Origin of the sequence: Bradyrhizobium sp. 186, assembly GCF_023101685.1 — a bacterium.
Taxonomy (GTDB): domain Bacteria; phylum Pseudomonadota; class Alphaproteobacteria; order Rhizobiales; family Xanthobacteraceae; genus Bradyrhizobium.
The window spans coordinates 8187496-8242705 of the sequence record NZ_CP082164.1 but is presented as its reverse complement, the minus strand read 5'-3'; the positions used below and the strand labels follow the sequence as shown (position 1 = coordinate 8242705).

General features: G+C 60.4%; 59 protein-coding genes and 3 pseudogenes (1 of these 62 cut by a window edge). 33 read left to right on the top strand and 29 right to left on the bottom strand.

The annotated features are described in order from the left end of the window. From IVB18_RS39540 to IVB18_RS39490, 11 genes are all read right to left on the bottom strand, one after another. Positions 1-86, bottom strand: the beginning of a protein-coding gene (locus tag IVB18_RS39540; RefSeq protein WP_247991842.1) for an Hsp20/alpha crystallin family protein. It extends 130 nt beyond the left edge of the window; only the first 86 of its 216 coding nucleotides appear in the window; the start codon lies at positions 84-86; its stop codon lies off the left edge, out of view. A 230-nt stretch (positions 87-316) separates the two neighbouring features. Further along, a complete protein-coding gene (locus IVB18_RS39535; protein WP_247985641.1) occupies positions 317-1447 on the bottom strand; it encodes a nickel/cobalt transporter in 1131 nt (376 codons plus the stop codon). Beyond that, complete coding sequence (locus IVB18_RS39530; RefSeq protein WP_247985640.1) at positions 1444-2082, bottom strand: DUF1007 family protein; 639 nt, start codon at positions 2080-2082, stop codon at positions 1444-1446. The genes IVB18_RS39535 and IVB18_RS39530 overlap by 4 nt, the downstream gene beginning before the upstream one ends. Before the next feature lie 158 nt (positions 2083-2240). Then, a complete protein-coding gene (locus IVB18_RS39525) occupies positions 2241-2645 on the bottom strand; it encodes a hypothetical protein (protein WP_247985639.1) in 405 nt (134 codons plus the stop codon). A 122-nt stretch (positions 2646-2767) separates the two neighbouring features. After that, positions 2768-2974, bottom strand: coding sequence for a hypothetical protein (locus IVB18_RS39520; RefSeq protein ID WP_247985638.1), 207 nt, complete (start codon positions 2972-2974; stop codon positions 2768-2770). Between the two features lie 10 nt (positions 2975-2984). Continuing rightward, complete coding sequence (locus IVB18_RS39515) at positions 2985-3956, bottom strand: GTP-binding protein (RefSeq protein WP_247985637.1); 972 nt, start codon at positions 3954-3956, stop codon at positions 2985-2987. Positions 3957-4120: 164 nt separating this feature from the next. After that, complete coding sequence (locus IVB18_RS39510; RefSeq protein WP_256476594.1) at positions 4121-4612, bottom strand: LysR substrate-binding domain-containing protein; 492 nt, start codon at positions 4610-4612, stop codon at positions 4121-4123. A gap of 7 nt (positions 4613-4619) precedes the next feature. Then, entirely contained in the window at positions 4620-4925 is a 306-nt protein-coding gene (locus IVB18_RS39505; protein WP_247985635.1) for a hypothetical protein, read from the bottom strand. Between the two features lie 173 nt (positions 4926-5098). Further along, the gene (locus tag IVB18_RS39500; protein WP_247985634.1) at positions 5099-5356 is read right to left on the bottom strand and encodes a hypothetical protein; all 258 of its coding nucleotides are present in this window, start codon (positions 5354-5356) and stop codon (positions 5099-5101) included. Between the two features lie 85 nt (positions 5357-5441). Continuing rightward, positions 5442-5786, bottom strand: a complete 345-nt coding sequence (locus tag IVB18_RS39495; RefSeq protein WP_247985633.1) for a hypothetical protein — start codon at positions 5784-5786, stop codon at positions 5442-5444. A gap of 5 nt (positions 5787-5791) precedes the next feature. Next, on the bottom strand, positions 5792-6202 hold the full coding sequence (locus IVB18_RS39490) for an SDR family oxidoreductase (protein WP_247985632.1): 411 nt from the start codon (positions 6200-6202) through the stop codon (positions 5792-5794). On the opposite strand from IVB18_RS39490, the gene IVB18_RS39485 reads away from it, so the two are divergent. Then, positions 6201-6353 carry a hypothetical protein gene (locus IVB18_RS39485; protein ID WP_247985631.1) on the top strand — a complete coding sequence of 51 codons (153 nt, stop codon included), beginning with the start codon at positions 6201-6203 and terminating at the stop codon, positions 6351-6353. The genes IVB18_RS39490 and IVB18_RS39485 overlap by 2 nt on opposite strands. A 634-nt stretch (positions 6354-6987) precedes the next feature. Here the strand turns inward: IVB18_RS39485 and IVB18_RS39480 are convergent. Continuing rightward, positions 6988-7563 (bottom strand): annotated as a pseudogene (locus IVB18_RS39480) (IS5 family transposase); the annotation flags it as partial. Positions 7564-7879: 316 nt separating this feature from the next. Between IVB18_RS39480 and IVB18_RS39475 the strand changes: the two are divergent. The 3 genes from IVB18_RS39475 to IVB18_RS39465 all read left to right on the top strand — a co-directional run bounded on the left by IVB18_RS39475 (position 7880) and on the right by IVB18_RS39465 (position 10515). Next, positions 7880-9346, top strand: coding sequence for an amidase family protein (locus tag IVB18_RS39475; RefSeq protein WP_247985630.1), 1467 nt, complete (start codon positions 7880-7882; stop codon positions 9344-9346). A 162-nt stretch (positions 9347-9508) separates the two neighbouring features. Next, positions 9509-9901, top strand: coding sequence for a DUF302 domain-containing protein (locus IVB18_RS39470; RefSeq protein WP_247985629.1), 393 nt, complete (start codon positions 9509-9511; stop codon positions 9899-9901). Positions 9902-9933: 32 nt separating this feature from the next. Beyond that, entirely contained in the window at positions 9934-10515 is a 582-nt protein-coding gene (locus tag IVB18_RS39465; RefSeq protein ID WP_247985628.1) for a TetR/AcrR family transcriptional regulator, read from the top strand. Between the two features lie 675 nt (positions 10516-11190). On the opposite strand, the gene IVB18_RS39460 is transcribed toward IVB18_RS39465, so the two are convergent. The 5 genes and pseudogenes from IVB18_RS39460 to IVB18_RS39440 form a co-directional block, all read right to left on the bottom strand. Continuing rightward, the gene (locus IVB18_RS39460; protein ID WP_256477125.1) at positions 11191-12186 is read right to left on the bottom strand and encodes a glycosyltransferase family 4 protein; all 996 of its coding nucleotides are present in this window, start codon (positions 12184-12186) and stop codon (positions 11191-11193) included. 36 nt (positions 12187-12222) lie between these two features. Beyond that, positions 12223-13824, bottom strand: a complete 1602-nt coding sequence (locus IVB18_RS39455; RefSeq protein WP_247985626.1) for an alpha-amylase family glycosyl hydrolase — start codon at positions 13822-13824, stop codon at positions 12223-12225. Between the two features lie 613 nt (positions 13825-14437). Next, the gene (locus IVB18_RS39450) at positions 14438-14617 is read right to left on the bottom strand and encodes a hypothetical protein (protein WP_247985625.1); all 180 of its coding nucleotides are present in this window, start codon (positions 14615-14617) and stop codon (positions 14438-14440) included. A 1216-nt stretch (positions 14618-15833) separates the two neighbouring features. Then, on the bottom strand, positions 15834-16421 hold the full coding sequence (locus tag IVB18_RS39445) for a sterol desaturase family protein (RefSeq protein ID WP_247985624.1): 588 nt from the start codon (positions 16419-16421) through the stop codon (positions 15834-15836). A 203-nt stretch (positions 16422-16624) separates the two neighbouring features. Beyond that, a pseudogene (locus IVB18_RS39440) lies at positions 16625-16817 on the bottom strand (DUF6494 family protein). 268 nt (positions 16818-17085) lie between these two features. Between IVB18_RS39440 and IVB18_RS39435 the strand changes: the two are divergent. After that, positions 17086-17298 (top strand): hypothetical protein, encoded by a 213-nt coding sequence (locus tag IVB18_RS39435; RefSeq protein ID WP_247985623.1) that lies wholly within the window; start codon positions 17086-17088, stop codon positions 17296-17298. A gap of 258 nt (positions 17299-17556) precedes the next feature. Beyond that, entirely contained in the window at positions 17557-17718 is a 162-nt protein-coding gene (locus IVB18_RS39430; RefSeq protein ID WP_247991841.1) for a helix-turn-helix domain-containing protein, read from the top strand. A gap of 303 nt (positions 17719-18021) precedes the next feature. Here IVB18_RS39430 and IVB18_RS39425 read toward each other — a convergent pair whose 3' ends face one another. The 3 genes from IVB18_RS39425 to IVB18_RS39415 form a co-directional block, all read right to left on the bottom strand. After that, positions 18022-18441: a hypothetical protein gene (locus IVB18_RS39425; protein WP_247985622.1), complete on the bottom strand. Its 420-nt coding sequence runs from the start codon at positions 18439-18441 to the stop codon at positions 18022-18024. Between the two features lie 595 nt (positions 18442-19036). Continuing rightward, positions 19037-19345 (bottom strand): ferredoxin FdxA, encoded by a 309-nt coding sequence (gene fdxA, locus IVB18_RS39420; protein WP_346732683.1) that lies wholly within the window; start codon positions 19343-19345, stop codon positions 19037-19039. A 65-nt stretch (positions 19346-19410) separates the two neighbouring features. Beyond that, the gene (locus tag IVB18_RS39415) at positions 19411-20013 is read right to left on the bottom strand and encodes a MarR family transcriptional regulator (RefSeq protein WP_247985620.1); all 603 of its coding nucleotides are present in this window, start codon (positions 20011-20013) and stop codon (positions 19411-19413) included. A gap of 99 nt (positions 20014-20112) precedes the next feature. Between IVB18_RS39415 and rpoH the strand changes: the two genes are divergently transcribed. Together rpoH and IVB18_RS39405 are read left to right on the top strand one after the other, a co-directional pair. Beyond that, positions 20113-21003: an RNA polymerase sigma factor RpoH gene (rpoH, locus tag IVB18_RS39410; RefSeq protein WP_247985619.1), complete on the top strand. Its 891-nt coding sequence runs from the start codon at positions 20113-20115 to the stop codon at positions 21001-21003. A gap of 180 nt (positions 21004-21183) precedes the next feature. Then, positions 21184-21420, top strand: coding sequence for a zinc-finger domain-containing protein (locus IVB18_RS39405; RefSeq protein WP_247985618.1), 237 nt, complete (start codon positions 21184-21186; stop codon positions 21418-21420). Between the two features lie 48 nt (positions 21421-21468). Here IVB18_RS39405 and IVB18_RS39400 read toward each other — a convergent pair whose 3' ends face one another. Next, positions 21469-21840 carry a DCC1-like thiol-disulfide oxidoreductase family protein gene (locus IVB18_RS39400; RefSeq protein ID WP_256477124.1) on the bottom strand — a complete coding sequence of 124 codons (372 nt, stop codon included), beginning with the start codon at positions 21838-21840 and terminating at the stop codon, positions 21469-21471. A 321-nt stretch (positions 21841-22161) separates the two neighbouring features. Here IVB18_RS39400 and IVB18_RS39395 point away from each other — a divergent pair, with 321 nt between their 5' ends. The 8 genes from IVB18_RS39395 (at position 22162) to IVB18_RS39360 (ending at position 27388) form a co-directional block, all read left to right on the top strand. Then, positions 22162-22398, top strand: a complete 237-nt coding sequence (locus IVB18_RS39395) for a hypothetical protein (protein WP_247985616.1) — start codon at positions 22162-22164, stop codon at positions 22396-22398. Positions 22399-22478: 80 nt separating this feature from the next. Then, the gene (locus IVB18_RS39390; RefSeq protein ID WP_214493926.1) at positions 22479-22730 is read left to right on the top strand and encodes a DUF1488 family protein; all 252 of its coding nucleotides are present in this window, start codon (positions 22479-22481) and stop codon (positions 22728-22730) included. A gap of 50 nt (positions 22731-22780) precedes the next feature. After that, complete coding sequence (locus IVB18_RS39385; protein ID WP_247985615.1) at positions 22781-23149, top strand: VOC family protein; 369 nt, start codon at positions 22781-22783, stop codon at positions 23147-23149. An 82-nt stretch (positions 23150-23231) separates the two neighbouring features. Beyond that, the gene (locus tag IVB18_RS39380) at positions 23232-23984 is read left to right on the top strand and encodes a cupin domain-containing protein (RefSeq protein ID WP_247985614.1); all 753 of its coding nucleotides are present in this window, start codon (positions 23232-23234) and stop codon (positions 23982-23984) included. Continuing rightward, positions 23941-24243 carry a 4a-hydroxytetrahydrobiopterin dehydratase gene (locus IVB18_RS39375; RefSeq protein WP_346732578.1) on the top strand — a complete coding sequence of 101 codons (303 nt, stop codon included), beginning with the start codon at positions 23941-23943 and terminating at the stop codon, positions 24241-24243. The genes IVB18_RS39380 and IVB18_RS39375 overlap by 44 nt, the downstream gene beginning before the upstream one ends. A gap of 564 nt (positions 24244-24807) precedes the next feature. Beyond that, on the top strand, positions 24808-25203 hold the full coding sequence (locus tag IVB18_RS39370) for a VOC family protein (protein WP_247985613.1): 396 nt from the start codon (positions 24808-24810) through the stop codon (positions 25201-25203). A 34-nt stretch (positions 25204-25237) separates the two neighbouring features. Continuing rightward, positions 25238-25789: a gluconate 2-dehydrogenase subunit 3 family protein gene (locus IVB18_RS39365; protein ID WP_247985612.1), complete on the top strand. Its 552-nt coding sequence runs from the start codon at positions 25238-25240 to the stop codon at positions 25787-25789. A 30-nt stretch (positions 25790-25819) separates the two neighbouring features. Further along, positions 25820-27388, top strand: coding sequence for a GMC family oxidoreductase (locus IVB18_RS39360; RefSeq protein ID WP_247985611.1), 1569 nt, complete (start codon positions 25820-25822; stop codon positions 27386-27388). Between the two features lie 142 nt (positions 27389-27530). On the opposite strand, the gene IVB18_RS39355 is transcribed toward IVB18_RS39360, so the two are convergent. Continuing rightward, the gene (locus IVB18_RS39355) at positions 27531-27719 is read right to left on the bottom strand and encodes a hypothetical protein (RefSeq protein ID WP_247985610.1); all 189 of its coding nucleotides are present in this window, start codon (positions 27717-27719) and stop codon (positions 27531-27533) included. A 142-nt stretch (positions 27720-27861) separates the two neighbouring features. Here IVB18_RS39355 and IVB18_RS39350 point away from each other — a divergent pair, with 142 nt between their 5' ends. Continuing rightward, the gene (locus IVB18_RS39350) at positions 27862-28362 is read left to right on the top strand and encodes an EAL domain-containing protein (protein ID WP_247985609.1); all 501 of its coding nucleotides are present in this window, start codon (positions 27862-27864) and stop codon (positions 28360-28362) included. A 249-nt stretch (positions 28363-28611) separates the two neighbouring features. On the opposite strand, the gene IVB18_RS39345 is transcribed toward IVB18_RS39350, so the two are convergent. The 4 genes from IVB18_RS39345 to IVB18_RS39330 form a co-directional block, all read right to left on the bottom strand. Further along, positions 28612-29985, bottom strand: a complete 1374-nt coding sequence (locus IVB18_RS39345; protein ID WP_247985608.1) for a hypothetical protein — start codon at positions 29983-29985, stop codon at positions 28612-28614. Beyond that, positions 29924-30928, bottom strand: a complete 1005-nt coding sequence (locus tag IVB18_RS39340) for an AAA family ATPase (protein ID WP_247985607.1) — start codon at positions 30926-30928, stop codon at positions 29924-29926. The genes IVB18_RS39345 and IVB18_RS39340 overlap by 62 nt, the downstream gene beginning before the upstream one ends. A 702-nt stretch (positions 30929-31630) precedes the next feature. After that, positions 31631-33646, bottom strand: a complete 2016-nt coding sequence (locus tag IVB18_RS39335) for an adenylate/guanylate cyclase domain-containing protein (RefSeq protein ID WP_247991840.1) — start codon at positions 33644-33646, stop codon at positions 31631-31633. A 486-nt stretch (positions 33647-34132) separates the two neighbouring features. Further along, entirely contained in the window at positions 34133-34315 is a 183-nt protein-coding gene (locus IVB18_RS39330) for a hypothetical protein (protein ID WP_057855957.1), read from the bottom strand. Positions 34316-34685: 370 nt separating this feature from the next. On the opposite strand from IVB18_RS39330, the gene IVB18_RS39325 reads away from it, so the two are divergent. Next, positions 34686-36125: an IS1182 family transposase gene (locus tag IVB18_RS39325; RefSeq protein WP_247985606.1), complete on the top strand. Its 1440-nt coding sequence runs from the start codon at positions 34686-34688 to the stop codon at positions 36123-36125. 799 nt (positions 36126-36924) lie between these two features. Here IVB18_RS39325 and IVB18_RS39320 read toward each other — a convergent pair. Beyond that, on the bottom strand, positions 36925-38946 hold the full coding sequence (locus IVB18_RS39320; protein ID WP_247985605.1) for a transcriptional regulator: 2022 nt from the start codon (positions 38944-38946) through the stop codon (positions 36925-36927). Between the two features lie 141 nt (positions 38947-39087). On the opposite strand from IVB18_RS39320, the gene IVB18_RS39315 reads away from it, so the two are divergent. Genes IVB18_RS39315 through IVB18_RS39305 form a run of 3 tightly spaced genes read left to right on the top strand, consistent with a single transcriptional unit; the run spans position 39088 to position 40968 of the window. After that, positions 39088-39936: a class I SAM-dependent methyltransferase gene (locus IVB18_RS39315; protein ID WP_247985604.1), complete on the top strand. Its 849-nt coding sequence runs from the start codon at positions 39088-39090 to the stop codon at positions 39934-39936. Between the two features lie 40 nt (positions 39937-39976). Next, positions 39977-40363, top strand: a complete 387-nt coding sequence (locus IVB18_RS39310) for a hypothetical protein (RefSeq protein ID WP_247985603.1) — start codon at positions 39977-39979, stop codon at positions 40361-40363. A gap of 5 nt (positions 40364-40368) precedes the next feature. Then, the gene (locus tag IVB18_RS39305) at positions 40369-40968 is read left to right on the top strand and encodes a hypothetical protein (protein ID WP_247985602.1); all 600 of its coding nucleotides are present in this window, start codon (positions 40369-40371) and stop codon (positions 40966-40968) included. A gap of 544 nt (positions 40969-41512) precedes the next feature. Here IVB18_RS39305 and IVB18_RS39300 read toward each other — a convergent pair. Further along, the gene (locus IVB18_RS39300; protein WP_247985601.1) at positions 41513-42415 is read right to left on the bottom strand and encodes a LysR family transcriptional regulator; all 903 of its coding nucleotides are present in this window, start codon (positions 42413-42415) and stop codon (positions 41513-41515) included. Positions 42416-42531: 116 nt separating this feature from the next. Between IVB18_RS39300 and IVB18_RS39295 the strand changes: the two genes are divergently transcribed. The 6 genes and pseudogenes from IVB18_RS39295 to IVB18_RS39270 all read left to right on the top strand — a co-directional run. Then, positions 42532-43272, top strand: coding sequence for an SDR family oxidoreductase (locus IVB18_RS39295; protein ID WP_247991839.1), 741 nt, complete (start codon positions 42532-42534; stop codon positions 43270-43272). 100 nt (positions 43273-43372) lie between these two features. Continuing rightward, positions 43373-44275, top strand: coding sequence for an SDR family oxidoreductase (locus IVB18_RS39290; RefSeq protein WP_247985600.1), 903 nt, complete (start codon positions 43373-43375; stop codon positions 44273-44275). A gap of 331 nt (positions 44276-44606) precedes the next feature. Continuing rightward, positions 44607-45479 (top strand): AraC family transcriptional regulator, encoded by an 873-nt coding sequence (locus IVB18_RS39285; RefSeq protein WP_247985599.1) that lies wholly within the window; start codon positions 44607-44609, stop codon positions 45477-45479. Between the two features lie 117 nt (positions 45480-45596). Next, positions 45597-46058 (top strand): (2Fe-2S)-binding protein, encoded by a 462-nt coding sequence (locus tag IVB18_RS39280; protein WP_247985598.1) that lies wholly within the window; start codon positions 45597-45599, stop codon positions 46056-46058. Positions 46059-46060: 2 nt separating this feature from the next. After that, a complete protein-coding gene (locus IVB18_RS39275; protein WP_247985597.1) occupies positions 46061-48241 on the top strand; it encodes a molybdopterin cofactor-binding domain-containing protein in 2181 nt (726 codons plus the stop codon). Positions 48242-48345: 104 nt separating this feature from the next. Then, positions 48346-48480 (top strand): annotated as a pseudogene (locus IVB18_RS39270) (flavoprotein); the annotation flags it as partial. A gap of 127 nt (positions 48481-48607) precedes the next feature. Here IVB18_RS39270 and IVB18_RS39265 read toward each other — a convergent pair. Then, complete coding sequence (locus IVB18_RS39265) at positions 48608-49510, bottom strand: LysR family transcriptional regulator (RefSeq protein ID WP_247985596.1); 903 nt, start codon at positions 49508-49510, stop codon at positions 48608-48610. Between the two features lie 196 nt (positions 49511-49706). Here IVB18_RS39265 and IVB18_RS39260 point away from each other — a divergent pair, with 196 nt between their 5' ends. The 6 genes from IVB18_RS39260 (at position 49707) to IVB18_RS39235 (ending at position 55126) form a co-directional block, all read left to right on the top strand. Beyond that, positions 49707-50987 (top strand): serine hydrolase domain-containing protein, encoded by a 1281-nt coding sequence (locus tag IVB18_RS39260; RefSeq protein WP_247985595.1) that lies wholly within the window; start codon positions 49707-49709, stop codon positions 50985-50987. A 37-nt stretch (positions 50988-51024) separates the two neighbouring features. After that, positions 51025-51906, top strand: a complete 882-nt coding sequence (locus IVB18_RS39255; RefSeq protein WP_247985594.1) for an NmrA family NAD(P)-binding protein — start codon at positions 51025-51027, stop codon at positions 51904-51906. A gap of 92 nt (positions 51907-51998) precedes the next feature. Further along, positions 51999-52826 (top strand): aldo/keto reductase, encoded by an 828-nt coding sequence (locus IVB18_RS39250; protein ID WP_247985593.1) that lies wholly within the window; start codon positions 51999-52001, stop codon positions 52824-52826. After that, positions 52823-53737 (top strand): malonyl-CoA decarboxylase family protein, encoded by a 915-nt coding sequence (locus IVB18_RS39245; protein ID WP_247985592.1) that lies wholly within the window; start codon positions 52823-52825, stop codon positions 53735-53737. The genes IVB18_RS39250 and IVB18_RS39245 overlap by 4 nt, the downstream gene beginning before the upstream one ends. 143 nt (positions 53738-53880) lie before the next feature. Further along, positions 53881-54660: an alpha/beta hydrolase gene (locus IVB18_RS39240; RefSeq protein WP_247985591.1), complete on the top strand. Its 780-nt coding sequence runs from the start codon at positions 53881-53883 to the stop codon at positions 54658-54660. A gap of 40 nt (positions 54661-54700) precedes the next feature. Next, positions 54701-55126: an OsmC family protein gene (locus tag IVB18_RS39235; RefSeq protein WP_247985590.1), complete on the top strand. Its 426-nt coding sequence runs from the start codon at positions 54701-54703 to the stop codon at positions 55124-55126. Positions 55127-55210 lie beyond the last annotated feature (84 nt).

The following is a 55210-nucleotide window of genomic DNA, read 5'->3' as shown; positions in this document are numbered from 1 at the left end:
GAACGTGAGAACGAGCCAAAGCTGCGCTCGACGAGGTGATAATCCTTGTTCTTTTCCTCGCGCTCGTTCTTCTTCTCGTCGCCGATGGTCGGAAGATTGTCGGTTTGCGCTCAGCGACGACCGCTATCCCCCGTTGACGAAAGCCGCAGCCAGATTGCTTACTCACACAAATTCAGACGGAGAACAGATCCGTCCATAGCGTACGCATCATTCTCAACCGGAGGAAATTGGCGCACCCGACACGATTCGAACGTGTGACCTTTGCCTTCGGAGGCCAGCTCTTAAGGCAGATCCGATTTGAACGATGGCATCGAGCCTACCCTGTGAACATCCAGAGTTGCTCGCTGGCCATGTAACCCGCCAGCAGCAGAATACCAAACGCGACGATAAGCGCTGCGGAGCCGACCTCAATCGCTCGCATCGTGAGCATGCCGAGCCCCGCCCGCGTCCGGGCGATGCGACTTGCTAGTCCACGCGCGCTGACCGCGACGGTTGCTATTGCCGCGACCGTCACAGCCGTGCCCAATCCCATGAACAGCGTCGCACCAACTCCAGTCCAGAACAGGTCCTGGGCCAGCGCGAAAATCAAGACGATGATCGCGCCGGAGCAGGGCCGCAATCCGACCGCGACCACCGCGGCCAGCCCCCGCCGCCAGCCGCCGGCGCCGGCGAGCATGGTCGGCTCGGGCCCATGCGCGTGACCCCAGGCCGATTCATGGTGGTCATGATCGTCATGGCAATGGAAGCTGTGCGCGTGAGCTGGGCATCCGTCGATCTGGCATTGTCCGCCACGCATGGCCATCGCGCCGAACCGCCGGTCCGGCAACTGAAAGGGCTTGGTACTCAAAGTTGCGGCACCTGGAGCCGAAGCAAAAGCAAAGTCAGGCGCCTGACGCCAGGTCAGTTCGCGGCAAGCGATCCGAAAGCCGCGGCCTTTGACATAGAGAAGCCGCAGGCCGATCAGAATGACGAGAGCATAGCTTGTGGTCTCGATCAGATGGACGGTCAGTCCGATCGCCTTGGCGGTTGCACCAAGCAGAACCGCGGCGATGGCCACAACGATAATGGCAACGACGGATTGGATGCCCGCGGACGCAAATGACAGGACCACGCCACGGCGCCAGGTCTCTTCATTGGCGACGACGTAGGACGAGATCACGGCTTTGCCATGCCCCGGTCCGACGGCGTGGAAAATGCCGTAGACAAAGGAGATACCGAACAATTCCCACATCGCGGCCCCATCCTCTTTGCTCGCCCGGATGAAGCCCGACAGCGAACGGTAGAAGGCGGCCTGTTCGGCAAAAATCCAGCCCGTGAGCCCCGATGCGGACATGTCGGCTGCGGGATGGGGCGCACCAAACGGCGCGCTCCACGCCGACACGACACCCGTTACACAGGCGAAGACGATCGCCACGAGGACCAAGGTGACAGCACGCGATCTGGTCATGGGCACTTCACCAGGATCTTGTTCGCGAACATTTCTCCATAGGTGCTGGAGGGATCGAGCGGCACGGCGTCGAGCTGGCTAAGCCGCGCCTGCTCGGCCGGCGTCGGCTGGTGCGGCAGATCGTAGGTCGGGAGACATTGCGGCGCGCCGCTCAGGGAAACCGGCTTGTCCTTGGCGAATTCGAAATCGACGAAGATCGAGGGGTCGTATATCTCGATCTGCATGGACTTGGCAGCGGCGGCGGATTTCAACGGCAGGGTGAAACGCAAGGTGAGGGCGGCGTTCTTGTATTCGAGCCAATAGTCGACCGCCTCTGCAAATTTCAGCTTCTTGCCGTCGGCGCGCGCATAGGTGAAGTAGTCATACTCCTTCAGGGAATCCACGTTGGTCTGGGCGAGCGGGGCCAGTTCCTCCCGCGTGTACTGGCCCTTTTTGGCGTGGGAGATGCCTTGAAGCGCATAGGCTGAAAACATGTCGTCGAAAGTCCAGGCGTGGCGGACGCCCGTCATGGTGCCATCGGCGGCGTAGAGCACTTCGCTGTGGAATGTGACCCAGACATGGGGATGCGCCTCCGCGCGGTTCGTAAATAGCCAGAGCAAGAGGATCGCGCAGGAGAAATACGTCGGTTTCATCATGAACTGTCCGCCGAATCGGGAGATGTGAGCACCCACAAGAAGCGGGGACGGTGGTCTTGAAAGCGCTCGGAACGTGATAGCGCGCCAGGTGACGCATGCGTCTTGTGTCGAGCTACGCAAGACATGTCCTGCAGCAAGCAGGGAAGGGCGGTAAGGCGTCAGGTGGCCGGGGGTGCCCGTGACAGGAATGCCGCGTGATGCGGTTGAAACACCCGATCGGAAACTGGATTGAACGTAAGGTCAATCTCGGGGAATTGTAGCGAATGCGGATGTGCCGGCGCATCCGGCAGCGAAGAGTTCGACAGCAGGAAACCCGAGAAGCAGATCGGGCAGTGATCACCGTCATCGGCCAGCCGTGCCGGAAGCTGCTCCGCGACTTGCAGTTCTGGCCGATCGTGCGCGACGCTCACGACATCGGTGCGGTCGAACCCTGAAAAGACGAGATCATGCTTGTGGACATGCGCGAATGACAGCGCGAGCTGCAGCGTCAGAGCCACCAGCGCGAGATAGGCTCCGCATCTCCGTGCGAAGGCCCGTGCCAACATCATTTTCGCACCTGCCAAGGAGCCGTTCCCCTTCTGACGTCTGGAGCTCCGACACTACCGCCACCCGCCGAACGCGCGCATGGCGGCCTTGCATTGGCGATCACCCTCCAATGGACAAGGAAAATATGGCGATCGAGGGGCTATGAGCACCCCGCCATCCGGACGTTTCCTTTCGAGGGAGCGGGCCCTTTCAGCCAGGTTGCGTCACTTTTGCCGGGTCGATCATCCGGCCGCTCGCCGACCGCATCGGTCGGAGGAAAGATGCTGTCATATATAGCGCGCGCTTCGCGAATTAAGCGAACCCGCTCGATCTCGGATTTCGGAACAAATTTTGCGATCTCGCCCATCTTATTTCCCTCAGGCGCAACAAGCCTCAAACCCCTGCCTTAGCAGGTCCTTTGGCAGGTCGCGCCCGATGAAGACAAGCCGTGTCTGGCGCGCCTCGTGCTCCTTCCAGGGACGCTGACTTCCGCCCTCAATGAGCATGTGAACGCTCTGAACGACAAACTGCCGATCGTCATCCTCTATCGATGCGATACCCTTCATGCGCAGGATGTCGGTCCCGTGGCGTTGGGTGACATCTTGAATCCATGACACGAACCTGCTGGGTTTCATCGGTCGATCTGCGACCAGGGACAGGCTGCCGATCCTGTCGTCGTGTTCGTGGTCGTGTTCTTCCGTGAGGAATCCCGGCTCGACTTCGAGGATGCGCTCGAGATTAAAGGCGTCTCGCCCCAATACCTTGGCGAGGTCGATACCACAGCGCTCCGTTCTGTGTATCGTCGCATATGGATTGATGTTTCGGATACGACGTTCGACCGTTGCGAGGCTGCCCTCATCGACAAGATCGACCTTGTTGACGAGAACGACATCGGCGAACGCGAGTTGTTCCTGCGCTTCCGGGGCCCGGTTGATTTGTTCGAGGAGATGCTTGGCATCCGTGACGGTGATGATGGCGTCGAGCTTCGTCTTGCGGCGGACGTCCTCATCTACAAAGAACGTCTGCGCCACCGGCGCGGGATCTGCGAGTCCGGTAGTCTCGACGACAATGCCGTCGAAACCGTGGCTGCGCTGCATCAACCCCGCGACAATGCGAATGAGGTCGCCGCGAACCGTGCAACAGATGCAGCCGTTGTTCATCTCGAAAACCTCTTCGTCCGCGTCGACGATGAGATCGTTGTCGATACCGATTTCTCCGAATTCGTTGACGATCACGGCAAACCGCTTGCCATGCGTCTCGGAGAGAATGCGGTTTAGCAACGTCGTCTTCCCAGACCCGAGATAACCGGTCAGAACCGTGACGGGAATCTGTGTCGCAGCATCGGGCATGGCATTATTTCCTCTTCGCACTTCGTGGGCAGCGGCGCTTTTGCGCCATAGCGTCGGGAACCGCCCATCGGCGGATGGCTGGTTTTCATCCCGCTATCCAGCCCATGTTGCAATGTTATAACATTACATTTGATCTTGAGAGATGCAAGGAAAGAAGCGGTGAGCTACCGCCAGATGCAGGAAAAGCGGTGAGCTACCGCCAGATGCAGGAAAAGCGGCCAGTTCACGGAGCCCGGGCACCAGAGACTGCACGCCGAGAGGCAAAGGTGCAACTCGGTCGGGTCACCCTCCAGCGGACGGCTGGTTACGGACCAGGGAAGAAGATTGCTTGGGTAGGCGGGCAGCAGCGCGACGGCGCCGGTCGACGCGATCATGGACACAGCATGGGTAATGTTGTCCACTTCGTGACCCGGAATGATATCTAGGCCGGACCGCTTCAGGTAGTCCTCGATCACCACGCGCGAGGTCGGGGCCGTCTTCGATGGTATGATGAACGTTTCGCCCACGATCTCTCGCAGTTCGACGGCATCGCGCACGGCAAGGCGGTGGTCGCTGGGGAATATGACGACGAACGGCTCCGTAATCACACGCCTGTAAACCAACTCGTCCGCCGACTCTTTGACCCAAACCTGACGTCGCGTAGTCCGCCAGCTCACGGTTTATTCAGCCCGTGTTCCGAAAAACCTTGCCGAAATGCAGAGACAGATACGCACCCATAGCCAAGGCTCCGGCAACCAGCGCGAAGCAGGTAGGATTCGGGCCAATCACCACCGGATATATTGAAAGCAGGTAGATGCCGATGAAGAGATTGAAACTCCCCCAAAGGAAGTTGAGGAAGGGTGGCGAATTGCCGACGCCTCTGGGTTTGGCGAACGGGGTAGGGAACGGCGCCCCCCGCAATCCTGAGCTCAGATGCGGGATACAATTGCATAGAAAGGCGCCGGCAAAGAGAGTCAGTACGTAATTCATCTGATCACCTGTTAGAGGCGAGGGATTCTCCTCGTTGAAGTTTCGCTAGTTAGGTGCGCCCCGCAGTCCGCTTGATTGTGTTCGAGGCCCGCGCGACACACCGATCCGGAATTTGAGAGGCGCTGAATGCCGATCATGCAGGACGCCTCGCTACTCGCTCTCGGTTCGCATTATCAAAGCAAACACAACAGCGCGAGCTTACGCAGGTCGGCAGCTCGGAGAGCGTTCTGAATCTTGGTGGAAAAAAGGGCGATGTTGCCGGAGGTCAGGGAGCAATTCGCAAAGATTGCAGTCGAGCCGGTCGGCGGGAGCGTCGCAGAAACGACGAGATTTGTCGCCGATGAGCGCGAAAAATGGCGTGGTGTTATCACTAGCGCGAACATCACGGTGGAGTAATCCTTGAAAGCCGACGCGGCGTTGAACTCGATCATCATTAACCACGGCGAGCCGACGGGACGGCCAGAGGTCCCTCTCCATGGTTCAGAGTGGCCGTGACCGACGGAACTGAAACAACCGCTATTCCGCGCTGCTTCGCGCGGACCGGCTCAACAGATACATCGCGCAAAATTGCAGTGCGGCAATGACAAGAGGCCCGATGGATTTTCCGAGATCATGCTGCAACAGTCCCACGCCGCCATCCAGCAATTGTATGAAACCTGCCAGGGTACCCAATATCAGGACCGCCGGCTCCCAATTTTTGTAGATCGCAATCAGCGTAATAAAGGCAAGAGGAATGGTGCGGGCCGCGGCGTACATTGCAAAAATGAATGAGGCTTCCGTCGGAACGTAGCTCACCGGCAGTATCGACTTTGGGCTTACAAGTCCTGCGATCGAAAATCCGGCTGCGACCAAAACATTCATCCCAGTCACCAGCGAGGCAAGGCACCCGGCGCGATCGCATTCACCGTAATGTTGTAGCGCGCGAGTTCCAGCGCCATTTGACGAACAAGGTGGGCCGCGCCGGCCTTCGCAGCCATATAAGGCGTCCCCACCCAAGTTTGATTGCGAAAGGAAGCAACCGAAGTCGTGATGATTATGCGCCCACCTGTTCCCTTTTTCATGTGAAAAGCCGCACTCTGAATCGTTGCGAAAACGGAACTCAAGTTCACGGCGAGCACTTTGTCCCAAAGCTCGTCAGTCACAGATCCGATTTCGCCGCCCGCATTGGCGCTTCCATCAAGACCGAGGAAGCCGGCGCCTCCTCCAATACCGGCATTTCCGAACACGATATCCAGACACCCGAAGCGATCGACCACGCGGTCGATCGCACGACGCATGACCAGTCTCGATATGGAAATCAACGTCTATTTGCCGGGCATCAAGATAAGAACCAGTTCCACCGACTATTCTCCCATCGATCAGCTTCAGCTGGTGAAATTCAACGGCCAGCGCTTCGAGCCGTTTGGATCGGTCTTAGACAGTAAATGACACGATTGACCTCTTCAAATGATCGCTCTTTCGACGGCAAATTGAACTGTCCTTCTCTTCGTTTATGCCTCGCCTGCCACCGGCGGCCAACGCCTTCTTCCGAGTTACTGTTAGGAGAGATCGAATGTCATCGCTTGATGGGCGGATAGCCCTCGTGACTGGCGCTGGCGGAGGAATCGGCGCGGCGACGTGCTGCAGACTGGCTGAGCAGTCCGAGGTTCGAGTCAGTGGCCCGCTACATCGCGACCACTACCGTGCGGGTCCTGTTTTCTTTTCGGCGGGCAGCGCAACCCAACTCGCTACGCGGCATCTTCAAAGTTTCCAAGAACCGCCGTTCGTACGCTACCAGCGTACGTTTGAGCTGTCCGCTGAGTAGGTTTAAATCCCGGACATGCAACCATCTCAGATTGCTATTTCAGGCAGTCGCTTAGCGTTGCCCTCCGAAGGCAAAGGTCACACGTTCGAATCGTGTCGGGTGCGCCAGTTTTTCCTTATCTTCCAGCGCGCTATGTGCGCGCGGACTTGAGCTCGGGCTCTGCTTGATTCCAGCGAATACGGCGCGGCGAAGGCCTTCGTCCAGGTACTCAGACAGTGCGGTGACAACCTCACGCGCGACAACGTTATGAAGCAGATTGCGATTGCGTTTCGGCGGAATATTGGCCCACGCACCTTGGTGGCGGGCAAGCTCCCTGATCCAATCCGCGTCGTATCCACGATCCGCGAGTAACATCGTTTGGGGAAGCAAGGCGTTGAGGAGAACCGAACACAGTCGATTGTCGTGCGCCTCACCCGGCGTGAGCGCGAGATGGACCGGCAGGCCATTGGTGTCCACCACCGCATGAATCTTGCTCGTCAGGCCGCCTCGTGAGCGACCCATATCTTGATGACTATTGTCGGCGATGCAGGCTCCGTGCTGGTGCACGCGGACGACCGAAGTATCGATCATTTGCACCGCCGCGTTACAACCGGCGGCCAGTGCATCCATGATCCGGTCCCAGACGCCAGCCCGACGCCACCGAACGAAACGGTTGTAACAAGTGGTGCAGGGACCATAGTTCTCCGGCAAGTCGCGCCATGGCGCGCCTGAACGCAAGACCCAAAAGATGCCATTGAGCACGCGACGGTCATTTACGCGCCGAACGCCGCGCGGCTTGTTCGGCAGCATCGGCTTGATGGCTGTCCATTCGTAATCGCTGAGTTCGTAGCGCATGATTCGCCTCCGGTTTCGGAGCTTGAATCACGTCTAGGGCCGCGCCATCAACCGACAACGCTTTGCGGCCGTGCTGCTAATGCTCTGAATTTGCTTCCGCTTTCGGTGGCATAGCGGACTTGGTCGAAACGGTTGATTGCCGGCTCGATCAATCGTCATCGGCACCTCACGCTTATGTGTCCGGCGAGGCCCCCGCGCCGCGAGAAAGGCTATTGAATTACGATCGTAATTTTATATTATGATCGTCATGGCATTGAGCTGCGGAGGCCGTTTGCAGCGCCGAAAATGCCGCGTCACAGCTCTTTGCGAGGATTTCATGAACGACACCACCGCCATTTCGCGTCACATCGCATCGCGAGAAATCACGAATCTCTCCTCGCTGGGGCTCGCAGCCGCTGCAGCAGCGGTTCGTAACGGCGATATCACGTCGGAAGCCTACACTACGGCGCTTCTGCAGCGCGCCCGAACGCTTGCCGAGCTTAACGCCTTCATCACCATCGACGAGGCCGCTGTGCTCGAGGCCGCGAGGGACGCGGACAAGGCGCATGCGGCCGGCTCGGCGGCTCCGCTCCTTGGCGTGCCCCTCGGGGTGAAGGACAGCTATTTGACGAAAGGGCTGCCTACCAGCCTAGGTCTCGACGGTCTCGCTCACTTCGTGCCGCGCGAAGACGCGGACGCTGTCCGCGCAATCAAGGATGCAGGAGCCCTCGTCTTCGGCAAGAACAATCTGGTGGAGATGTCCTACGGGCTGACTGGCCACAACGAGCGCTACGGCCAGGTGAAGAATCCGCACGCTCGCGATCACGTGTCGGGCGGCTCCTCAAGCGGCTCTGCCGCATCCGTGGCTGCCGGGATCGTACCCGCCTCCTTGGGTGGGGATACGGTCGGCTCGATCCGGGTGCCAGCATCGTTCTGCGGCGTCGTGGGATTCAAGCCAACTACCGGACGTTGGCCGCGCAACGGCGTTGCTCCGATCTCCCATACGCTCGACACGCCGGGTGCATTCGCCCGAAGCGTGGAGGACTGCATTTTGGTGGATCAGGTCGTGACTGGTGAACAGGCTGCGGAGCTTTTCGACCGCGGATACGACCTGAAGGGAGCCCGACTGGCCTTCGCGCCGCGACAATTCCTGGATCTGGTGGACGCGGAAGTCGAGACCCACTTCCGCGAGGTGGTTCGGCGGCTGCAGGACGCCGGCGCTGAGGTCGTTGAGGTAGACCTTGGCGACGATTTCAATGCCCTCATCCAAACCGCGACATGGGGCATTTTCGCTCATGAGACGATGGGCGCAATTTCGGAATTCCTTCGCCGCCACGACATTCCGACCACGTTCGACGCGATTTACGAGGACCTCAAGCCCCAGCTTCGCCAGGCTTGGGGGCACATCGTACTGCCGGGCGGTGCAGGCGCGACCTCGGCAGATACCTATCAGACGGCGCTCAACGTGAGCCGGCCGGAAATCCAGCGCCGCCTCAACACGGCGTTCGTCTCTCATGGGGCGCAGGTCATTCTGCAACCGACCACGCCCTGCACGGCGCCTTTGCTCAAGGAGCAGGCGACCGTCCATATCGCCGGGCAGGAAGTCAGCTACCTCGCTTTGGCGAACCACACCGTGTCAGCAAGCAGCGTGGGGCTGCCGGGTATCAGCATTCCTGTTGGCTTGTCTCGCGTTGGGCTGCCGATTGGCCTTGAGCTGGACGCCCCCTTAGGGAGCGACCGGGCGCTTCTTGACCTTGCCCGCCGGATCGAGGGCGTCTTGAGCACCCCGTCGACTACGATTTGACGTCTGGCCCCCTTCAGTTGGGAAAGGGGTCAATTCCGTACAACGACAACCGATTGGAGGATCAACAGATGGCCAATGCACTGTACTCAACGCGTGCCATTACGGTCGAGCACGTGACCATCAGCTCAACAAAGCCTTTAGCTTCAAGCCAAGCTCGCGACCTTGGCCCCCCGCATCGACGACGGGATCTTCGCTCTCCTGCGATACGGTGAAAGCACGCGCGCGCTTCGAGAGTTGGAGGCCTGTCCGCCGCTCACCATTTTCGGCCAGCGCGACCATGGGGCGCTGCTAGCTATTGCGCGGCTGACGCGCCGATCCATCCAGTACGATATCGGAAATCCGCTCACCGCCTCTAAGATGACGCGCCATCATCTTTCGGCGGGGCTCTATGCGCCCATCCGCGTCCTTCTGCGCGAGGATGACGATGGCGGTGTCGCGTTTGAATATGATCGACCAGCATCCGTTTTCGGCCAGTTTGGCAGCGATAATGTCGATACAGTAGCCAAGCAGCTTGATCGCGACCTCCGAGCCTTGTTGGAAGCGGCTGCAGCCTAACGGCTGCGGGATATTAGTGGAGTGGAGAGAAGATGCGTTTCGAGAAAGGTCATAAGGCAGCGACGCGACGGCACATCATCGATGTGGCGTCGAAGTGCGTGCGTCGAGACGGCATCTCCGCCGCCGGGATCGCCGGGATCATGGGCGAGGCCGGCCTGACCAAAGGGGCATTCTCTCCGCACTTCGAGTCCAAGGACGCGCTCGTTCGCGAGGCGCTGGCGAGCGCGCTCGGCGACCAGCAACATCGCCTCGATGAAGATCAGCGGAGGGGCCTGGACCTTGAAGGCGCGATCCGGAGATACCTGAACCACGCACATCTCGAAGACCCGGCGGGCGGGTGCCCCTCGGCGGCGTTGCTCCCCGAAATCGCCCGCCAGCCCCTGTCCACTCGGCAGGGTTACGAGAAAGCGCTGCGAAGCTACGTTTCGTCTCTGGCCGCACTACTTCCGGATGCCGATTCCGCAGCGAGCCGCCGCCGCGCGACCGCCATCTTCGGCCTCATGGTGGGCACCCTCCAGTTCGCGCGGGCCGTGCCCGACGCTGCCCAGGCAGAGCAGATCCTGGAAGGCGGCGTTGAGGCCGCGTTGCACTTGGCACGAGCTCCATCTTTCTAGATTAGGAAGGCCGGAGACGCTCAGCTTGGACATCCCTATGGACTCGAATCACCGAGGTGGGCCTCTGGCCCATCGCGTCATTTAGCTGCGCAGAACATGGTCTCTATCGGTGCATAGCGGACTCTGACCAGCCGTCCACCCGGCATATTTATGGGTTCACGTCCTAGCTAGCCTATCGCGTCAGTCGCTCCGTTTGGCCGTCGCGATTCGGGTTGGCCGCCGCGATTCGGGTAATGTTAAATATGGAAAGTCCGCTCTCGAGGGGTAAAGCGGACTTATCCCGGATCGCGGCGGATGTCAGCTTTTGACAGATATTGTTGCAAAAGTCTTTTTGGGGTGGCGAACGAAAATTCTTAGAGCCGCTGATGCGTTTTACGCGCGGCGACGCGAGGGACCATATCGTTTCATCCAAAATTGATCACGGACCTCCGTCGTGGCTTAGAAAAGCGATGCAGCGGCAGAGAGGTCCAAAGATCGACCTTCGCGAGATTTTTAGGGTTGTTCGATTTTCGACTTTTGCAACAATATCGACCCAAAGCGGACGTAGCCCAGCGGCCAGCCAAGCATTCGTAGTGACTATCCGACGATTGACAGCCGGAAGCGCTTGGCCACGCTCTCATCGAACCGATCCGCTGTTATAGTTTTGGCCCGTCGGTTTTTTCTGTCGTTTGTCCTTCAACCAAGGATTGATCGGTACAAGGCCAAATATCTATCGGCCATGCGATCTACCGTGAAGCGTGCCGATACCGCAGCGCGGCAAGACGCGCGATCGATTTCTTCGATGCGGCCGATCGCATCGACCGCCGCGTCGAGGCTGTCGACCAGAAACCCGGTCACGCCATCATCGATCAGCTCGGGCATCGATCCCCGGTTGCAGGCAATGACGGGTGTTCCGCAGGCAAGCGCTTCCACCACCGACAGGCCGAACGGCTCGTCGAAATTAATGAGGTGGAGCAGCGCGCGTGCGGAGCCCAAAGTCTTCGCGCGCTCCACTCCGCCAACCGGGCCGAGATAGACCACGGATCCACCGCCGAGCGCGGGTGCCACTTGCTCGTTATGGTAGTTCTGGTCCTGGACGATGCCGGCCATGATCAATCTCCGTCGTGATCGATGTGCCGCCGTGATCGCTTCAGCGGCCCCCTTGTCCGGGTGAATGCGGCCGAAGAAGAGCAGATCCTCGCTGCCTTGCGGATCGAACGGAAAGTCCTCGAGCGGAATGCCATGGTGGATCGTTGCGGCATAGCGCAAGTCCGGATGGCGATCGGCCGCGCTGATCGCGACGTAGTGGACGCGATCTTCGTATGCCTTGTAGGCGGGCAGAATGCGCATCGACGAGAAGCCGTGGATCGTCGTCACGACAGGAGTTCCGACCAGACGCGAGAAGGCGAGTGGTACGAAATCGGCCTGGTTATGAATGAGGTCAAACTCACCGGCCTGTTCAAAGACATGAGCTACATGTAGCATCTCCCACACTTTTGCGTCGATCGTGGGATCCTCGGAATAGGGCGCCGGGCAGACGGCATCCAGCCTGCCTGCCGTCTTGCTGTCCTTGGTGGCAAACAGCGTGACATCGGCACCGCGCGCGACCAGCGCCTCGGTCAAGAGACTCGTCACCTGCTCCCAGGGGCCGTAATGGCGCGGCGGTGTACGCCAGGAGATCGGCGCTAGCATGGCGATACGCACGTGATCATCCTTCTCTGCTGCGTGCTATCCGGCCTCGAGCACGACAGCTTCATTCGAGCCTAGCAGGAGGGTGCCACCTTCGACCAGCGCCGCATCCTCGAGCGTGGACAACAGCGCTCGGCTCCCGCGCGCCCAATCCGGCAATTGAAGCCGATGCTGCCGTTCCCCGAGATTAAGCGCCACAATCAGACGCTCCGCCCCGTGTCGGCGTTCGTAAACCAGCATCTCGTATTCGACATTCAACAGAACGAAGTCGCCGATCGATAAAGCCGGGGAAGTGCGTCTGAGCGCCAGCAAGCGACGATAAAGCGCCAGGATGGATTGAGGATCATCCGCCATCCGCGCCACATTGCACGTCCGCCAATCGGCATGGAGCGGCAGCCACGGCTTGGCCGTGCTGAAACCGGCATTTTCGCTGTCGTCCCATGGCATCGGCGTGCGCACGGGATCGCGGCCCAACGCCAGACCGGGCTCGCGCAACTCGCGCGGATCCTGCACTTGCGATGATTCGATCATGACATCGCTCAAACCCAGTTCGTCGCCATAATAGAGCGTGGGCGTGCCGCGAAGCGTCAGCAACAGCACCGCTGCGACGCGGGCCTGGGCCTGTCCGCGCCTGGCCGCAACGCGTGGCCGGTCATGGTTGCCGAGCACCCAGTTTGGCCAGCCATCCGGCGGTAGTGCCGCCTCATAGTTGGTGATCGCCGACGCAAGGGAGCGCGCATCCCACGGGGTATCGATGAGTTGGAAATTGAACGGCAGATGCATCTCCGGCCGTTCAGCGCCGTAATAATGCATCAGCCGATCGACCGGCAGGTAGATCTCACCAATCAGAACCCGATCGCCTTGTCCCCTGGCGCCATAGCCGTCGGCGATTTCGCGCATCGCGGCCGCGATCCGGTGTACCTCCAGCTGGTCCGTCGAATGGAGTTGAAGGAGGCGGTGCATTTCGCCCATCTGGGGCTGATAGGCCGGGTTAGGTGGATTGTCCGGGAAGTCTGCCGCCTTGATCATGTGCCACAGCACGTCGATGCGGAAGCCATCGACGCCGCGATCGAACCAGAAACGCATTACATCGTACATCGCCGCCTGCACGGCGGGATGACGCCAGTTGAGATCCGGCTGCTCCTTGAGGAAGGCGTGGTAATAATATTGTCCGGTGATCTCGTCCCATTGCCAGGCTGAGCCGCCGAAATCGCTGATCCAGTTATTGGGCGGTCCGCCGCCAGGCGCGGGATCGCGCCAGATGTACCAGTCTCTTTTCGGATTTCCTCGGCAAGCGCGGCTCTCGACGAACCATGGATGCTGGTCGGAGCTGTGGTTGGGCACGAAGTCGAGCAGAACCTTGAGCCGCCGCCGATGGGCGTGCATCAGCAGATCGTCGAAGTCTGGCAGGTCACCGAAGCGCGGATCGACGGTGCAATATTCGGCAACGTCATAACCGAAATCAACCATCGGCGACGGATAGATGGGAGAGATCCAGATCGCATCGACGCCAAGGCTGACGAGATAATCAAGCCGCCGCGCGATCCCTTCGAGGTCGCCGATGCCGTCGTCGTTCGTGTCCTGGAAAGAGCGCGCGTAGATTTGATAGATGACACACGTCTGCCACCAGGATGTGGTCATGCAAAAGCCAATCCGAGCCGTGATGGAGTGACTCTCTACCTGTTATGATCGGGAGTCGACGGCTTTATGCGACCGCCGCGTGCCGACTGAGCTGAACGGTTCGTCTGGAAGGGCATTGCTTCGATCACAGTGGTTTGCGAAAGAGTTGCGAGTGGCTGACTTGAAGGTCAAAAACATATCAGACAGCATTTTCGACTATGTGCATCGGATGTGCCTGAATACTAGGTCCTCTAACCGCCAGGCGCATTCCCATCTCTGGGCAGAATGACCAATATAACTGATTGTCAGGGCATCAAACTCCCCCGACTTATCGTGATTGGTGTGGACGAAGCCGTCGCCCCTCCATTTGACACTCCAATCCGCGCCGTCCCAACCTTCGTAAGCCAGAAGCTCGACAGTGACGACGTTGAATTCGCTACGAACCTTCCAGTTCGTACCGAAACGTCGAGCGGTCAGCAGCTTGCCTTGAAACCGGTAATCCAAATGATCGGAAATGACGGTGTCACCAATCGGCATACGATGTCGGTATCACGTGCCGACCGGCAAGGCGTCGATATTTCACGGAGGAGCGGTATCCTGTCAGAAGACGATTAATTTACGAAGTTGCTCGCCGCTATTGCGAAGCGATGGTGATCAGCCATCGAACCGGAACACAGGAACTGTCTTCCTTGACCGATCGAACCATGCCTCTCACGGTCGCGCGGCCAAAGGTCAGAGTAGCGACCTGTCCTCGATATTGGGCGTAGCGGCAGCGTCGGGCCTCGGTTGGGTCATTGGTTTCGATCTGCTGCATGTATCCCGCCAATCCGTTCATGAAACACAAATCGTGACCATGTGCGCAACCAGTAAGCGGACGCGGTTAACGAACTATCCGACAGTACGGCGGGATCGCCTGAGGTGTCTTCCAGATAGATCCAGAAATAAGTCCGTTGGCATCTCGCTATTCGGCCAGAAGTGGTTATAGTTCGGAAATCACCGCGCGCGAATTCAAAATAGGGCGCGAGAAACCCCTGATCATTGCCGTTCGGTCGCATCGCGGGCTTTTTTCAGCCCTCAGCGGAATCTGCCAATGATGTTTGGCATGTCGCGGGATGTGTAGGTGCCGCAAGGTCGGCAGCGCGGATACCCTCGCGTATCGAGCGACACGCCAAGCTTCGCGGCTTCACACCCGTCGCACCTGGGGTTCGCTTCAACGCCTTAGCGATCTTTTAAACGCCGATTTTCTGCTTTGCTTGTGGATTGACTCTAACGCTTCCTTCTCTCGCTTGAAAGCGGCCAGCACGCGTGTTGGATTGCGCGCCCCCACCAGGACCAGCGCCGCTCGGCAGGTTGGGCAATGAGGTTAAGATAGCTCACCCCTACTCGAAAGCTGGTGAATGACGACTCTTCGCCGCCATGCAGGACCTCAAACCCCAGCGAGCGGTAGAATAGGACAGCTCGTGGCATTTCGTGGGCGCCTAGTGTGACCGCGCTGATCCCCTCGATCATGGACTGAACTCTCCTGTTTCATTTCCCCGCGCCGAGAGCGTCGCGGCCCTACCAGTAAGCCTGTTCAGCGTCAAACCACTTACGTTTTTCCGTCGGAAGGTCGTGCAAGCTGGCAACCTCAAGGGCATCTGCGGTCTTTCGTGATGCCCTGTCCCTCGCGGCAGTTCTGGCAGGTATTGGCTTTGCAGGACGCGCGGTCGGCTCGATATTGAGCTACTCGGGCGTCGCACTGATCGCGCTTTGGCTCATTTGGATCAAAGGACCAATGGCGATCGAGCGGTTCGATCTCGCGACTGCTTTGCCGTCTATGGCGCGTTCTGTATTACGATGTTCGCTCGGCCCTCGTTCGGAGGCAGTCTCTACGACCAGAATGGCTACTTGTCATTTAAGCCGCCCTTGGTCCAGAGAAGTGGCGTGGGGACGTCAATGTGACTGCATCCACAGTGCTGGAGGTCATATTGCTGGCGGGGTTGGTTACGATTTGAGGCACTCCACAGAGGAACTTCCAAGCGGCGTTTGATTCAAGGTCGCTTCTGGAGAGGAGACGGTTTTGAATCAGACACCAGTTGATTTGGGAATCCCTTTTGTCCACGAAACCGAGCATCCGGCCTTCTATAGGTACCGAGAATCCCATCCCAGAAGAAATGGATCACCGCGAAATTGCAGTTCGCGTGCCGGTGATGAACGAAGTGCAGTTCCTGTTTGCGTCTGAACCATGCAAACCGCTGAAGCCGCGATCCCTCTACGTGGTATTCCTTGTCGAAAAAGACGTGCGCGTAGAACGACGCCGCACATGCAACTACCTGAACCACGAAGAGATCAATGGGCAATACGAGGTATGTACAAGCTCCTACCAGAAACACAGGAATGAAGAAGAAGGGTGTATTGTTGCCTTCGTCACCGCGGTACGTCCGTGAGACGAGATGATCTTTGGAATAGTAGGTGTGATGGAAGTTGATATGGTTGCGAAAGAACTTACCGCCCATTGGATGGTGGCCGAGCTTGTAATGCATCAGCGTCTGCGCAAATGACATGACCAAATGCGTAGCGACGGCAGTCATGAGAAATAGCGGAAGCTCCGGAAGGAGCCGCGATACCGTCTGGAGCATGACCGCTTCCTCCAGCATAAGGAGTCAATTCAGCATATATTGTGATCTACTCCCCTAAAACACCCCCGGTTTTGAGTAGAGTCCGTTCTCGCTGGAAACCCTACCACGGATGTTGTCGAATCGACACCAAGGACCAAATTGGAAATGAGCAGGATGAGTCCTCCACCAAGAGGGCAGCCCTGCCGGGGCAGCCGGGATAATCGTCAGAGTGCGACCGTTTCCTCGACTACATGTTTCAGCGGCGTCCCCTCAGCGGAAAGGGTCATTCGCATTTTGAGCTTGCCACCCTTCACCTCTCCGCTACGCACCAGGTTCTCAATTTCACGCTGCGATGTAACTCCGACATGCTTTAGAAATTTACGGATTAAAGCGGTCTTCATCCAACTCGGCTATCATGGCTGTTCTCCCTGATCAGGCAGGGAAAGACTAACATGAGGCAAGCAAAAATTGCGTGTTTCTTCCCGTCGCGATGGTGCCAGGCGACATGGTGGCGCTCGCCCGGCTCGGCGCAGATGGACCGGCTAGCCGTGATGTTTTGCGCAATGAAGGGGCCCCAATTATCTTCCGCGCCTCAATGACGCACGCAAGAAATACGAAACGCAATGACTTCGTCGTCAAGACGAGCCTAAGCTGTCGCGGAAAACGCATCTCCTAGGAGGTGACAATGAAAAACCTGGTAGAGTGCCGCAAGTTAGAAGCGAAGTTTCGCCAGCTCGCAGTGAGCGATCCGGCCAGACGTTTCCTTTGGCTCGCCGAGGCGGAAAAATGGGAACGCGAGGCCGAAGCGGAAATCGCTTCTTACTTCGAAGCACGTAATGCCGTGCGAACGACCGGTGCAATCGAGCCAATCACCACAAAATCTAGTGCACGCTCCTGAGGGCGGCTCTCTCATTGCGAGCGGATTCACCGCGAGGGTGGGAAGAGCAGGCGGTGCTCGCACTAGCGGCCTCGCCAGCAGTGGTCGAACCCTAGTCGAGTGCCGGAGCGTCGCGTTAGGAAATCATTAACCAAATCCTTGTCCTCTGAATGAGGCCGAGGGGAAGTGTTTGTGCAAATGGAGTACGCCCTGTCCCCGCGGTCTCAAATCTCAGGCGCGTCGTGACGTCGTCTCGCACGGTGGCTCGTTGGCTCGCCCATCAAAGACATCGAGCGCGATCTGGTCCTAGAAACGCTTGCGAAAACAGGCGGCAACCGCACCGCTTCAGCGCGCCTGCTTGGGTTCTCCATCAGAACGCTGCGTAATAAGATTACGGAATATTCAGCGGACGGCGTTGATGTCCGCCACCCGGCGGCCTGACGTAGACTGAGTTCGCGCGGCCAAGCAGGATTTTCATCTATTCAAGGGGAGGGCTAGGCCCCACCTAAGACCAACGAAGTGCGCGAATTGACCCCTTGCCGAATGCTGGCAGATTATGTGCAAATCCTGCCGATCAGCGTCATCACGGCAGACAACACGCCGGCTCACTCCGCAGCACGGTCGTTTGCAAGTTTCTTAATCGACAGCAGGCATTTCTCCACCGTCGCCGGTCCCAACTCACACCGCGACAAGATGTTACGCAGAGCCCGCCGAAGTGATTCGGCGTGCAACTCCAGGGCAAGATCAAGCTGCTGATGCCGGTGTGCTTCCGTGCTCCTCAGCTTTTGTGGTGCGCTCCGATATCTGCTGGACAACTGGCAATTGCAGCACAGTCGCTCGCTGGCCTTCGACGAGCAGCGTCACCAGGACATTGCTTCCATCGGGAAATTCGATCGCGTCGTGGTGGCGATGCGGCACAATTGGTTCGACCACACCAAACTTGGCAACGCGGAAGCTCGTTGTTCTCGTCCAGATCCATCCCTGGTCGTACTTAACGTTTTGCTCGAAGGCTAACTCGGTTCCGGGAAGCAGGCAGACCGCCATCCCGGGTTCGCTTTCTGCAGCAAAGCCACGGGTCGAGGTCCTGGGGAACGTTGTGGTGACGAGCGTCTCTCCAACTTTGGCGGGACGCGATGCCATGGCATGCAGACTATAGTCACACATGAGATTTGCTCCTCTTTCGAGATAGCGCACCCGCACCCGCGGTGGCGCGGGCGTCTATCAGTGTGGTCCAGTGGTGAATATTACCCAGCTTGTGGGCATTTCTACGGCGCGCCTCATTTCAAGGAATTTACACAATCCGCCGGTTCACGCCGGCGCGCCTTACTTCGGTGGGTGCAAATCGCCTTGAAGCCAACGTCCAAGACCCTTGGACTTCATAGGGTCTTCATACGCGGCCAGGGTCTTAAGTACGTGATTGCAGATACCACATTCAAACGTATGCAAGTCGACGCCCGGGCGTGCTAGCTCGATACTGACGAGCATCATCGGGGCCTTGCACTTCGGACAAGCGGGGCGCTCAATTGCAACGAATGGAATGACGGACGACAGGCGTTGAGACTGGGGCATGATGCTTCCCTCGAATAGGCGGGAGCGCAACACTCTCTGTCACCGGTAATGCCCAGGAGGCGGAGCGGTGATTGTCTGGTTATGCGCCTCCAGGGATCTCAAACGCGAGTTAATTCGCGGATATTGGAAGGAAGGTAAGCGCCTCGCGGAAATTGCGAAGGCGAATGTTGCGGTGCGGGCGCTGTTCGCCTCAATCACCCGCGGCGGGATTTGGTGAGAAGTATGGAAGTTTGTCCGGCTTCCCCTCCCACTCCTTGGAGTCGGGCGGGGGGCGCTTTTTGACCGTAATATTTGGCCAGATTTTCGCGTATTCCGCATTCAGCGACAGCCATTTCTCAAGCCCCGGCTCGGTGTCAGGCTTGATCGCGTCTACCGGGCATTCCGGCAGGCAGACCCCGCAATCGATGCATTCGTCCGGGTGGATGACGAGCATGTTTTCGCCCTCGTAGAAGCAGTCCACGGGGCACACGTCGACGCAGTCCATGATTTTGCAGCGAATTCAGCTCTCGTTGACGACGAAGGTCAATTAAGCGTCCTTTCAGCAGATCGCAGCGGCGAACTCATTCATGGCGTCGGTCCGTCCTCGCGGTGCTCCTTTATTGGTTGAAAATGGACGCACAGAAGACCTACGTCCTCTGGCCGAATCGGAACACCGAGGAGCAGGCATTCAGCGGCCGAGGGACCCGTGCTCGGCAGGTTGCCGGACATCTCTCCGCCGAAGTGCGTGCAGTCCTGGCAACCACCGAAGCGCCGATGCGCATCACTCGTCGCTAGAGTGGACAGCACTTGGTGCAGCGCGCGACGCATCGCAGTTCGCTCTGTCGCGTCGAGCGAATCCACGGCGCGCACCAGAACTTCGAACGGATCGCGTGCAAGCGCTTTTTTGCCCTTGCTCGTCAGTCGCAGACTTACGCTTCGCCCGTCCGTCTTGAATGGCTGTCGGACCAAGTACCCACCCGCTTCAAGCGCCTTAATGGTTTGTGTCGCGGTGCCGCGGGTTGTCGCTTGAAATTCCGCGAATGCCGACGGGGTCCGCGAGAACGGGTTGGCACGGGCGAAGAAGCGGAGCGCCATCCATTGGGCCGGACTGAGTTCGCCGTCATAGCCCTCAGCTTGTACGAGCCGTCCCACTTGCAGCAGGAGCTCTGCCGTTTCGCGCGCTGACATGATTGCCTCTTCAGAATATAATAGTGTTTCGAAATTAACTTGACAATCGATAATCGGATGCAGATAATTTTGTTTCGAAACTAGTTGGAGGGCTTGATCATGGCCCGCAACGCGGCCCTGCCGATCCTTACGGCCGAACCCGGCCTCACCCAATATCTTGAGGAAATCCGGCGGTTCCCGATGTTGGAGCGCCAGGAAGAATACATGCTAGCCAAGCGCTGGCGCGAGCACGGCGATCGCGACGCGGCACACAAGCTGGTCACCAGCCATCTGCGGCTCGTGACCAAGATCGCCAGGGACTATCGCGGCCACGGCCTGCCGATCGCCGAGGCGATCTCCGAGGGCAATGTCGGCCTGATGCAGGCGGTCGAGCGCTTCGAGCCGGAGAAGGGCTTCCGGTTCACCACCTACGCCGTGTGGTGGATCAAAGCGGCGATCCGGGAATACATCCTGCGCTCGCGGTCGCTGGTGAAGATGGGCACCACGACCAACCAGAAGAAGGTGTTCTTCAACCTCCGCAAGGCCCAGAGCAAAATCTCCATTCTCGACGATGGCGATATGCGGCTGGACCACGTGAAGGTCATCGCCCGGCGGATCGGCGTCACCGAAACGGACTTGATTTACATGAACCGGCGGCTTGGCGGCGACGCCTCGCTCAACGCCGCGATCCGCGAGGACGGCCAGTGGCAGGACTGGCTGGTAGACGAATCCCCGGACCAGGAGACGACGCTCGCCGCGCGCGAGGAGTTTGATAACCGCAGCAAGACACTGTCCGATGCGCTCACCGTGCTTAACAAGCGCGAGCGGCGCATCTTCGAGACGCGCCGGCTCGCCGAGGAACAGATCACGCTCGTGGAACTGGCCGAGGAATTCGGCGTCTCGCGCGAGCGCGTACGCCAGATCGAGGTCAGCGCCTTCGAGAAGGTGCAGAACGCAGTGAAGCGCCGCGTCGCGGCGATGGCGACGCCGGCGCCTCTGCAAATGCGTTAGCTTCCAACCCTCTCCCGTGGTGGGAGAAACTAACGATGGGCGTGTCGCTATGGGTACGTTTTACGGCAACCGAACGACGCGAGAGGGGCGCCGCTCACCGGGTGCTGATCCAGTCCTCGCTCGACGAACCATGCACGGCACTTTGAATTATCGATCGGGCGCCTAAGCCGCGCGCTGCAGATGGAAGGTTATCCGAAGTTTCATAATGAAGTCGGGGTGCCGATCGTGCGCATTGGCAGCCGCGAGTTCAAGTGCATTGGGGATAAACCGCCGCAAGATCACCCACACATCTACCTCAAGATGGGCGATGCCGGTGAGATCGTCTGCCCCTATTGCTCTACGCTATTCCGCTTCGATCCGAGCTTGGGCGCACAGGAAGCTGATCCGGCAGATTGTGCTTACGGTGATAAGGACTGAGTTGAAAAGCAGCAACACTGCTTCCTTCGTCATACCTGCCGGGGCGGTTCACGATAGCCACGAACGATCCGAATTCGGCAGGATGCAAGCGTCACGACGGCCGAACCAGCGATAGCGGTTGCGCGCGACCAAGTCATAGATCGCGTCGCGGATCACCCGTGGGATGAATTGGAAGACCCATGTCCACTGCCAACGCGGAAGCTCGCGCGCAATGCGCAGCACGGCTTCGGATTTTACATAGGCCTGGCCGTTCGCCAAGAAGGCGAAGGAATCCGGGTGATCAGGATCGATGCCGAGTTGCTCAGCGAGCGGACGTCCCTCGGCCAACTGGATCGGAACGAAGCGAAAATAGCCGCGGCGATCACGTTTGTTCACGAAGCGGCAGCCGCGCGAGCATAGGACGCATACGCCGTCGAACAAGATCAGGCCGTGCGGCGAGTTGATGCCGCCAGGACTTCTTGGGTCAACGACGATTGACTGCTCCGCCTGCATGGAACATGCAAACACCCGCGGGACGGCCGGCGCAACAGGGGTGGTCGTCCCTTAGAGCCTTTCTCGAAATGGCTGCCGACATCACTGATGACCGAGCACTGGGCGGCAACCTCCGCCTCATTCGATCACCTCGCCGACGCTGCGCTCGCCCACGCCAACGCGGTGATCGAATGACCGGGTCCCTGCTTGAGCTTGAGCGGTAACAGCACCACCTCCGAGAGGTCGATATCCCGAAGCCGGAGAACCTTGATGGAGGAGATGCCGCGTAAATCCGCAGCCGAACTTGAGGCCGAGTGCCTTCGGCTTCTGGCGATGGATCCGCACACGCGAGGCATTAAGCGCGTCGAGATAATTCGCATGTACCCTAAAGGCACGGGGCCGAATTGGAGCTACGGCGCGCTTGATCCGATGCCGACGCGCGCGGGCGTGGCCATTGCCCAAACGCTTATCGCGTCGGTCTATGGAAGATGGGCGCTGGCAGATTAATGCGCTCATGCAGCCCTCGCTTGTAGGGGGCCGGATAAACCACCATATGTTAGTCTCACCCCCGTCTGAGGACCATTCTCATGGTTGTTGCTGGCGGCGATTACGTCCATTTCGTTGTGGAGTACGGCGGCAAAATCGAAAAGTGCCGGGTAACGGAGACTGCCCTTCTGAACAGAGAGCGCATGAGCAGAAAGGACGCAGGCTATGCACAGCTCATCGCTATCTTTGTAAGGCACCGAGCCGAGATCGAACATCTCGCTCTCGCGAAGTTGCAGCGGGAGGGGCACTCTGACCGCGGTGTTGTAGTGACCACTGAGGATCTGAACCCTTGATGCAGCTGGCTGTTCGAGGCGCGGGGAAATGAAACAGGAGAGTTCTGTCCATGATCGAGGGAATCAGCGCGGTCACACTGGGCACCCACGAAATGCCACGATCTGTCGGATTCTACCGCGCGCTGGGGTTTGAGGTCCTGCATGGCGGCGAAGAGTCGTCATTCACCAGCTTTCGTTCAGGGACGAGCTATCTTAACCTCATCGCCCAGCCTGCCGAGCGGCGCTGGTCCTGGTGGGGGCGGGTAATCTTCTACGTTGCCGATGTTGACGCACTTTACGACCGTGCGCTCGCAGCGGGATACCGGCCAGCTACCGCGCCCCACGATGCCGAATGGGGTGAGCGCTTCTTCCACCTAATCGACCCCGACGGCCACGAACTCAGTTTCGCTCGGCCTTTGCTCCCGGTTTCCGTCCAATAGCAGCTGGAAGCGGCCTGCCATTCCAAGAGGCGCTCGGAGAGCGTATGGTGCTCCGATGATCCGCTGAACCTGGGAGGCAATCATGCAGTTCAGGACAACCGGACTACTGTTGCTCGGCGCGATGGCACTTCCCGCCTCCGGGGCCGCACAAACCACCGCCGCTCCACCGGCAATTACACGAACAGTGATCGCCGCTTCCAAACTGCCGACCGTTACAGACGTGCCGCTCCATTTCAAAGCGGTGAGCATCACTCTTCAGCCGGACGAGAAGAGCGGCGTCTCGGCGGCCAACGGCATCCTCTACCAGATGTCAGGATCGACCGAGATCGCGCTCGATGGCGAGGCCAAAATGCTCAACGCCGGAGAGGGGCTGTTCATCGCCGGCGGAAAGACCGCGACGCTAACGGCGGGCAGTGGAGGGCCGTCAACTTTTCTCCACTTCTTCCTTGTCCGCGCTGTGGACTTGGGTCGGCCTGTCGAGACGGCACCTGCCGCCGTGAGAGAGCTATATCGCACTGCGACTCCAATCCCCGACCTGAAGCCAGGCGGTTATGATCTCAATCTCACACGAGTCACGTTTCCGGCGCAGATGCCCTCCAACCCGCCACACCATCGGTCAGGAGCGGCTCTGTACTATATTATTTCTGGCACCGGAGCGAACACGGTCGACGGTAAGACGGAAGCAAGGGGACCAGGTTCCCTGATCTATGAACCGTACGCTCTCGTGCACCAATGGGGAAACCCAGGCAACGAGCCGTTGATATTCTTGGCCTTCAACATCAATCCGGAAGGTGTGGCAGCCGTGCTTCCGGGCGCACCAGCAAAGGAGCAATAGCCAACGGCGGGCGGCCCACCGCATCGAGAGGACCGTTCGATTCGACAGTTTCCGGGAAGCGCTCGGCGTTATTCAGAAAGTCGGTGAGCTTGCCGAGACAGAAGGCCATCACCCAGACATCAGCTTCGGTTGGGGTTATGCGACTGTCTCTCTGAACACCAAGAAGATCAAAGGACTGCATGAGAACGACTTCATCATGGCGAGCAAGATTGATCGGTTGCTCGATCGCCCGGATGGGTTCCTCGACCACAAGCAGTGAGAAGCTCCGACATAAACTGGCGATTTGAGTCATGGTGGCAACGAACGGTCGCACCGTCACCGTGTTCGGCGATAGGAGTTCGCGCTCCTTACCCTGCGGCAGAGTTTTGGCTCGCTCTTTGACGCGGTGCGCTTCCTGCGCCAAGCGTTGCTCAAACGTGGGTTTGGGTTGGCAGAATGAGTCGTGCGGCCTGATCCGGCAGTTACCCTGACCTAATGGGAACATACATTTGGTAATTTGAAGTAATTGTCTGGAAGAGTTGTTAGGCGTAGTTTTCGTACCAGCCAGCCGCAGGCGGCGACGAGACACTGACGGCTCGCCTATGAAGTCCCGTCGCGGCACGGGCCGACCCTGTTCAAAATCGTTGGCCGCAGAGCCGGCAAGGCCGACGGTTACCACTATTCGCCGAATTTCGCGTCGGCCGATTTCGTCTGGGACGACCACACGCTCGATGCATGGCTGGTGAACGCGCAAGCGGCCATCGCGGGCGCCACTATGGCGTATCGGCAGGCGAAGCCTGCCGCTCGTGCGGCTATCGTCTCGTATCTCAAGGAACTGCATTGAATGGCCAAACCTGTCCACTCCATGATCCGCGTTTTCGATGAAGCAAAGTCGCTCGACTTCTATTCGCGCGCTTTCGGACTGAAGATCGCCGATCGCTTTGTCTTCCCCGATTTCGCGCTTGTGTATCTGCGGCACCCCTCTTCGCCGTTCGAGGTCGAACTGACGGTGAATTTCGACCGCAAGGAGACTTACGCGCTCGGCGATGGATACGGCCATCTCGCCGTGGTGGTGGACAATCTTGAGGACGAGCACGCCAGGTTCGAGCAGGAGAAGCTGTCACCCGGGCCGATGCGCGATTTCAAGCACGATGGCGTCACGCTTGCGCGCTTCTTCTTTGTCGCCGATCCCGATGGCTACAAGATCGAAGTGATCGAGAAAGGCGGTCGCTTTCAGTAACGCCGCATAAAAACAATCAAACGGAGGAACAACCATGAGAGAAGTTGATCGCAGGACCAAGTACAGTCGCCGCATTTTCCTGCGCGGGGCCGCGACTGCCGTGCCAACCGTCGCCATTGCCGCAAGCGTGGGCCTCAGCATCGAAGACGCGTGGGCGGAAGAATCGACCGCGCTTGCCCCGTCCACCATGAAGACGCTTGTGAAAGTCGCTCGCGATATCTATCCGCACGATTTTCTCGGCGACGTCTATTATATCAACGCCATCAAACCTTGGGACGGCAAGGCTGCAAAGGATCCCGCCGTAAAGACGCTGCTGGAGGAGGGCGTTGGCCGCCTCGACCAGGATGCGCAGGGCCGGCACAACGTCGCCTATATCAACGTGCCCTGGGAGGCCGACCGCATCGTGCTTCTGCAGGGAATCGAGCAGAGCGACTTCTTCAAGAAGATCCGGTCCGATCTCGTCGTCTCTCTTTATAACCAGCAAGAGCTCTGGCCGAAGTTCGGTTACGAAGGCTCGTCGGCCGAATACGGCGGCTACGTCAAGCGCGGCTTCAGCGATATCGACTGGCTGCCGAAGGTCTTCTGACGGCCCATAAACGGTTGAGAGGAACGTCACATGGAAAAATTCAATCTGAACGACGACAGTGTGGTCGTCATTATCGGTTCCGGCGCGGGCGGCGGAACGCTTGGCAACGAACTCGCGCAAAAGGGTGTCAAGGCTGTGATCCTTGAGGCCGGTCCGCGCACCGAACTCCAGGATTTCATCAACAACGAATGGGAAAGTTTCACGCAGCTCGCGTGGACGGATATGCGGACGACGTCAGGCGACTGGCGCGTCGCCAGAGACTTTCCCAATCTGCCTGCATGGATCGTGAAGTCGGTCGGCGGTTCGACCGTCCACTGGGCGGGTGCATCGCTGCGCTTTGAGGAACACGAATTTCGTGCGCAAAGCGCTTACGGCAACGTGCAGAGAGCCAGTCTTCTTGACTGGCCTATCACGCTGGCAGACATGGAGCCGTGGTACGCCAAGGCAGAAGACAAATTGGGCGTGACCCGGACCAACAACATTCCGGGACTCCCCGGCAACAACAACTTCAAGGTGATGGAGGCGGGCGCCAGGAAGGTGGGCTACAAGGAAGTCCACACCGGACGGATGGCGATCAACAGCGAACCGCGCGACGGCCGCGGCGCCTGCCAGCAGATCGGCTTCTGCTTCCAAGGCTGCAAGACCGGCGCGAAGTGGTCGACGCTCGATAGCGAAATCCCGAAGGGCGAGGCGACCGGCAACCTCGAAGTGCGTCCGAACAGCATGGCTGTGAAGATCGAGCACGATGCATCGGGCAAGGTAACTGGCGTCATCTATGCCGACGAAGCCGGAAACATGCAGCGCCAGAAAGCGCGGGTCGTCGCGGTCGCCGGCAACTCGATCGAAAGCCCGCGTCTGCTGCTCAACAGCGCATCCAACTTGTATCCGGACGGCCTTGCCAACAGCTCCGGGCAGGTCGGCCGCAACTACATGCGTCACGTGACCGGCAGCGTCTATGCCGCGTTCGAAAAGTCGGTGCACATGTATCGCGGAACCACGATGGCCGGGATCATTCGCGACGAATCGCGTCATGATCCGTCGCGCGGATTCATGGGCGGCTACGAGATGGAAACGCTGTCACTCGGTCTGCCCTTCATGGCGGCGTTCCTCAATCCTGGCGCATGGGGCCGTCCGTTCACGAGCGCCATGGAGCAATATCCGCGCATGGCCGGAATGTGGATCGTCGGCGAGGACATGCCGCAGGAGACTAACCGCATCACGCTCGATCCGAAGGCCAAGGACAAGTTCGGTCTGCCGGTCGCAAATGTTCACTACGATGATCACCCCAACGACATCGCCATGCGCACACACGCCTACAAGCAGGGCGCTGCGGTCTATGAGGCGGTCGGTGCGACGGTGACCTATCCGACGACGCCCTATCCAAGCACTCACAATCTCGGCACCAACCGGATGAGCGCAAAGGCGAAGGATGGCGTGGTCAATAAATTCGGGCAGACCCACGACATCAAGAACATATTCATCTCCGACGGTAGCCAGTTCACCACTGGTGCCGCCTGCAACCCGACACTCACGATTGTCGCGCTTGCCATTCGACAGGCCGACCACATCGCAAGTGCGATGCAGCGAAAGGAGATCTGAGTTCGGAGGCAGGGCTCGCATCAGTATGTGCGATGCGAGTTTCCACGCCGTTGCATAGCCGGATGGGGAGCGCAGTGCAGTGCCTCCGGCAGAACGCGGCCAATCAGCGGCGTGCCATGCCCAATCCTAAAAGCATCATGCTCTAGTCTTCGTCCGGCTCGCGCACGACCGGCGGTTCGTCGGCGCGGTCCTCCTCTTCGTCCTCTTCGTCCTCGTCCTCTTCGTCTTCATCTTCATCAGGATCTCGGGGCGGCATCGTGTTGCCCATGATCACGAAGGGACTCCAGTCGATCAACCTGGTGGAAAATTTCTCGGGGAGGTGTGGGGTCATGTTGTTGCTCCTCGGGTGTGGACCCTAGGAGATTTTACCCCTTCTGCTGTCATTCGGCCTGCGAATTTGCCCCCCCTTAGCCGGGGGATCGGTCGATCGAAGTGATTAGTTTCGGACCGGAAGCGCGCGATGGCGCACTATCTTGGATTTCCCGCGACATCACGGGTGTAACGGGCGGTTACCCCCCGAAGCACTTGAGCTTGAGATCACTGAAAATATCGCGCTTGGTCGTGAAGATGGAACGCTGTCTCCATTAAAAGCACTCCGAGCAAAAGGCGTCGGGATTGCGTTCGATGACTTTGGAACGGGGTATGCATCTCTTAGCTATTTGACGCGCTATCCACTTACGCGAATCAAAATCGATCGCAGCTTCGTGCAGAAGATCGATTTGCAATCCGCCTCGGAGGATACGGCAATCGTGCGTTCAATCATCGTGATGGGACGCAACTTGGGACTTGAGGTCATTGCCGAGGGCGTCGAAACCACGGCGCAGGCGGATTTTCTAAGATCAGAAGGTTGTCACGAGATGCAAGGGTTCTTGTTTTCAAAGCCGCTTCCCAAGGAAATGTTCGAGAAATTTCTTGTGTCGAGTTCAAGAGAGAAAACTAAGACAGCCATCGAGGCATCCCGATTAGCTGGATAAGTAAGAGCACAGGGACGTGGCCAGGACATAGGCGACAAAATGGCTTAACCGATCTCGCTCAAATTCGTTGTCGATAACGCTGCAATGTGCTCCGGCGTAATCTCGATCGTGTCAATTCGGCGATCGGGCTGCGTCTTGACCATGTTTGGCCTACTCCTAACAACCCACGTCCGGAAGGTCCGGCTTCGTCGCGTACAGGCCACGACCCGACATCTCAGGGCCTTGTTCGACGGCGTTTACCCAATGATCCTATATCGGCAACTCGGACAAGGACGCCTCCGCGCGACGCTCGAAGATGACTGCACCCTGGCGCTTAGCGATACCGGAAGCGGATGCGAAGGCTGATTGTGCCTCAGTCTTGTTGCCGCGGTCGAGCGCCAGCAGGCACGCGCCGCGCAAGCGATAGATCTCGGGCAGGTAGATACCGACGCCGGCCTCGTCGATGCCTGCGATCGCGCGGTCGAGATGACCGAGCGCGTCCGCGGGCCGCCCCGCGGCAAGCAGAACTTCGGCAGCGAGGCCGAGATAATATTGCGGCAGCGGACCGGCCGCGGTCGCATTGGCGATCTCGGTATCGATCAGCCGCACGGCGTCCGCAGCGGCGGCGCCTGTTGCCGTCGCCCATCCGACCAGAAACAGGCTGCTGGCGCGCCACGGTGGCAGGCCGAACCTGTCAGCCAGCGCGGCCGCGCGATGGGCCGCCTTGTAGACCGCCTCGCGGTCGCCTCCAAGCTGGTGGCCCATGCCAGTGCTGTGCAGCCCCTGCGCGAGACTGTTTGGATGATCGATCATTTCGGCCAGCGCGATGGCCTGCGTGAAATGCTGCCGTGCCTGTTGTCCTTCGCCCGAGAGTTGCCACGCATTGCCACATTGGGCATGAGCGCAGACGCAAGGATCGTGGCCGCCAAACGCGTGCGCAAGGTGACGGTGCTGCGTCACATCGTAAAGCGAGATAGCGTGCCGGCTGCCCTCCAGCACGCCGCGGACATCGCCACGATAATGCGCCGTTGAGAGCTGGCAATGATAGGCTTCGAGCAACAACTCGCGATCACTGGACTGTCGTGCGAGCGACACCAGTTCGTTGGCGCGGTCGCGCGCCGACGCCGTCTTGCGGCGCAGATTGGCGTTGATCCAAAGGCCCCACTTGGCCTGAAAGGACGCGGGGCCGTCGCCGAGCTCTTCGCCGATCTCGGCGGCTCTGGTGTAGGCCGTTTCGGCCTCAATACTTTGCAGGCCCTGCGCGACAAACAACGCCGAACCAAGCTTCAGCCAGAACTCCAGTTGCCGGCGCAGGCCGCTTTGGGGCGGCATGGTTTCGGCGAGCTTGAGACCCGCCGTGAAATGCGCGATCGCTTCCACATAGGTCGAGCGGCTCACGGCCTGGTTGCCGGCGCGCATGCGGTAATCGCAAGCGAGAGAGAGCTGCCCCGCTTTGCCGAAATGATAGGCCAGCAGCTCCGGTTCCTTCGCGGCGATGTCGCCAAAGCGCTGCTCGAGCGCAAGACCGACGCGCCCGTGCCATTCTCGGCTGCGCATCAGCAACAGGCTTTCATAGGCGGCGTCACGCACCAGCGCGTGCTTGAAGTTGAAGCTCCGCTCGAAGCCACGCGCCTCGGGAAACACAATTCCTGCGGCAACCAGCTTTTGCCAGCATGTCTTCCAGTTCGTCGTTGTCCTTGCCGGCCACCGCTTCCAGCAAGGCAAAGGTGAATTGCCGGCCGATCACCGCGGCAATCTGGGCCACCTCGCGCGCGCCGCCGAGACGATCAAGGCGGGCCATCAGTGAGTCCTTCAGTGTCGCCGGCACCGAATCCTCGCCCGCCGATTCCATCACACTTCGGGTCAGCTCTTCGACGAACAGCGGCACACCATCGGTCTTGGCGATGATCGCGGCGATCGTGTTCGCCGCCAGTCCATGCGCGGCAGCGACGCTCGCGACAACCTGCATGGATTCGGGACGGCCGAGGCGTCCGAGCGTAATCAGCGTGGCGTGTGGCCTTGACAGCCACGGCGGCGTGAAATCCGGTCGCGCCGACACCACGACAAGGAGCCGCGCGCGGGTGATGCTGTCGGCCAATCGCGTCATCATTTCGAGCGTGGTCGCATCGATCCAGTGTGCGTCTTCCAGCACGATCAGCACCGAATCGCTGTCGCTGGTCCGCGTCATGATCTCGACGATCAGCGCGAGCGTCGCGGCCTTGCGCTGCGCTGGCGACGTGGCAGGAGCCGCCTCAGTCAGCGGGATCGACAACAGTTCGGCCAACAGCGGCAGCGCAGCAGGATTGGCGATGTACCGCGCGCCAAGAAGGCCGCGGAGTTTCTCGGTGCGCACATCCGGTGGATCGGCAGGCGCAAAGCCGGCGGCGCGGTTGAGATACTGGATCACCGGGTAGAGCGCGCTGTCGCTGTGATAGGGAGAGCATTGCAGATTGATGCGCGCATGAGCTTCGGCTGCAAGCTCTTGCTGCAGCGCCTCGATCACGCGCGATTTGCCGATGCCGGCTTCGCCGGTCACAGTCAATATCTGGCCTTCGCCTTGCCGCGCCAGATGCCAGCGTTCGCGCATCAAGCATAAAATTTAGATTGTGGCGGCAGTCTACCAGAACGGAGCAGCAAGTTATGGCCCCAGGTTCAAATTGTTTTTTCGTAAGGTTTCTGCCGCTTACCGAAGATGAGCAAATGAAGGGCCGGAATGCCACCGCATCAATTGCCTATCTTTGGAACTCTGTTGCAAAAGCGTGGTCGTGTATGGAGATGGAGCGTTTGTACGGCCGAAGGGCGAGTCGTTATGCTAGGTTGCGAAAGTCGCCGAGCCTCTGCCAGATACAAAGCTAACAGAGCACTCTTCCTGATGTTACTCTGCGCTCCTTAGAGCGGACAGCCATTCTGGTCGCTCACATTCCAGCATTTAGCCCACGTGTGCGAGTATCTCAGGCCGACTAGGATGTCTGATGGTGGCCCCTTTGAGACATGCCCGCCTATCCTGAGAATGTCCGTTCACCGGGGTAGACCGGAAGTCGCCGTAGTCCGGCCAAACCGACGCGAATGACCCAACTCGGAAGTCCGCCCCGACAGACTTCTCGGGGAGGGGAGGCGCTAAAACAATGTCTCGCACGACGTTCTCTGAAAGCAACACCACATGCTGGAGGAACGCGCCAAACGCCGCTTACTGCCATTCTGACCGCCGATGCGGTCGGCCGGCTCATGGAACAAGATTAGGTGGATGGCTGCGCGTGAAGCGCAGCGCCTAACCAACACATAAAGAATTTCAGGGTTGCGACGGGACCACTGCGGCATTGCCTCGTCGCAAGCGGTTCTCATCAGCTTCCTCCCGCAACCCTGCGAGCCGAAGTGCCCTTACCATCCTGTCCCTAAAGTCAGCATCGAAGCACCACATGGTATAATAGCGATCAGCTTCGCGCACGCTGATATCCGGCTTGAGCTTCATCAAGCTCGGCACTTGAGCTCGGGCTTCGTCAACCCTTCCAAGATGTGGGAGCGTGTAGACGAGGTGCAGGTGGTCTAGCCAGTTCTGCTCGGCGTAGGATCTTTGGAAAACCTCAAGAGCCTTGGCGTACTCCCCCTTCCGATAGTAGTCCTTTGCGATCACCCACCACCACCAGGACGGCGCCGCCGGCCCTGCAAGTGCGAGGGCCTTTTCCGCAAGCTGGCGCCCGTAATCCCAGTCTCCGGCATAAGCCAGAAGGTTTCCTATTAGGCCGAGGGCGCTTGCATCATTCGGATTGATAGCCAGCACTCGGTCAGCTTCAACCCGCATTCTCTTGGTCTGGCAGGTGGCGGCGTAGGCCGAGAAAAGTGCGAAATGCGCCGCGGCGTTTTCAGGCGCAAGTTCTACAGCACGATTGCCTGCCTCCAGGAGGCGGGGAACGAGATCAACACGCTTGTCAACGTCGTCGAGCCCAGTACCCCAACTGCGCTGTATGTACAGAATGCGCGTAAGGATCGCCCACGCTTCGGCATAGGTGGGGTCGCGTGTTACAGTGGCCTCCAAACACGCACGAGCCCGTCGCATTGGCCCTGCAGCACTCTGCGCCGCACTTGCCTGATAGCCTTGAAGGACGCACTCGTAGGATGAAAGCTCAGTGGCTGGCTTCGAACGCGCCCGCTCCAGCACTGCTTTTGCGATCGCACCGGTCCGAATGTCGCCGATTGCAGCGCCGATATGATGTGCGATGTCATTCTGTAAGCTAAGAAGGCTAGCAGATGCCGTCGACCGCTCGTAGGTCTGCGCCCAAAGGTGGGTCCCGGTGCGGGCGTCGATGAGCTGCGCAGTGACGCTGATCTGATCGGGGATACGCCTGAAGCTGCCTTCGATGACATATTGCGCCTGGAGCTGACGGCTCAGCTCTTGCATTTCGATGGCCTTCTTGTAGGCGAAGGTGGTGTTGCGAGCCAGCACCCGCAGGTGATCGAAGCGGCTGAGACGAGTGATGAGCTCTTCGCTGATGCCGTCTGAGAAAAATTCCTGGCTTGGATCGCCAGACAGATTGTCGAATGGCAGCACCGCGATGGTGGGGCCCCTCGACTGGTTCGCCGCCTCTAACCGGGGAGGTGCCTGCGAACGCTTGGTCACTTGCCAAGCGCCAATGCCAGCGAGCGCAACCACAACCGGCAGCAGCACGAGCCAGCGGAGCGATTTCGTTGGCAAGGTCGGGGTGAGGAGCTGTCCCAACCACAGCGCGAGCCCGTTGTTGCGCGAGTCCTCTGACGCTACATCCGGCGTGGCCGGCAATCCGGCAATTGCTTTTGGTCCGAGCGCGTAGATGCGGACCGGACGCGCGATGTTTTTGAGTTGCTGCTCGCCGCGGTCCTCGAATGGAAGCTCTAACCGACCGGCCATGTCCTCATAAACACGAGCCGAGATGCAGAATCCTCCCGGCGCGCTGAGGGGCTCAAGCCGAGCCGCCACATTGACGCCGTCGCCGAAGATGTCTTGATCGTCAACGACAATGTCGCCCTGGTGCACGCCCACCCGGAATTCGATCCGCTGGTCCACCGGAATGTCGGCATTGCGCTCGGCCATCGCGCGCTGTACAGCCACCGCGCAGCCGACAGCCTCCACAGCGCTGGGGTACTCGATGAGCATGCCGTCACCGGTCGTCTTGACGATGCGGCCATGATACGCAGCGATGTTGGGGTCAACGACTTCACGGCGAATGGCTTTAATTCTGCGAAGCGTGCCACGCTCATCCTGGCCCATCAGCCGGCTGTAGCCGACCACATCTGCCACCAGGATCGCCGCAAGCCGGCGTTGGGGCTGCATTTGATGCACAGTCGTTCTCCCCTGTCCGCGCGGGAGGGCCGACTGCGCTCTTTACCGCGAGGGGTACCGTCACCGCAGCCAACTTAGCACCATTGGGACATGGCAGGTTGGGGAAAGTTGGGGCTCCCTGAGCCCCCTACCAGTCGGTTAAGTGGCGAGATATGGCATTGTAAACCGACCGCGACATCCGACCGTCTGCCCCCTATCGCGCTCGTTCCAGCTCTATCTCAAATCCTGAAAACCATGTGCCTGGAGCCGATCGAATGCGACCCTGGAGTTCGCGTGCGTGGCCCGATGTCGCTTCATGGCACCTTTGAGACATGCCCGCCTATCCTGAGAATGTCCGTTCACCGGGGTAGACCGGAAGTCGTCGTGGTCCGGTCAAACCGACGCGAATGACCCATCTGCGACATTGGGCAGCACTCAAGAAAGTGCACGATCTCACTTGATTGGCGGAATGGTTCGCCCAGCGGCGATGTCCTGAGCCTACGCGCTTATGTTCAACTGCCGCAGCACGTCAGCGATGAGTTGCTTCACGTCCTGATGGCCACCGTTGTTGAAAGTGATGCGCGTGCCTTGTCCGTCGGGCAGTGGTGTGGCGGTCACGATCCTATCCGTGTTGATGACGATGGGCTGATCGTCCGGTTGCGTGAACTGCACGAATGCCATGAAAGATCGATCCTGCCTGTTGGGCGCGCGAGCCGCGCGCGGCGCCCCCAAACCTGCGACGCGCGGGCGTCAAGGTCAAGCCTGTGTACCGAAACGTAAAGGCGAGGCGCTTCAAATGGCTTGCGGCGTTTGTGCCCGCTCCACCCGACGCGCCGCCTCGCTTCCCGGTGAGGGCAGCGCTCATCTACGCGGTTGCGGAATGACCGCTGTTGGCGCGAAGCGGCCGTTCGCAGGAATGTCCGCTCTTGGGGGTAAAGCCGACTTCCCGGTCGCACTCCCGGACTTCTGGGTGTGACCCTGGCTGTGTGAAAACGCTGCGCTTGATGTGATTCGCGCGATATGATTCCCGCATGATTTGTGGGGGGCTCGGATGAAGCGCTTCATTGATGGTGCGGATCGTGGGCAGAGCACGCTGTTTCCTGAATGCGTGGAAGACTGGATCGGCGAGGACAATCCGGTTCGCGTCATCGACGTCCTCGTCGACGGCCTCGATCTGGCCGAGCTTGGGTTCGGCGGGATCGATCCCGAGGCAACGGGCCGGCCATCGTACCATCCCTCGGTTCTCCTGAAGCTGTATATCTACGGTTATTTGAACCGAGTGCAGTCGAGCCGGCGGCTCGAACGAGAAGCCGGACGCAACGTTGAGGTCATGTGGCTATTGGGCCGGCTCGCTCCTGATCACAAGACGATCGCGGACTTCCGCAAAGACAATGGTCTGGCGCTGCGCAAGGTATGTGCTCGCTTCGTCGAACTCTGCCGTGAGATGGGCCTTCTGGCGACGGCGAGCGTCGCGATCGATGGCAGCAAGTTCAAGGCCGTGAACAACCGGGACAAGAACTTCACACGAGCGAAGGTGGAGCGGCGGCGTGCCCAACTGGAGGAGAGCGTCGCGCGCTATTTGAGCCAACTTGATACCGCCGATCGACAGGAACCGACGGAGGCGCTGGCGGCGAAGGTAACAAGGCTCACCGAGAAACTGACGAAGCTGAAGGCGGAAATGGGCAAGCTTGCCGTCTACGAGAAGCAGATGCTTGCTTCGCCTGATCAGCAAATCTCACTGACTGATCCCGATAGCCGGTCGATGGCGACGAGCGGGCGTGGTTCCGGCACCGTCGGCTACAACGTGCAAGTCGCCGTGGATACCGAGCACCATCTGATTGTGACGCATGAGGTTACGAACAGCGGCTCAGATCGGGCTCAACTGGCCAATATGGCCAAGCAGGCCAAGGCTGTTCTCAAGACCGAGACGCTCGATGCCGTGGCCGATCGCGGCTACTTCAGCAGCCTGGAGATCCTCGGGTGTCACGAGGCAGGCATCACAGTGACTCTGCCCAAGCCGATGACGTCGGGTGCCAAATCGGAGGGGCGCTTCGGTAAGCAGGATTTTGCCTATTTGCCAGAGGAGGATGCCTATCGCTGTCCAGCCGGGGAGCAACTGCCATATCGCTTTACGAGCGAGGAGGACGGCAAGCGGCTACGGCGCTACTGGACCACAGCTTGTCAAGATTGTTCGCTCAAATCGCAGTGCACGACAGGGCCAGAGCGGCGGATTCCGCGATGGGAGCATGAGCATCTGCTCGAAGCTGTGCAGCAGCGCCTTGATGCAAACCCACAAGCCATGCGCCTGCGTCGCGAGACGGTCGAGCATCCGTTCGGCACGATGAAGGCCCGCATGGGAGCGACACACTTCCTCACCAAAACGCTTCCAAAAGTAGCCGCCGAGATGGCTCTCTCGGTCCTCGCCTATAACCTGACACGAGTGATGAACATCGTCGGGACCAAGCCACTAATAGCTGCAATTGTGGCCTGAGACCGAACTGGTCTTGGCTTCTCACCGACTCCCTGGAAAAGGTGTTTTTACACGGCCAAGACCCACAGCGGACTTCAGGGCCGTGGCAAGTACCGAATGCGTTCGGCCTTTGCATGGGAGCCTTAGATCGAATGATCGCGCCGCGCCTCACGGGAGGTGATGCATCGCAGCATGCACACCTTAGCAAGCGCGAGATGTTGCTGCGGCCATCATGCCATCTCCTAACAGCCTCGAAATCCGTATATGGTCTGTCTTCGGTGAGGTCGCCATGACATTCGCCATTCACGCATCGAAGAACGGCCAGAGCGTCGTGACTGTTCGTATCAACCCCGCTGTTGCTGTCGACAAAGCGCGCGTGCTGGAAAGCTTGGGCTGGCAAGTTCACGTTACCGATTCCGCTGGGCACCAGTTCGACCCTTCTGACTTCGATAGGCTTCGAAGAGCTCAGAGCCAAGCTGCGTCTACTGAAGTCCGGCGACGTCCCTATATGCGGCGACAACGCGCTTCTGGATGTGCGGCTCGCCCGGCCCGATGAAGCAGCATTTTATAGGCAAGCAGCTGACGCGTCACAGTCGAACGACGATCTCTTGCTGGTCTACCTAGTTGAGTTGGATGGGCCGGAGGACCAGCACACATAGTGACAACATTTGCCAAGCAGTGGCATTAGGTGGTGCCAGAAACCAATGTCCGCTATCATGGGCAACCCAGAAAACATATGCTTGTACTGAGTTCTTCTCAGTTTGACCTGGAACGGACAAGTCGGCTGGTAGCAACGGTAGCAACCTCGCCCGTAACTGAATCAAACCATTCCGATGCGCCTGGCCCCCTCTCGAAAGAACGCTGTACCTTCCGCTGCAAACTGGAAGGCAGCAAAAAAATCGTCGAGCCCGTAGCGCGGTAGCGTCTTGTGAATGGAGGCGATGTAGGCGCGCCCCTCGTCGAGCCGATCGGCGAGCGCCAAGGAAAAGGCGGCTATCGCCAGGATATGCGAGTGTGCATTCGGGCGGGCGGCGGCCTTGACGGCCCAGTTTGCGGCTTCCTCGAATCTGGCGAGACGCACGAGTGCTATTGTACGTGCGCCTAGCATGCCGAAGAGCAGTGGATCGAATGGACTTAGATCCCGCGAATGGTCGGAGGACACGATTGCCGCAAGGGGATCGCCGGTCTGAGCCTGGACGAATGCGAGCGAGTAATGACCTTGGGCAAAATTTGGACTGAGCTCGATCGACCGCTCCAATTCGACAACGGACTGGTCATGGCTGCCGCGCAGCCAGAGCACTCGGCCCATCGCCCAGTGCGCCGCCGGATCGCGATCATCAGCCATAAGGCTTTGTCCGGCGGCCTTGTAAGCCAGATCCACTTCCTGTTCCCGCTTCGCCCAGCTCTGAAATGCTTTCTGCCAATGCGTGAAGGACAAGCCCGCATAGGCGCGGGAGAAGGTTGGATCGAGGCGGACCGCTGTCTCGAAGAAATGCTGCGCGCGCTCGTTGTCGGACTTGTTGAACCGGTACATGTGCCACAGGCCGCGGTGATGAGCCTCCCACGCATCGAGCGAATTTGGGGCCCTCAGGATCGCGCGGTTACGTTCAATCGTCTCGATCTCGCTGGCGATGGACGCGACGATCCGATCCCCAATTTCGTCGAGAACGAGAAATGCGTCGTCCTTGCTACGATTGAAGACCTCCGCCCAGACGATACGGGCGCTGCGGGTCTCAGCGAGTTCGACCGTCACGGTGAGCCGCTTGCCGTGACGCCGCAACGATCCACTGGCGACATAGTCGACGTTGAGCATCCGGCCAGCTTCTTCCGGTGCGATTTGCCGCTCGCGTAGTGCGAAGACGCTGGCTTGGGCGATGACGAAAAGGCTCCGCAGTTTGGCGAGCCGGGTGATGACGTCGTGGGCGAGGCCGTCCGCCGGTCCGCCGGGTACGTTGGCCGCGGCAGATTGATCAGCAAATGGCATCACCGCGATGGAGGCGCGGCGGGAGGCAGCGATAACGATATCGGCGGGCCTGCCCGGCGCGACCACCACAACGGAATCAACAACCGCGGCACGCGGCGTCTCCTCCGCGTTTGCTATGGCTGAACGCCACCCTTTGCGAATCGATGTGGCATCGATACCTTCGGCTTCAAACTGTCGCGCTGTCGCTGCCAAATGCTCTTCGCCCTCGCGAATACGTCCGCGGCGGGCGAGCGCGATTAGCATCGCCTCGTGAGCACGCCGATCGAAGGGAGCGAGCTGCAGCCACGTTTCCAGATAGCCAAAGGCCTCATCACCGGGAATGCTGCGGACGAGGTGCTCGAGCAGGGCGGCTTGGCAGCCGCGGAAGCGGCGTCGGGTCGCAATCAGCCAACTGGTAAAGGCCGGGCTGCGATCGATCTCGAGGCCTTCGACAAAGTCTCCACAAAACAGCGTCGCGAGCGCTCGCAGCCGGTGCGGTGCAATCGTCTCGAAGCCACCCTGGACCGCTCGGCTGATCTCGGCAGCATCGACGAAGCAGTCCGACAGGTCGAGCCTGATGGTGTCGGCCTGGGTATCGATCCTGCGCCGGCCAGGCTCGTCGAGAATGCTCCTGGCCTTGCTGAGGCTCCAGCGCAGTTCGCCGCGTGGATCGTTCGGGAGATCCCACAGCAACTCGCAAAGCTGGCTGCGAGGGACCGCGTGCGGGGCAAGCGACAAATAGGCGATAAGCGCGCGCACCTTGCGTGATGCCGGCAGCGCCAGCGCGGCGCCATCGCGGCTGATCGCCAGAGGCCCGAGCAGGCGCACTTGCAGCGAGGGCATACCTGCTAGAGCCGGTCGGTCCGATTCCACGGACATTTCCACGGGGGCTCCCACGCTCGCCTCCACGGGTGGCCGCTACAGTGACATCGAGGTCAAGGCGCGTATCGCGTCAGACCCGGCCATCGCCAGGGAACGGCGACAGCCCAGCAGTATCAATGGACCGAATGGAGCGCAATGATGGCCATCTCCGGCGCCGTAACAAGTCAAAGTGCCGCACCGGCACTGATCGATCTCACTGCGGTCAAGGCCCGCCAGCAGGACGCATGGTCCTCCGGCGACTACGCCGTCGTCGGCACCACCCTCCAAATCGTCGGCGAGGACCTGTGCGAGGCGCTCGATATCCGCGCAGGACAGACGGTGCTCGACGTCGCCGCCGGCAACGGCAACGTCGCGCTAGCCGCTGCGCGGCGCTGGTGCGACGTGACCGCCACCGATTATGTTCCGGCGCTGCTTGATCGCGCCCGCGAACGCGCGGCTGCCGAGCGGCTGGACATCAAGTTCCGCGAGGCCGACGCCGAGATGCTGCCTTTCACCGATTGCAGCTTCGACGTCGTCGTCTCGACCTTCGGGGTGATGTTCACGCCCGATCAGGATCGTGCCGCCGCGGAACTGGTCCGCGTCTGCAAGCGCGGCGGTAAAATCGGGCTCGCCAACTGGACGCCGGAAGGCTTCATCGGCCAGCTCTTCAAGACCATCGGCACGCATGTTCCACCGCCTCCCGAAGCCAGGTCGCCGGCGCTTTGGGGCACGCGGGGTCGTCTCGCCGAGATGTTCGACCCGTGCGCGGCATCCATCAAATCGGCGCAACGCAACTTTGTATTCCGCTATCGCTCGCCGGAGCACTGGCTGCACGTCTTCAAGGCCTATTACGGCCCGATCCTCAAGGCGTTCGCCGCGCTCCCGCCCGCGGGGCAATCGGCCCTGGAACATGATCTCAAGGCACTGATCGGCAGGTTCAACCGTTCGGGGGACGGCACCTTGGTCGTGCCGAGCGAATATCTCGAAGTCGTCGTCACGGTGCTTTGAAGGTCCGCAGTATCCAACCCACCTCAAGAGGAGAACCAAGATGCGCATTTCGAAAGAAAACGTCGATGTAAGAATGCAGATTCCAGGTGCCGTGATCCGTCAACAGATGGGCTTCGGTGACGTCAGCGGTTTTGGCAAGATCAGTGCCGAGTACTTCACGCTCTCGGCCGGTGTCGATACCACTCCGCTGTTCCAAGGTCTGGAAGGCAATCTCTGCCAGTGCCCTCACTGGGGATTCGTCTTGAGCGGTCAGCTAACCACAACCGACCGGGACGGCGCGCGGGAGACGGTCAACGCGAACGACCTTTTTTACTGGCCGCCTGGACACAATGTGAAGGTGGATGCCGACGCGGATATCGTCATGTTCAGCCCGCAGCACGAGCACAGCCTAGTTATCAACCACATGATCGAGAAGGTGAAGGGCTAACTTCGATGACGCAGGCGCAACACGCACTGACTCCGTTCGAGTGCACCTTCCATACCCGCAACGAAAGAACCATTCATGAAGAGCCGCCCGTGAACAACGAACGACAGATTGCCCGACACTATTCAAACGTTTTACCCAGAGAGGTTGCCATGGGCAAATCCATCACGCCATTGCTCGCCGCCACGTTCCTGACAGCAGCAGTTGCTGCATTGTCCGCGCCTGCGGCCGCCATGGAAGCCAGGGAGGCCATGAAGCGATGTGACGCAAGCCCGGGATGTACATATAACGTACTTGACAATGGGAGCGTGGTTATTCGGGGACCAAAAGGGGGAAGCGTAGATTGTGGGCTCAGAGGGGCATGCGTAGCTGTTCCCATAAAGGGAGACAAGCCCAAGCCCGGCGCGGCCGGCAACGTGACCGGGGTGCTGTCAGGCTCAACCGGCGGCGCGTCGAGACCGGATACCCCGACAAGGAAGAACGCGGTCTCGGTGGTCGGTGGCAGCGGCGCAGCCGGACCTGCTGGCGACAACAAGGTCACTACGCAGCAGGCCAGGGATCGGCAGCCGAGCGCCGGCGCCAATACCAGCGACTCGAAAAAGCATTGACCGCGAATTGAAGTTGCGAAGCTATCCGAGGGAGAAAGCCATGATCATCCGTTGAAGCTTCACAAACTTCAGCTGCGTCACCGCGGTGATGGCCGTGGCCGCGATGACATTGCTCGCCGCAATACAAAGCGCCGATGCCGGCAATGCCGTGCGCGACCATCGAGGCGCGAATGGTGCGCCCCAACGCGGCGCCACGGTCAATGGGGCCAGGGCAAAGATGTTCTGGTTCCGAAGCCCATCAAACCTAGAGGCAGCTGCGAGAAGGGCCCTTGCGCCGGACCCAACTTGCGCGATCACCGCTGACCAGGTGCGCTGCAAGGCGTGAAGCAAGTCCGCGCACCGGTCTTCCCGATAGCGGGAGGTTGGTTCAGGGCATTCGAACCGACGGGGTGATTGACTGAGTGCGTTCATGTCCGCGTTTGGCGCAAAGCGGCCATCCAGTAGAGCCTCGCGCCCAACCGAGGCAAAATTAAAAACCAACGCATGTGTTCTTCGCCGGGTAGTCGCGGCGGGCGGCAAAAGGGGCACGGGCCTCATGCGCATGTCATTCAGTCGGCGAGTGCCGGTCGCGGAACTGCTCGGCCATCCAGTCTATGAACACTCGCAGGCGCGGCGACAGTTGCCGCGTATGGGAGTAGAGGACGTGGATAGGCAGCGGCGACGGTGGAAAGCCGGCGAGCACTTCGACCAGCGCGCCGCTGGCAAGCTCGGAGCTGACGCGATATCGCGGCACCTGAATCAGTCCGAGGCCCATGCACGCGCACGCAACGTTGGTCTCTGGACCGGTCACCGTCACCATCGCTGGCAACGCGACTTGACGCGTCTTGCCGCCGCCGCCGAAGACGAGCGAAACGACTTCGCCGGAGTCCGGCGAAAGCAATCCGACCATCTCATGACCTGCGAGGTCGTCAGGCGTTCGCGGCATGCCGAAACGGCTGAGATAATCCGGGCTGGCGAAGGTCCCCCTGTCGAGCAGCGCCAGGCGCCGCTTGATCAGCGGACTGTCGCTCAGCTCGCCGGCCCGAAGGATGCAGTCGAGTCCCTCCCGGATCATGTCCAGCGGTTGGTGCGCTTCGCTGAAGTGCAGCCGGATATCGGGATATTGCTGCCGGAATCGAGGCAGGCCCGGTAACAGGAAATACCGCGCCTGGGTGCCGTGAACGTCGACACGAACCAGGCCCGAAGGTTTGGTTCCGACGAAGGCGCCCTCCGCGTCCTCTATGTCCGCGATCAGGTTCACACAGCGCCGATAGTAGGCCTCGCCATCCAGGGTCGGACTGACCTGCCGCGTCGTGCGCCGCAATAGCCGTACCCCCAACCGCGCCTCCAGTCCCTTCACGGCATCAGTCACCGAGGAGCGTGGCAAACCAAGATCGTCAGCGGCTTGGGTGAAACTGCGCCGTTCCACAATGCGGGTGAAGACGCGCATGGCGTCGAAACGATCCATTATTCGGCAGCTCGAATTATGATGTCGAAATATGCATGATTATCCGCCGAATGGGAAGGAGCATCTTGCTTTCATCGAGCGCCGATGACCGGTGCCCAACTCCAAGGAGACGGATCATGACCACCGAAACTAACAGAATAGCCATCGTCACCGGCGCGTCCGGCGGCATTGGTGCTGCGGTCGCCGAGCGCCTGGCCAAAGATGGCTTCACCGTGGTGGTGAACTATGCCGGCAACGTCGCCTCGGCTGCGGCAATCGTAGCTAGGATCGAAGCGGCCGGCGGCCACGCCGTGGCGGCCCAGGCCGACATCTCGGATGTCGCCGCCGTGGCACGCATGTTCTACTCGGCTGAAACCGCGTTCGGCGGCGTCGACGTCGTCATCAACTGCGCCGGTATCATGAAACTCGCCAAAATTGCGGAGGTCGACGATCAGACCTTCGACCAGATCATCGCGGTCAATCTCAAGGGCACGTTCAATCTGTGCCGTGAGGCGGCGAAGCGCGTGCGCGATGGAGGACGCATCGTCAACTTCTCCTCCAGCGTTATCGGGGTCCGTCTGCCGACCTACGGCGTCTACATCGCCAGCAAGGCCGCCGTTGAAGGCCTGACGCAGGTTCTGGCACAAGAGATGCGCGGCAGACGGATCAGTGTCAACGCCATTGCTCCTGGCCCGGTCGCGACCGAGCTGTTCCTTCATGGCAAAAGCGAGCAACTGATCGAGCACATGGCGAAAATGAATCCGCTCGAACGTCTTGGGCAGACTGAAGACATTGCTCGCGTGGTCGCCTTCCTCGTCGGCCCGGAGGGCGGCTGGATTAATGGCCAGACGATCCGTGCCAACGGCGGCGTGTGCTGAGGGCGTAGATCTACGGCCGGACCGCACATCAACGGGGGCGTCATCCGACTGTACGCGGCCACCAACGGTAACAACACCTTGTCATTGAGGAGATTTCGTCGTGAGTAAGAAGGTCATTCTCATCATTGGCGCTTCCAGCGGCTTCGGCCGCCTGACCGTCGAAGCGCTCGCCAAAGCCGGACACACCGTTTATGCCTCCATGCGCGACGTCGCTGGCCGCAACGCCAAGAACGCGGCCGAGATGGCCAAGGCCTCGAAGCGCGATGGCGTCGACCTGCGCGCGATCGAGCTCGACGTTCAGTCCGAACCGTCGATCGATGTGGCGGTCAAGAAGATCATGGCCGAGAGCGGCAAGATCGACGTGCTGGCCCACAATGCGGGTCACATGATGTTTGGCCCTGCGGAGGTGTTCCTGCCCGAGCAATTCGCGGTGCAGTGCGACGTCAACGTGCTCGGCACGCAACGCGTCAACCGGGCCGTCCTGCCGCACATGCGCGCGGCGAAACAGGGTCTGCTTCTCTGGATCTCGAGCAGCAGCTCCGCTGGCGGAACGCCGCCCTATCTCGCGCCCTATTTCGCGGCCAAATCGGCGATGGACTCGCTGGCCGTCCTCTATGCGCGCGAGCTGTCGCGCTGGGGCATCGAGACGACGATCGTCGTGCCGGGCGCGTTCACCAAGGGCACGAACCACTTCGCGCATTCCGGGCGTCCGGCTGACGAGGCGCGGGTCGCGGAATATGAAGCTGGCCCCTACAAGCGCTTCGGCGAAGAGGTGTTGAAGGCGTTCGCCGCGATCGTCCCCGACGACGCCGAGCCCAGCGGCGTGGCCGACGAGATCGTCAAGGTCGTCGACATGCCCTTCGGCAAGCGCCCGTTCCGGATCCACTACGATCCGACCGAAGACGGCGCCAATGTCGGCTTCACCGTGCGCGACCGCCTGCGCGCGGAGATGCTTCATCGGGTCGGCCTCTCCGACCTGCTGAAGCCCAGTGTCCTCGTCTAGTCATCCCTGCGGCCGGGCCGGCTCGCACGAAGATCCTTCGTGGACCGGCCCATTGGCAGCAGTGACGGTCGCGCTCGCCGCAATAAAAGGACGGCAACGTGACTAACGTGGATGCCGTCGAACTTCGTGACCTGAAATGGGCTGTCGTACATGTTGCTAGATCTAGAGACACCAGGCTGCTGTCCATATTGAGGGCAATATCCATGACCAAAGATCGAATTGATGACCGCGACCCAGTCGAGATTGCGGATGATTTTATCGACGACGTAGATCGCACGCTCAACCCGCTTGGCCGCTTCTACAGGCACAACCACATGCACGGAGACCTGACTTGGAGACGATAATTTCTAGCCTCGATGCGCACAAGCACTTGCGCGCCACAATGACGGCCTGCAGCTGGCGAGCCGGTTGGCGCTCGCTGCTGATCCGGGCCTACGAGGATCCGGCAGAGGCCGAAGAATTCGTAACTCCCGCTACTCGCGATCATTTGATCGTTCTCGTCACCGGTGGCTCCTGCGACGTGGAGGTCCGGTATCGCAACGGTTGGCAGCATGCTCATTCCGAGCCGGGTCACATTGGTATGACGGCTCCGGGACAAGCCGCTACACTGCGATGGCGGGGTAATACGACACACAGCAACCTGCAACTCCATCTTCCGGCCGCGACCATCGAACGCGTCGCACGAGAACTCAGGCGTAAAGGTCCCGCGGCCCCGATCTTGCCGAGCGGCATCGGAAGCAGCGATCCCTTGGTTAGCCGGCTGATGCTGAGCCTGAGCGCTGCGTTTCAAGAATCCGCGCCAGACCTTTATGCTCAGACTGCGGGAGAGATGTTGGCCGCCCATCTCTTGGTCAGACACGGCGGCTACGGGGAGCTACACTACCGCAATACGAGCGACAGCCGGCTGCGCGACGTCGAAGACTTCATGCGCGAGAATCTCGCGTCCGCAGTGAGTCTGGAGGATCTGGCGCGCGAGGCAGGAGTCAGTCGGTTCCACCTGCTGAGATTGTACAAGAAGCTGTATGGGCAGACTCCCCTGCAGCGTCTGACCTTCCTTCGCATGGAAAAGGCGAAGAGCCTCTTGAAGGGCCGGAACGAAACGATTCCGACCGTTGCCGCCAGATGTGGATATGAGAATCCATCGCATTTTGCGACGGCCTTTCGGCGGGTGGTGGGGGTGACGCCGAGCTCCTATCGCCGATAGATCCATAGCAGGAAGACGAAACTGGGGGCAATAACGCGGGCATCAAAGCAATCCCGCGAGCGACGGTCCCTTCGGGCTGCAATATAGATCTCGTTCCTCAACACGCTATGGTGCCGGATGACATACGTTCTCAAGATAAATGGGAAGTCGCATAAGGTGGACGTGAACGGCGAGACGCCCCTGCTATGGGTGCTGCGGGACGTTCTCAAGATGACAGGAACGAAGTTTGGATGCGGTATGGCGCTTTGCGGCGCTTGTACGGTTCACATAGACGGCGCGGCGACACGATCTTGCATCACCACGGTCGACAGTGTCGGGGAGGCCGCAGTGACTACTATCGAAGCCATCGGCGAGACTCCTGCTGGCCGGAAGGTGCAGCGGGCTTGGCTCGATCAAGACGTCGTTCAGTGCGGATATTGTCAGTCGGGGCAGATCATGGCGGCAGCTGCGCTGCTGGCGAGCAATCCACGCCCGACGGACTCGGAGATAAACGACGCGATGTCCGGCAATATATGCCGATGCGGCACCTACAATCGCATTCGAGCTGCCATAAAATACGCGAGCGAGGGAGGGCGTTAACAATGCGGCAAACCACCGACACGCTCACGCGGACAGTATCGGGCGCAGACGAAGCAAGAGTCTCTCGCAGAGCGCTCCTGAAGGTCAGTGCGACCGCGGCAGGGGGGCTCGCCCTGGCGGTTGTCCTGCCGTCCTGGTCCATGGCTGATGGAAGCGATAACGGCGCGGTCTTGAATGCGTTCGTGAGAATTGAGCCCGACGGCCGCGTACGCCTGACCATACCGTGTGTCGAGATGGGGCAGGGGGTCTATACCTCGCTCTCTATGCTCTTGGCGGAGGAGCTCGAAGTCAAGCTCGACCAGATCGAGGTCGAACACGCGCCTCCGAATGACGCCCTCTACGCCAATCCGTTCCTACATTTACAGGCGACAGGATTGTCAGCCTCGATCCGGGGTTTCTGGCTACCCCTTCGGCGAGCTGGCGCCGCGGCGCGCCTCATGTTGATCGCGGCGGCGGCCGGGCGTTGGAAAGTCGACCCGGCGGCCTGCACCGTCAAGGATGGAGTGGTTTTGCATCCGTCGGGCGCTAGGTCGCTGCCCTATCGGGACTTGCTGCGATCCGCGGCCGAATCGGGACCTCCCGCTCTCGATCGCATCAAGCTGAAGGAGCAAGGACAGTTCACTCTCATTGGAACATCCCCGAAGAGACTTGAGGCTCCCGACAAGATCAGTGGACGAACGCAGTTCGGAATCGACGTGATGCTGCCGGGCCTGAAGGTCGCGGCGATAGCAATATCTCCGGTGCTTGGAGGAAGACCTACGGCCGTGAACCAGAGCGCGGCACTCGCGATCAAGGGTGTGCATCAGGTGGTCGCGGTCGATGAGGCGGTAGCCGTCGTTGCTGACCATATGGGCGCTGCTAAGAAGGGTTTGGAAGCCGCCGCGATACAGTGGGACGACGGTCCTAATGCCTCGATAGATAGTAAGAAGCTCGTCGAGCAGCTCAAGAAGGCATCCGAAAGCCCGGGGGTCGTGGCGAGAAACGAGGGCCACTTCGAGCAGGCGTTCTCCGGCGCGGCTCGGCGTTTGGACGCGGTCTATGAGTTGCCGTTTCTGGCTCACGCAGCCATGGAGCCGATGAATTGCACGGTGCACTATCGGAAGGACATCTGCGAAATCTGGGTCGGCACGCAGCAGCCCACCGTCACGCAGGCGGCGGTCGCGACGCTCACTGGAATGCCGAAGGAAGCCATTGTGATTCACAATCAGTATTTGGGTGGAGGCTTCGGCCGTCGGCTTGAGCCAGATGGTACCCTTCTCGCGGTCAAAATTGCCAAGCAGATCGACGGTCCCGTCAAGGTGATCTGGAGCCGCGAGGAGGACATCCAGCACGATGTATACCGACCCTACTACTACGATCGGATATCGGCGGGTCTCGACGAGGCGGGAAGACCTATCGCGTGGCACCATCGGGTATGCGGCTCTTCGGTCGTGGCCCGGTTTTCTCCGCCCCTGTTCAAAAACGGTTTGGATTTCGATGCGATCGAAGGGGCTGCCGAGCCGCCCTACGCAATTCCCAACATTCTCGTCGAGTACGTTCGGGCCGATCCGCCCGGCATTACGACCGGGTTTTGGCGTGGTGTAGGACCGGTACACAACGTCTTCATCGTCGAGAGCTTCATGGATGAGCTGGCCTCCGCGGCCGGGCAGGATTCCGTGGAATTTCGTAGGAATCTTCTAGCTCACAATCCCCGAGCTTTGGCGGTCCTGAATCTTGCCGTGCAGAAGGCCGGCTGGGGTCAGCCGATGCCTCCCGGAAAGGGCAGGGGCGTCTCGCTTCAGTTCGCCTTTGGAAGCTATCTTTCGCAAGTAGCGGAGGTGGCCGTCGACGAGAAAGGAAATGTGAGGGTGGAACGTATCATCTGCGCGGTGGATTGTGGATTGCCGGTCAATCCTAAGATGATCGACGCGCAAATACAGAGCGGAACGATCTTCGGACTCACGGCTGCGCTACGCGGCGCGATAACGATTAAGGACGGCAGAGTCGAACAAGGCAACTTTGACTCTTATCCGCCGCTGCGCATTGATGAAACGCCACCAATCGAGACCCATATAGTGGCGAGCACGGCTGATCCTGGCGGCTTGGGCGAAGCGGCTACAGCCGCTGTGGCCCCCGCGGTCACGAATGCCATTTTCGCGGCGACGGGGCGCCGCATCAGAAGGCTGCCGATACAGCCGGCCTGAGAGCAAGGGCTAGGCGGGTGGAGGCATGAGCGCTCTCGATGTCGCAATGCTCGCCGGCTACTTCTGATCTGTTGAGAAGAGTATTGCCGTGGACAAGCTTGTGAATGAAGGGAAACGCCGGCGGCAGCGTGGGTATCTCCGGCGCGACCGGCATCATCCACGGTATACGTGCGCTCCAGATGCTTCGCGAACTCGGCATCGAGACTCATTTCGTTATATCGCGTGCAGGCGAGATGACGAGGGACCTGCGTTAGGGCGAAGTTGCTGTCATCGCTCTGAACCGTAGTTACCTCGATGGTAAATGTTGGCTTGTGCGCCCAAAAAGTTCTACGAAATGGTGCGGATATCGCAAGAGCCGAGTACCAATTACGCGCAGACAGCAATCTCCTGGATGAAATCCAGAAGCGCTCGGACCTTCGCCGGCGGGAGGTGGCGCGAGGGATGATAGGCATAGAGCGGATAGAGTTCTTCCGACCATTCCGGCAGGATCTGGACAAGTTCGCCTCGCGACAGGAAAGGCGCCAAGCCGATCGCGAGGCTTTGAAAAATGCCTTGACCGGCCACACAAGCGGCCACCGCCACTGAAGGGTCGTCCATTACCAGGCGACTGGAAACCTTGACTTCGCTCACCTCCCCGCCGCGCTGGAACTCCCAGGGAAAGGGCAGGCCGGTCTGCGGATCTCGGAAGAGGAGTGCTTCATGATGGACGAGGTCATGGGGCGATCGCGGCTCGCCGTGTTTTTCGAGATAGGCCGGCGCGGCGACCGTCAGGATACGGGTCTCCAGCAGCTTGCGCACGATGAGGGATGACTGATCGGGTGGGCCGAAGCGCACCGCCACGTCGACCCCGGTCATCATCTCCTCGCGGTAGTTGCTGGTGGATAAATCGACCGACAGCAGAGGGTAGCGGACCAGAAACTGCTGGAGCTTCGACGCAAGCACCATACGAGCGAACCACGGGTCCACCGATACGCGCAGCCGGCCGCGCACGACCGCCGCCGCGCCTGCGGCCTCGGCCGCCGCCTCATCCAGGCCCGCGAGAAGCGGCATGACCTGCGTGTGGAAGCGGCGTCCTTCCTCGGTGAGGCTGACTTCGCGTGGATTGCGATCGAAGAGCCGCACGCCGACCCGCGCCTCCAGACGCGCGACGGCGCGGCTCACTGCCGACGGCGTCAGGCCGAGCAATTCCGCGGCGCGGGCAAAATTCCCAGCCTCCGTAACCGCTGCCAGGACACCGACGCCGGTCAGAAGCCGCGTGTCGAAAGCCATGCGATCTCCCTTCGCCTCTGCGGTTCTCCGCCGGAGCCTGTCCCGGGCAAAGAGCAGTGAATCCAAGTCACTATAGCATTGATTTTAATGCGCGTGAATCACGTCTTGGCACGGCCTACAAGGCCGAGGTCACAGCGACGTCGGAGGCGAACGGCCGACAAGATCGGACCTCCTTCGATTCAGAAAGGAGTTAGCCATGAACCACCTCACACGCAGAACGGTGCTTCAGAGCGGGGGAATGCTGGGGGCCGTCCTGGCTCTCGACGCGGTCAGCCCCGCTTTGGCCGAGACAACACCAGCCGGCTCGTCAGCGCGATTCAAGGCGATCGACGCCGCCTTGCGGGGAGGCGTTTCGAGAAACGACGTGGCCGGCGTTATCGCCGTTGCGGCCACGCCGAAAGGCGTGGTTTACGAGGGCGCCTTCGGCAAGGCGAACGTCGTAACGGGCGCAGCGATGACGCGCGACACCGTGTTCTGGCTGCTGTCGATGACCAAGGCCTTCACCGCGACGGCCTGCATGCAGTTGATTGAGCAGGACCGCCTGCATCTGGACGACGACGCGGCAAAATACCTGCCCGAGTTGGCCTCGCCGCAGGTCCTTGAGGGCTTTGCCGAGGATGGAACGCCGCGAATGCGGCCGGCCAGGCGCGCGATCAAGGTGCGCCATCTGCTGACACATACGTCCGGCTACACCTACTCGATCTGGAGCGAGGCTCTGACCCGCTACGAGAAGGTGACGGGCATGCCCGACATCGCGACCTGCAAGAACGCCGCCTTCACGGCTCCGCTTGAGTTCGAGCCTGGCGAGCGGTGGGAATACGGCATCAGCATGGACTGGGTCGGCAAGCTGGTTGAGGCGGTGTCGGATCAGTCGCTTGAGATCTACTTCCGCGAGAACATCTTCGCGCCGCTCGGCATGAAGGATTCAGGGTTTCTGATCGGGACCGAGCAGAAGCGGCGCGTCGCCACCTTCCACAACCGCCTCGCCGACGGCGGGCTGGAGTCGGCGCCCTTCGAGATGCCGCAACGGCCGGAGTTCTTCATGGGTGGCGGCGGCGCCTTCAGCACGCCGCGGGACTACATGGCGTTCCTGCAGGCGCTGCTGAACGGCGGCACGCTGCATGGCGTCCGAATCCTGCGTCCGGAGACGGTCGCCATGATGATGCAGAACCAGATCGGCGAACTGAACGTCCAGGAGATGCGCTCGGCACAGCCGCCATATTCCCGCAGCTTCGACCAGTTCCCGGGACAGCCGCATAAATGGGGCCTGTCTTTCGACATCAACATGCAGCCGGGACCGAACGGGCGCTCCGCCGGCAGCATCTCCTGGGCAGGTCTGCTCAACTGCTACTTCTGGCTCGACCCGGTGAAGCACGTCACCGGCGCGCTCTTCACTCAGGTCCTGCCCTTCTACGACGACCGCGTCGTCGCCCTCTACGGCGAGTTCGAGCGCGGCCTCTATGCCGGGCTCGCCTGAGCCTGCGCGATCGACATCAACCTTCTGGAGAACCATCATGTACGCAATCACCGGAATCACTGGCAACGTCGGCGGCGCGCTTGCGCGCACCCTTCTCGCCGAAAGACAGCCCGTCCGCGCCGTTCTGCGCGACGAGGCCAAGGCGGCGGAGTGGAGAACTCGGGGCGGCGACATCGCCCTGGCCGAGATGGACGATGCGGCAAGCCTGACTTCTGCCTTCAGGGGCGCCGCGGGCATCTTCATCCTGCCGCCCTCCGAGTTCGATCCGGAGCCCGGCTTTCCCGAGGCCAAGCGCGTCATCGCGGCCGTGACGGCGGCTTTGGCCGAGTCCCGTCCCGGCAAGGTGGTCTGCTTGTCGACCATCGGCGCGGATGCGCCGCACGAGAACCTGCTGACCCAGCGCACGTTGATGGAACAGTCGCTGGAGCAGATCGGCCTGTCGGTCACCTTCCTGAGGCCCGGCTGGTTCATGGAGAATGCGCTTTGGGACGTTCCTTCGGCGCGCGACGAAGGCGTGCTGCGCAGCTTCCTGCAGCCGGCCGACAAGCCGTTCCCGATGGTCGCGACGCAGGACGTCGGGGACCTGGCCGCCGCGCTTCTCCGGGAGAACGGGAGCGGGACGCGGGTCGTCGAGTTGGAGGGGCCCGCACGCATATCGCCAAACGATCTCGCCCGCGCCTTCGCCACGGTGCTGAAGCGCACCGTCCGGGTCGAGACGGTGCCGCGCGAGAGCTGGGAGCAGATTTTCCGCTCTCAGGGAACGCGAAATCCATTGCCTCGGATCCGGATGCTCGATGGCTTCAACGAGGGATGGATCGATTTCAGCGAGCACGGCCGGTCGGCCATGAAGGGCACTACGGCACTCGAAAGCGTCATCGCCGAACTCGTCAGGGCGAGCCAGGCCAAAGCATCCGTCTGACGCCGCCGCCCTTGTGATGGCTTGCGCCTGCCGGCAGCGCAAAGGGTGACCGCACCGACCCGCCGGCAGGAAATCCGAGAAAGGAAAACATCATGGAGACGATCACGACACGGGGTGTTGCGATGCCTCGCCTCGGCCTCGGCACCTTCCGGATGCCGGGAGCCGACGCCCAGCCGGTCGTCGAGAGTGCGATCGCGCTCGGCTACCGACATATCGACACCGCCGCGATGTACGACAACGAAACCGCCGTCGGCGCGGCCATCGCGGCGTCCGGCGTGAACCGGAACGAGCTCTTCATCACCACGAAGGTCTGGCATGATCAGCTTGCGCCGGATGCGCTCTACCGCGCCTTCGACACCAGTCTGCGGAAGCTGGGGCTCGACCATGTCGATCTCTATATGATCCATTGGCCGTCACGAGACATGGACATGGCAGCGACGCTGGAAGCGTTGATGTCGCTGCGGGAGCGCGGCCTGACGCGCGCGATCGGCGTGTGCAACTTCAACCTGCCGATGCTCCGTCGCGCGGTGGAGGAGATCGGCGCGCCGATTGCCAGCCTCCAGGTCGAATACCACCCGTTCCTGTCGCAGGCGCCGATGCTCGCCTATCTGCGCGGCAAGGGGATTCCGCTGACAGCCTATGCGCCCCTCGCGCAAGGGCGGGCGGCAAGTGATCCCACGCTCGCCTTCCTCGGCCACAAGCACGGTTGTAGTGCCGCTCAGATGGCGGTCGCCTGGCTCCTCGATCAGGAGGGCGTCATCGTGATTCCGAAAGCCGCCCGTCCCGAAAGCCAGAAGGCCAATCTTGATGCGCTCGGCACCCGGCTCGATGACGAGGATCGCGCCGCTATCACCGCTCTGCCGAAAGACCAGCGCTTCGTCCGGCCGCCGTTCGCGCCGGAGTGGGACGCTCTCGGATGAAATTCATCGGCGCAGCGGCCTTGGCAACGCGACAGCGGCGAGAAAGAAGGCACGGGCCATTCGACAGGTTCGCCTCCTGGTTCAACCGCGGTTTTCTCGAACTGCGGCGGATCGACTGGCAGTCCCCGGCGGCGGTGCTGGAGAAGCTGATCGCCTATGAGGCGGTGCATGAGATCAAGGGCTGGGACGATCTGCGGCGGCGCCTCGCGCTCGACCGCCGCTGCTTCGCATTCTTCCATCCCGCGCTTCCCGGCGAGCCGCTGATCTTCGTCGAAGTCGCGCTGGTGCAGGGGTTGGCCACAGCCATGCCTCCGCTGCTCGCACGAGAGACGGATGAAGAGGCCGCACGGGCGCAAGCTGCGCGCGCCGACACCGCGATTTTTTATTCGATCTCCAACTGCCAGGACGGCCTGCGCGGCATATCGTTCGGCAATTTTCTGATCAAGCAGGTGGTCGAGGAGCTGCAGGCGGAGTTTCCGCAACTAGAGCGCTTCTCCACCCTGTCGCCGGTGCCGGGCTTCCGGCGCTGGCTCATGCAGCGGCTTGCGGAACGAAGTGATCCCGACACCGCGTTGTTGCCCGAACTCGAGCGCGACGGCTGGTGGCATGACTTAGCGCAGAGCGAGAAGTTGCGCCCCGCCCTGATGCGGCTGTGCGCGCTGTATTTGACGCGGCAGCCGTCACCCGGAAGCCGCGTCGACCCGGTAGCGCGCTTTCACCTCGGCAACGGCGCGCGGCTCGAACGGATCAATTGGCTCGGCAACGCCGCACGCCGTGCGATCCAGGAATCCTTCGGCATCATGGTCAACTATCTCTACGACCATGACAGCATCGAGGACAACCATGAGGCGTTCGTGCGTGGCGGGACCATCGTGCGTTCACCCGATGTCGATGCACTGCTCGAAGCTTGAGCCCATGCGGGGCGCTCGCACCAGGGCGACAGAAAGGCGGTGAACGGCGACACGACATCGAAATCTCAGGCGTCCGGCGCCGCGCTGCGCTGCCCACGCCATGCAACCAGACATTCCCATCCATCCTTGAAGGAAGAGATATCATGATGATGAACAGACGCGCTTTTTCCGCCGCCCTCGTGACCGGTGCCGCAGCTTCGCTGATCTCCACACGTGGCATGGCCGCAAATTCAACTCCGGCGAAGGCGAGCAACGTCGTGCTTGTGCACGGGCTGTTCGCCGACGGCTCGTGCTGGTCCGAAGTGATAGCGCGATTGCAGGCGGCGGGGCTCAACGCCACGGCCGTGCAAAATCCGCTGACGACGCTGCCTGAGGCGGTGGCATCAGCCCAGCGGGTGCTGGCGCGGCAGGATGGCCCGACGGTGCTGGTGGGTCACTCCTTCTCCGGGATGATCGTCACGGAAGCCGGTGTGCATCCGAATGTCTCCGCGCTCGTCTATGTGGCGGCGCGCGCGCCGGATGCGGGCGAGGATTACACGGCCTTGGCCAAAACCTATCCGACGCCGCCGGCGACAGCCGGCATCGTCTTCGACGGCGACGAAGGACGTCTCAGCGAAGAAGCATTTTTGCGCGATTTCGCGGGCGACCTGCCGGAAGCAAAAGCAAAAGTGCTCTACGCGGTGCAGGAGCCGTTCCACAAGGCTCTGCTCACGGGCAAGACCACGCATGCGGCCTGGCGATCGAAGCCGAGCTACTACGCGGTTTCGACGGAAGACCGCACGATCAATCCGGACCTTGAGCGCTTCATGGCCAAGCGGATGGGCGCCAAGACCATCGAGGTGAAGGCCAGTCATCTCTCTCTGATCTCCCATCCCGACGAAATCACACGGCTGATCCTCGACGCCGCGGGACAGCAAGCCTGACGAACCCGACACATGCACGGCACGAAAGGAGCAAGCAGCGATGAAACGTTTTGGATCTGCCCCCTGGAACGGCGGCCTGCGTGAAGGCAAGGACTCGGTCTCGACCGAGAGCCGCGTGCTGGAAAGCTATCCCTACACGTTCTTCAGCCGCTACGGTGAAAAGCCGGGCACCAATCCGGAGGAGCTGCTTGGGGCGGCTCACGCCGCCTGTTTCACTATGTCGTTCGTCCGGCTGCTCGGCATGGCGAACTTCGTGCCGGAGCAAGTCGACAGCAAATCAGAAGTCGTCATCGAAAAGGACGGCGATGGCTTTTCCATCACCTCGGTTGATCTCACCGTCACCGCGAAGGTACCCGGCATCGACCAGGCCACGTTTCAGTCAATCGCCGCAAAAGCAAAGGCCGGTTGCCCTGTCTCCAAGCTGATGAAGGTCGAGATTGGCTTCGGGGCCACCCTCCTCTCGTGAGTCTGCGCTGAAGGGGCGCGCAGGGTGGATCGGCCGCGCTGCGCGCCTCTTATTAGAGCGGGATGAGATTAAGCTTGGTCAAAT

What these genes read in the sequence shown, in the direction of transcription:
- IVB18_RS39535 (WP_247985641.1), bottom strand. Translation starts at nt 1,447, where the DNA reads ATGACCAGATCGCGTGCTGTCACCTTGGTCCTCGTGGCGATCGTCTTC.
- IVB18_RS39530 (WP_247985640.1), bottom strand. Translation starts at nt 2,082, where the DNA reads ATGATGAAACCGACGTATTTCTCCTGCGCGATCCTCTTGCTCTGGCTA.
- IVB18_RS39520 (WP_247985638.1), bottom strand. Translation starts at nt 2,974, where the DNA reads ATGGGCGAGATCGCAAAATTTGTTCCGAAATCCGAGATCGAGCGGGTT.
- IVB18_RS39515 (WP_247985637.1), bottom strand. Translation starts at nt 3,956, where the DNA reads ATGCCCGATGCTGCGACACAGATTCCCGTCACGGTTCTGACCGGTTAT.
- IVB18_RS39505 (WP_247985635.1), bottom strand. Translation starts at nt 4,925, where the DNA reads ATGAATTACGTACTGACTCTCTTTGCCGGCGCCTTTCTATGCAATTGT.
- IVB18_RS39500 (WP_247985634.1), bottom strand. Translation starts at nt 5,356, where the DNA reads ATGATCGAGTTCAACGCCGCGTCGGCTTTCAAGGATTACTCCACCGTG.
- IVB18_RS39495 (WP_247985633.1), bottom strand. Translation starts at nt 5,786, where the DNA reads ATGAATGTTTTGGTCGCAGCCGGATTTTCGATCGCAGGACTTGTAAGC.
- IVB18_RS39485 (WP_247985631.1), top strand. Translation starts at nt 6,201, where the DNA reads ATGACCAGTCTCGATATGGAAATCAACGTCTATTTGCCGGGCATCAAG.
- IVB18_RS39490 (WP_247985632.1), bottom strand. Translation starts at nt 6,202, where the DNA reads ATGCGTCGTGCGATCGACCGCGTGGTCGATCGCTTCGGGTGTCTGGAT.
- IVB18_RS39475 (WP_247985630.1), top strand. Translation starts at nt 7,880, where the DNA reads ATGAACGACACCACCGCCATTTCGCGTCACATCGCATCGCGAGAAATC.
- IVB18_RS39465 (WP_247985628.1), top strand. Translation starts at nt 9,934, where the DNA reads ATGCGTTTCGAGAAAGGTCATAAGGCAGCGACGCGACGGCACATCATC.
- IVB18_RS39460 (WP_256477125.1), bottom strand. Translation starts at nt 12,186, where the DNA reads ATGCTAGCGCCGATCTCCTGGCGTACACCGCCGCGCCATTACGGCCCC.
- IVB18_RS39455 (WP_247985626.1), bottom strand. Translation starts at nt 13,824, where the DNA reads ATGACCACATCCTGGTGGCAGACGTGTGTCATCTATCAAATCTACGCG.
- IVB18_RS39450 (WP_247985625.1), bottom strand. Translation starts at nt 14,617, where the DNA reads ATGCAGCAGATCGAAACCAATGACCCAACCGAGGCCCGACGCTGCCGC.
- IVB18_RS39445 (WP_247985624.1), bottom strand. Translation starts at nt 16,421, where the DNA reads ATGCTCCAGACGGTATCGCGGCTCCTTCCGGAGCTTCCGCTATTTCTC.
- IVB18_RS39435 (WP_247985623.1), top strand. Translation starts at nt 17,086, where the DNA reads ATGAAAAACCTGGTAGAGTGCCGCAAGTTAGAAGCGAAGTTTCGCCAG.
- IVB18_RS39425 (WP_247985622.1), bottom strand. Translation starts at nt 18,441, where the DNA reads ATGTGTGACTATAGTCTGCATGCCATGGCATCGCGTCCCGCCAAAGTT.
- IVB18_RS39415 (WP_247985620.1), bottom strand. Translation starts at nt 20,013, where the DNA reads ATGTCAGCGCGCGAAACGGCAGAGCTCCTGCTGCAAGTGGGACGGCTC.
- rpoH (WP_247985619.1), top strand. Translation starts at nt 20,113, where the DNA reads ATGGCCCGCAACGCGGCCCTGCCGATCCTTACGGCCGAACCCGGCCTC.
- IVB18_RS39405 (WP_247985618.1), top strand. Translation starts at nt 21,184, where the DNA reads ATGGAAGGTTATCCGAAGTTTCATAATGAAGTCGGGGTGCCGATCGTG.
- IVB18_RS39395 (WP_247985616.1), top strand. Translation starts at nt 22,162, where the DNA reads ATGGAGGAGATGCCGCGTAAATCCGCAGCCGAACTTGAGGCCGAGTGC.
- IVB18_RS39390 (WP_214493926.1), top strand. Translation starts at nt 22,479, where the DNA reads ATGGTTGTTGCTGGCGGCGATTACGTCCATTTCGTTGTGGAGTACGGC.
- IVB18_RS39385 (WP_247985615.1), top strand. Translation starts at nt 22,781, where the DNA reads ATGATCGAGGGAATCAGCGCGGTCACACTGGGCACCCACGAAATGCCA.
- IVB18_RS39380 (WP_247985614.1), top strand. Translation starts at nt 23,232, where the DNA reads ATGCAGTTCAGGACAACCGGACTACTGTTGCTCGGCGCGATGGCACTT.
- IVB18_RS39370 (WP_247985613.1), top strand. Translation starts at nt 24,808, where the DNA reads ATGGCCAAACCTGTCCACTCCATGATCCGCGTTTTCGATGAAGCAAAG.
- IVB18_RS39365 (WP_247985612.1), top strand. Translation starts at nt 25,238, where the DNA reads ATGAGAGAAGTTGATCGCAGGACCAAGTACAGTCGCCGCATTTTCCTG.
- IVB18_RS39360 (WP_247985611.1), top strand. Translation starts at nt 25,820, where the DNA reads ATGGAAAAATTCAATCTGAACGACGACAGTGTGGTCGTCATTATCGGT.
- IVB18_RS39355 (WP_247985610.1), bottom strand. Translation starts at nt 27,719, where the DNA reads ATGACCCCACACCTCCCCGAGAAATTTTCCACCAGGTTGATCGACTGG.
- IVB18_RS39340 (WP_247985607.1), bottom strand. Translation starts at nt 30,928, where the DNA reads ATGCGCGAACGCTGGCATCTGGCGCGGCAAGGCGAAGGCCAGATATTG.
- IVB18_RS39335 (WP_247991840.1), bottom strand. Translation starts at nt 33,646, where the DNA reads ATGCAGCCCCAACGCCGGCTTGCGGCGATCCTGGTGGCAGATGTGGTC.
- IVB18_RS39330 (WP_057855957.1), bottom strand. Translation starts at nt 34,315, where the DNA reads ATGGCATTCGTGCAGTTCACGCAACCGGACGATCAGCCCATCGTCATC.
- IVB18_RS39325 (WP_247985606.1), top strand. Translation starts at nt 34,686, where the DNA reads ATGAAGCGCTTCATTGATGGTGCGGATCGTGGGCAGAGCACGCTGTTT.
- IVB18_RS39320 (WP_247985605.1), bottom strand. Translation starts at nt 38,946, where the DNA reads ATGTCCGTGGAATCGGACCGACCGGCTCTAGCAGGTATGCCCTCGCTG.
- IVB18_RS39315 (WP_247985604.1), top strand. Translation starts at nt 39,088, where the DNA reads ATGGCCATCTCCGGCGCCGTAACAAGTCAAAGTGCCGCACCGGCACTG.
- IVB18_RS39310 (WP_247985603.1), top strand. Translation starts at nt 39,977, where the DNA reads ATGCGCATTTCGAAAGAAAACGTCGATGTAAGAATGCAGATTCCAGGT.
- IVB18_RS39305 (WP_247985602.1), top strand. Translation starts at nt 40,369, where the DNA reads ATGACGCAGGCGCAACACGCACTGACTCCGTTCGAGTGCACCTTCCAT.
- IVB18_RS39300 (WP_247985601.1), bottom strand. Translation starts at nt 42,415, where the DNA reads ATGGATCGTTTCGACGCCATGCGCGTCTTCACCCGCATTGTGGAACGG.
- IVB18_RS39295 (WP_247991839.1), top strand. Translation starts at nt 42,532, where the DNA reads ATGACCACCGAAACTAACAGAATAGCCATCGTCACCGGCGCGTCCGGC.
- IVB18_RS39280 (WP_247985598.1), top strand. Translation starts at nt 45,597, where the DNA reads ATGACATACGTTCTCAAGATAAATGGGAAGTCGCATAAGGTGGACGTG.
- IVB18_RS39275 (WP_247985597.1), top strand. Translation starts at nt 46,061, where the DNA reads ATGCGGCAAACCACCGACACGCTCACGCGGACAGTATCGGGCGCAGAC.
- IVB18_RS39265 (WP_247985596.1), bottom strand. Translation starts at nt 49,510, where the DNA reads ATGGCTTTCGACACGCGGCTTCTGACCGGCGTCGGTGTCCTGGCAGCG.
- IVB18_RS39260 (WP_247985595.1), top strand. Translation starts at nt 49,707, where the DNA reads ATGAACCACCTCACACGCAGAACGGTGCTTCAGAGCGGGGGAATGCTG.
- IVB18_RS39255 (WP_247985594.1), top strand. Translation starts at nt 51,025, where the DNA reads ATGTACGCAATCACCGGAATCACTGGCAACGTCGGCGGCGCGCTTGCG.
- IVB18_RS39250 (WP_247985593.1), top strand. Translation starts at nt 51,999, where the DNA reads ATGGAGACGATCACGACACGGGGTGTTGCGATGCCTCGCCTCGGCCTC.
- IVB18_RS39245 (WP_247985592.1), top strand. Translation starts at nt 52,823, where the DNA reads ATGAAATTCATCGGCGCAGCGGCCTTGGCAACGCGACAGCGGCGAGAA.
- IVB18_RS39240 (WP_247985591.1), top strand. Translation starts at nt 53,881, where the DNA reads ATGATGATGAACAGACGCGCTTTTTCCGCCGCCCTCGTGACCGGTGCC.
- IVB18_RS39235 (WP_247985590.1), top strand. Translation starts at nt 54,701, where the DNA reads ATGAAACGTTTTGGATCTGCCCCCTGGAACGGCGGCCTGCGTGAAGGC.